Origin of the sequence: Nonomuraea sp. NPDC050783 (assembly GCF_040802095.1) — a bacterium.
Classification (GTDB): Bacteria; Actinomycetota; Actinomycetes; order Streptosporangiales; family Streptosporangiaceae; genus Nonomuraea.
Genome location: NZ_JBFAHK010000021.1, coordinates 107,587 through 158,500, shown reverse-complemented (window position 1 = coordinate 158,500; position 50,914 = coordinate 107,587). Strand labels below are relative to the sequence as shown.

Annotated in this window: 57 protein-coding genes, 1 tRNA gene, 1 pseudogene and 1 riboswitch (1 of these 60 cut by a window edge); of the genes and pseudogenes, 41 read left to right on the top strand and 18 right to left on the bottom strand. The window is 71.2% G+C overall.

From position 1 onward, the window contains the following. Positions 1-6: 6 nt before the first annotated feature. The 4 genes from AB0H75_RS39735 to AB0H75_RS39720 form a co-directional block, all read right to left on the bottom strand. Positions 7-600, bottom strand: a complete 594-nt coding sequence (locus AB0H75_RS39735; RefSeq protein WP_367805142.1) for a hypothetical protein — start codon at positions 598-600, stop codon at positions 7-9. 286 nt (positions 601-886) lie between these two features. Continuing rightward, positions 887-1,354: a hypothetical protein gene (locus AB0H75_RS39730; protein ID WP_367805140.1), complete on the bottom strand. Its 468-nt coding sequence runs from the start codon at positions 1,352-1,354 to the stop codon at positions 887-889. Positions 1,355-2,407: 1,053 nt separating this feature from the next. After that, on the bottom strand, positions 2,408-2,950 hold the full coding sequence (locus AB0H75_RS39725) for a flavoprotein (protein ID WP_367805138.1): 543 nt from the start codon (positions 2,948-2,950) through the stop codon (positions 2,408-2,410). After that, positions 2,947-4,332 carry an XRE family transcriptional regulator gene (locus AB0H75_RS39720; RefSeq protein ID WP_367805136.1) on the bottom strand — a complete coding sequence of 462 codons (1,386 nt, stop codon included), beginning with the start codon at positions 4,330-4,332 and terminating at the stop codon, positions 2,947-2,949. The genes AB0H75_RS39725 and AB0H75_RS39720 overlap by 4 nt, the downstream gene beginning before the upstream one ends. 63 nt (positions 4,333-4,395) lie before the next feature. Between AB0H75_RS39720 and AB0H75_RS39715 the strand changes: the two genes are divergently transcribed. From AB0H75_RS39715 to AB0H75_RS39665, 11 genes are all read left to right on the top strand, one after another. Beyond that, on the top strand, positions 4,396-4,680 hold the full coding sequence (locus AB0H75_RS39715; RefSeq protein WP_367805134.1) for a hypothetical protein: 285 nt from the start codon (positions 4,396-4,398) through the stop codon (positions 4,678-4,680). Further along, positions 4,677-4,964, top strand: coding sequence for a hypothetical protein (locus tag AB0H75_RS39710; RefSeq protein ID WP_367805132.1), 288 nt, complete (start codon positions 4,677-4,679; stop codon positions 4,962-4,964). The genes AB0H75_RS39715 and AB0H75_RS39710 overlap by 4 nt, the downstream gene beginning before the upstream one ends. A 255-nt stretch (positions 4,965-5,219) precedes the next feature. After that, the gene (locus AB0H75_RS39705) at positions 5,220-5,951 is read left to right on the top strand and encodes a GntR family transcriptional regulator (protein ID WP_367805130.1); all 732 of its coding nucleotides are present in this window, start codon (positions 5,220-5,222) and stop codon (positions 5,949-5,951) included. Positions 5,952-6,061: 110 nt separating this feature from the next. Further along, positions 6,062-6,478 (top strand): plasmid replication, integration and excision activator, encoded by a 417-nt coding sequence (locus AB0H75_RS39700; protein WP_367805128.1) that lies wholly within the window; start codon positions 6,062-6,064, stop codon positions 6,476-6,478. Next, a complete protein-coding gene (locus tag AB0H75_RS39695; protein ID WP_367805126.1) occupies positions 6,478-6,756 on the top strand; it encodes a hypothetical protein in 279 nt (92 codons plus the stop codon). Before AB0H75_RS39700 ends, AB0H75_RS39695 begins: the two co-directional genes overlap by 1 nt. Beyond that, entirely contained in the window at positions 6,753-7,043 is a 291-nt protein-coding gene (locus AB0H75_RS39690) for a hypothetical protein (RefSeq protein ID WP_367805124.1), read from the top strand. Before AB0H75_RS39695 ends, AB0H75_RS39690 begins: the two co-directional genes overlap by 4 nt. Before the next feature lie 86 nt (positions 7,044-7,129). Further along, a complete protein-coding gene (locus AB0H75_RS39685) occupies positions 7,130-8,560 on the top strand; it encodes an FtsK/SpoIIIE domain-containing protein (protein ID WP_367805122.1) in 1,431 nt (476 codons plus the stop codon). After that, positions 8,557-8,712 carry a hypothetical protein gene (locus AB0H75_RS39680; protein ID WP_367805120.1) on the top strand — a complete coding sequence of 52 codons (156 nt, stop codon included), beginning with the start codon at positions 8,557-8,559 and terminating at the stop codon, positions 8,710-8,712. Before AB0H75_RS39685 ends, AB0H75_RS39680 begins: the two co-directional genes overlap by 4 nt. Next, on the top strand, positions 8,709-10,286 hold the full coding sequence (locus AB0H75_RS39675; protein WP_367805118.1) for a replication initiator: 1,578 nt from the start codon (positions 8,709-8,711) through the stop codon (positions 10,284-10,286). Before AB0H75_RS39680 ends, AB0H75_RS39675 begins: the two co-directional genes overlap by 4 nt. 11 nt (positions 10,287-10,297) lie before the next feature. Continuing rightward, complete coding sequence (locus AB0H75_RS39670) at positions 10,298-10,504, top strand: helix-turn-helix domain-containing protein (protein WP_367805116.1); 207 nt, start codon at positions 10,298-10,300, stop codon at positions 10,502-10,504. Beyond that, positions 10,504-11,814 carry a tyrosine-type recombinase/integrase gene (locus AB0H75_RS39665; RefSeq protein ID WP_367805114.1) on the top strand — a complete coding sequence of 437 codons (1,311 nt, stop codon included), beginning with the start codon at positions 10,504-10,506 and terminating at the stop codon, positions 11,812-11,814. Before AB0H75_RS39670 ends, AB0H75_RS39665 begins: the two co-directional genes overlap by 1 nt. Before the next feature lie 82 nt (positions 11,815-11,896). Here AB0H75_RS39665 and AB0H75_RS39660 read toward each other — a convergent pair. Then, positions 11,897-11,967 (bottom strand) — tRNA-Gly (locus AB0H75_RS39660). Between the two features lie 145 nt (positions 11,968-12,112). On the opposite strand from AB0H75_RS39660, the gene dcd reads away from it, so the two are divergent. From dcd to AB0H75_RS39645, 3 genes are all read left to right on the top strand, one after another. Next, positions 12,113-12,688 carry a dCTP deaminase gene (dcd, locus tag AB0H75_RS39655; protein ID WP_367805149.1) on the top strand — a complete coding sequence of 192 codons (576 nt, stop codon included), beginning with the start codon at positions 12,113-12,115 and terminating at the stop codon, positions 12,686-12,688. Between the two features lie 251 nt (positions 12,689-12,939). Next, entirely contained in the window at positions 12,940-13,557 is a 618-nt protein-coding gene (locus AB0H75_RS39650) for a DUF47 family protein (protein WP_344496488.1), read from the top strand. 9 nt (positions 13,558-13,566) lie between these two features. Further along, entirely contained in the window at positions 13,567-14,571 is a 1,005-nt protein-coding gene (locus AB0H75_RS39645; RefSeq protein WP_367805111.1) for an anion permease, read from the top strand. A 173-nt stretch (positions 14,572-14,744) separates the two neighbouring features. Here the strand turns inward: AB0H75_RS39645 and mshD are convergent, their stop codons facing one another. Beyond that, on the bottom strand, positions 14,745-15,650 hold the full coding sequence (gene mshD, locus AB0H75_RS39640) for a mycothiol synthase (protein WP_367805109.1): 906 nt from the start codon (positions 15,648-15,650) through the stop codon (positions 14,745-14,747). 108 nt (positions 15,651-15,758) lie between these two features. Here mshD and AB0H75_RS39635 point away from each other — a divergent pair, with 108 nt between their 5' ends. Both AB0H75_RS39635 and AB0H75_RS39630 read left to right on the top strand, forming a co-directional pair. Beyond that, positions 15,759-17,552: a bifunctional UDP-sugar hydrolase/5'-nucleotidase gene (locus AB0H75_RS39635; RefSeq protein WP_367805107.1), complete on the top strand. Its 1,794-nt coding sequence runs from the start codon at positions 15,759-15,761 to the stop codon at positions 17,550-17,552. Between the two features lie 95 nt (positions 17,553-17,647). Continuing rightward, positions 17,648-18,205, top strand: coding sequence for a GNAT family N-acetyltransferase (locus AB0H75_RS39630; RefSeq protein WP_367805105.1), 558 nt, complete (start codon positions 17,648-17,650; stop codon positions 18,203-18,205). Positions 18,206-18,265: 60 nt separating this feature from the next. On the opposite strand, the gene AB0H75_RS39625 is transcribed toward AB0H75_RS39630, so the two are convergent. Next, on the bottom strand, positions 18,266-18,793 hold the full coding sequence (locus AB0H75_RS39625; RefSeq protein WP_367805103.1) for a GNAT family N-acetyltransferase: 528 nt from the start codon (positions 18,791-18,793) through the stop codon (positions 18,266-18,268). 122 nt (positions 18,794-18,915) lie between these two features. Between AB0H75_RS39625 and AB0H75_RS39620 the strand changes: the two genes are divergently transcribed. Further along, a complete protein-coding gene (locus AB0H75_RS39620; protein WP_367805101.1) occupies positions 18,916-19,254 on the top strand; it encodes a hypothetical protein in 339 nt (112 codons plus the stop codon). A 3-nt stretch (positions 19,255-19,257) separates the two neighbouring features. Further along, a complete protein-coding gene (locus tag AB0H75_RS39615) occupies positions 19,258-21,384 on the top strand; it encodes a carbon starvation CstA family protein (RefSeq protein ID WP_367805099.1) in 2,127 nt (708 codons plus the stop codon). Between the two features lie 12 nt (positions 21,385-21,396). Here the strand turns inward: AB0H75_RS39615 and AB0H75_RS39610 are convergent, their stop codons facing one another. Together AB0H75_RS39610 and AB0H75_RS39605 are read right to left on the bottom strand one after the other, a co-directional pair. After that, complete coding sequence (locus AB0H75_RS39610; RefSeq protein ID WP_367805097.1) at positions 21,397-22,071, bottom strand: TenA family protein; 675 nt, start codon at positions 22,069-22,071, stop codon at positions 21,397-21,399. After that, a riboswitch (TPP riboswitch) is annotated at positions 22,059-22,158 on the bottom strand. Its footprint overlaps the gene before it by 13 nt. Next, positions 22,151-22,282, bottom strand: a complete 132-nt coding sequence (locus tag AB0H75_RS39605) for a hypothetical protein (protein ID WP_367805095.1) — start codon at positions 22,280-22,282, stop codon at positions 22,151-22,153. (Overlaps the previous riboswitch by 8 nt.) A 34-nt stretch (positions 22,283-22,316) precedes the next feature. On the opposite strand from AB0H75_RS39605, the gene AB0H75_RS39600 reads away from it, so the two are divergent. After that, entirely contained in the window at positions 22,317-23,273 is a 957-nt protein-coding gene (locus AB0H75_RS39600; protein WP_367805093.1) for a DNA polymerase domain-containing protein, read from the top strand. A gap of 125 nt (positions 23,274-23,398) precedes the next feature. Further along, positions 23,399-24,913 (top strand): M28 family metallopeptidase, encoded by a 1,515-nt coding sequence (locus AB0H75_RS39595; RefSeq protein WP_367805091.1) that lies wholly within the window; start codon positions 23,399-23,401, stop codon positions 24,911-24,913. Between the two features lie 147 nt (positions 24,914-25,060). Here the strand turns inward: AB0H75_RS39595 and AB0H75_RS39590 are convergent, their stop codons facing one another. Together AB0H75_RS39590 and AB0H75_RS39585 are read right to left on the bottom strand one after the other, a co-directional pair. Then, on the bottom strand, positions 25,061-25,687 hold the full coding sequence (locus AB0H75_RS39590; protein ID WP_367805089.1) for a hypothetical protein: 627 nt from the start codon (positions 25,685-25,687) through the stop codon (positions 25,061-25,063). Between the two features lie 19 nt (positions 25,688-25,706). Beyond that, positions 25,707-26,615 carry a LysR substrate-binding domain-containing protein gene (locus AB0H75_RS39585; protein WP_367805087.1) on the bottom strand — a complete coding sequence of 303 codons (909 nt, stop codon included), beginning with the start codon at positions 26,613-26,615 and terminating at the stop codon, positions 25,707-25,709. A gap of 80 nt (positions 26,616-26,695) precedes the next feature. Here AB0H75_RS39585 and AB0H75_RS39580 point away from each other — a divergent pair, with 80 nt between their 5' ends. The 6 genes from AB0H75_RS39580 (at position 26,696) to AB0H75_RS39555 (ending at position 31,404) form a co-directional block, all read left to right on the top strand. Next, positions 26,696-27,907 carry an MFS transporter gene (locus AB0H75_RS39580; protein ID WP_367805085.1) on the top strand — a complete coding sequence of 404 codons (1,212 nt, stop codon included), beginning with the start codon at positions 26,696-26,698 and terminating at the stop codon, positions 27,905-27,907. A 126-nt stretch (positions 27,908-28,033) separates the two neighbouring features. Next, a complete protein-coding gene (locus tag AB0H75_RS39575) occupies positions 28,034-28,999 on the top strand; it encodes a hypothetical protein (protein WP_367805083.1) in 966 nt (321 codons plus the stop codon). Beyond that, on the top strand, positions 28,999-29,130 hold the full coding sequence (locus tag AB0H75_RS39570) for a hypothetical protein (protein ID WP_367805081.1): 132 nt from the start codon (positions 28,999-29,001) through the stop codon (positions 29,128-29,130). The genes AB0H75_RS39575 and AB0H75_RS39570 overlap by 1 nt, the downstream gene beginning before the upstream one ends. Before the next feature lie 187 nt (positions 29,131-29,317). Then, positions 29,318-29,815: a sigma-70 family RNA polymerase sigma factor gene (locus tag AB0H75_RS39565; protein ID WP_367805079.1), complete on the top strand. Its 498-nt coding sequence runs from the start codon at positions 29,318-29,320 to the stop codon at positions 29,813-29,815. 43 nt (positions 29,816-29,858) lie between these two features. Next, entirely contained in the window at positions 29,859-30,554 is a 696-nt protein-coding gene (locus AB0H75_RS39560; RefSeq protein WP_367805077.1) for a zf-HC2 domain-containing protein, read from the top strand. A 7-nt stretch (positions 30,555-30,561) separates the two neighbouring features. Next, on the top strand, positions 30,562-31,404 hold the full coding sequence (locus AB0H75_RS39555; protein ID WP_367805075.1) for a PHP domain-containing protein: 843 nt from the start codon (positions 30,562-30,564) through the stop codon (positions 31,402-31,404). Between the two features lie 43 nt (positions 31,405-31,447). On the opposite strand, the gene AB0H75_RS39550 is transcribed toward AB0H75_RS39555, so the two are convergent. Beyond that, positions 31,448-32,056: a dienelactone hydrolase family protein gene (locus AB0H75_RS39550; protein WP_367805073.1), complete on the bottom strand. Its 609-nt coding sequence runs from the start codon at positions 32,054-32,056 to the stop codon at positions 31,448-31,450. Positions 32,057-32,149: 93 nt separating this feature from the next. Between AB0H75_RS39550 and AB0H75_RS39545 the strand changes: the two genes are divergently transcribed. Next, a complete protein-coding gene (locus tag AB0H75_RS39545; protein ID WP_367805071.1) occupies positions 32,150-32,668 on the top strand; it encodes an SET domain-containing protein in 519 nt (172 codons plus the stop codon). A 12-nt stretch (positions 32,669-32,680) separates the two neighbouring features. Then, positions 32,681-33,415, top strand: coding sequence for a hypothetical protein (locus tag AB0H75_RS39540; protein ID WP_367805069.1), 735 nt, complete (start codon positions 32,681-32,683; stop codon positions 33,413-33,415). On the opposite strand, the gene AB0H75_RS39535 is transcribed toward AB0H75_RS39540, so the two are convergent. Beyond that, entirely contained in the window at positions 33,373-34,065 is a 693-nt protein-coding gene (locus tag AB0H75_RS39535; protein WP_367805067.1) for a response regulator transcription factor, read from the bottom strand. The genes AB0H75_RS39540 and AB0H75_RS39535 overlap by 43 nt on opposite strands. A gap of 175 nt (positions 34,066-34,240) precedes the next feature. Here AB0H75_RS39535 and AB0H75_RS39530 point away from each other — a divergent pair, with 175 nt between their 5' ends. The 9 genes from AB0H75_RS39530 to AB0H75_RS39490 all read left to right on the top strand — a co-directional run bounded on the left by AB0H75_RS39530 (position 34,241) and on the right by AB0H75_RS39490 (position 40,010). After that, entirely contained in the window at positions 34,241-34,492 is a 252-nt protein-coding gene (locus AB0H75_RS39530) for a MoaD/ThiS family protein (protein WP_367805065.1), read from the top strand. Between the two features lie 70 nt (positions 34,493-34,562). Continuing rightward, the gene (locus AB0H75_RS39525; protein ID WP_367805063.1) at positions 34,563-35,228 is read left to right on the top strand and encodes a DUF2993 domain-containing protein; all 666 of its coding nucleotides are present in this window, start codon (positions 34,563-34,565) and stop codon (positions 35,226-35,228) included. A gap of 37 nt (positions 35,229-35,265) precedes the next feature. Beyond that, on the top strand, positions 35,266-35,778 hold the full coding sequence (locus tag AB0H75_RS39520) for a sigma-70 family RNA polymerase sigma factor (RefSeq protein WP_367805061.1): 513 nt from the start codon (positions 35,266-35,268) through the stop codon (positions 35,776-35,778). Then, positions 35,778-36,671 (top strand): anti-sigma factor, encoded by an 894-nt coding sequence (locus tag AB0H75_RS39515; protein ID WP_367805146.1) that lies wholly within the window; start codon positions 35,778-35,780, stop codon positions 36,669-36,671. Before AB0H75_RS39520 ends, AB0H75_RS39515 begins: the two co-directional genes overlap by 1 nt. A 72-nt stretch (positions 36,672-36,743) precedes the next feature. Further along, a complete protein-coding gene (locus AB0H75_RS39510; protein WP_367805059.1) occupies positions 36,744-37,076 on the top strand; it encodes a thioredoxin family protein in 333 nt (110 codons plus the stop codon). A 398-nt stretch (positions 37,077-37,474) separates the two neighbouring features. Then, the gene (locus tag AB0H75_RS39505; RefSeq protein WP_367805057.1) at positions 37,475-38,314 is read left to right on the top strand and encodes a sulfurtransferase; all 840 of its coding nucleotides are present in this window, start codon (positions 37,475-37,477) and stop codon (positions 38,312-38,314) included. Then, positions 38,314-38,613, top strand: a complete 300-nt coding sequence (locus tag AB0H75_RS39500; protein WP_367805055.1) for a DUF1416 domain-containing protein — start codon at positions 38,314-38,316, stop codon at positions 38,611-38,613. The genes AB0H75_RS39505 and AB0H75_RS39500 overlap by 1 nt, the downstream gene beginning before the upstream one ends. A gap of 93 nt (positions 38,614-38,706) precedes the next feature. After that, on the top strand, positions 38,707-39,258 hold the full coding sequence (locus tag AB0H75_RS39495; protein ID WP_367805053.1) for an RNA polymerase sigma factor: 552 nt from the start codon (positions 38,707-38,709) through the stop codon (positions 39,256-39,258). Further along, positions 39,255-40,010, top strand: coding sequence for a methylated-DNA--[protein]-cysteine S-methyltransferase (locus tag AB0H75_RS39490; RefSeq protein ID WP_367805051.1), 756 nt, complete (start codon positions 39,255-39,257; stop codon positions 40,008-40,010). The genes AB0H75_RS39495 and AB0H75_RS39490 overlap by 4 nt, the downstream gene beginning before the upstream one ends. Here AB0H75_RS39490 and AB0H75_RS39485 read toward each other — a convergent pair. Further along, complete coding sequence (locus tag AB0H75_RS39485) at positions 39,992-40,540, bottom strand: helix-turn-helix domain-containing protein (protein ID WP_367805049.1); 549 nt, start codon at positions 40,538-40,540, stop codon at positions 39,992-39,994. The two genes, AB0H75_RS39490 and AB0H75_RS39485, sit on opposite strands and share 19 nt — an antisense overlap. A 127-nt stretch (positions 40,541-40,667) precedes the next feature. Here AB0H75_RS39485 and AB0H75_RS39480 point away from each other — a divergent pair, with 127 nt between their 5' ends. Continuing rightward, positions 40,668-41,969 (top strand): hypothetical protein, encoded by a 1,302-nt coding sequence (locus AB0H75_RS39480; RefSeq protein ID WP_367805047.1) that lies wholly within the window; start codon positions 40,668-40,670, stop codon positions 41,967-41,969. Here the strand turns inward: AB0H75_RS39480 and AB0H75_RS39475 are convergent. The 3 genes from AB0H75_RS39475 to AB0H75_RS39465 all read right to left on the bottom strand — a co-directional run bounded on the left by AB0H75_RS39475 (position 41,956) and on the right by AB0H75_RS39465 (position 44,670). After that, a complete protein-coding gene (locus AB0H75_RS39475; RefSeq protein WP_367805045.1) occupies positions 41,956-42,927 on the bottom strand; it encodes a hypothetical protein in 972 nt (323 codons plus the stop codon). The genes AB0H75_RS39480 and AB0H75_RS39475 overlap by 14 nt on opposite strands. A gap of 436 nt (positions 42,928-43,363) precedes the next feature. Further along, positions 43,364-44,011, bottom strand: a complete 648-nt coding sequence (locus AB0H75_RS39470; RefSeq protein WP_367805043.1) for a hypothetical protein — start codon at positions 44,009-44,011, stop codon at positions 43,364-43,366. Beyond that, positions 44,008-44,670, bottom strand: coding sequence for a hypothetical protein (locus tag AB0H75_RS39465; protein ID WP_367805041.1), 663 nt, complete (start codon positions 44,668-44,670; stop codon positions 44,008-44,010). Before AB0H75_RS39465 ends, AB0H75_RS39470 begins: the two co-directional genes overlap by 4 nt. Positions 44,671-44,838: 168 nt before the next feature. On the opposite strand from AB0H75_RS39465, the gene AB0H75_RS39460 reads away from it, so the two are divergent. Together AB0H75_RS39460 and AB0H75_RS39455 are read left to right on the top strand one after the other, a co-directional pair. Beyond that, complete coding sequence (locus AB0H75_RS39460; RefSeq protein ID WP_367805039.1) at positions 44,839-46,791, top strand: hypothetical protein; 1,953 nt, start codon at positions 44,839-44,841, stop codon at positions 46,789-46,791. 80 nt (positions 46,792-46,871) lie between these two features. Next, entirely contained in the window at positions 46,872-49,865 is a 2,994-nt protein-coding gene (locus AB0H75_RS39455; protein ID WP_367805037.1) for an ATP-binding protein, read from the top strand. Positions 49,866-49,902: 37 nt separating this feature from the next. Here the strand turns inward: AB0H75_RS39455 and AB0H75_RS39450 are convergent. Next, a pseudogene (locus tag AB0H75_RS39450) lies at positions 49,903-50,046 on the bottom strand (DUF2992 family protein); the annotation flags it as partial. A 173-nt stretch (positions 50,047-50,219) separates the two neighbouring features. On the opposite strand from AB0H75_RS39450, the gene AB0H75_RS39445 reads away from it, so the two are divergent. After that, a protein-coding gene (locus tag AB0H75_RS39445) for a MurT ligase domain-containing protein (RefSeq protein WP_367805035.1) crosses the window boundary here: on the top strand, positions 50,220-50,914 show its 5' portion. Its footprint extends 535 nt past the window's final position; 695 of the gene's 1,230 nt are visible here — the first part of the coding sequence; the start codon lies at positions 50,220-50,222; its stop codon lies beyond the right edge, outside the window.

The following is a 50,914-nucleotide window of genomic DNA, read 5'->3' as shown; positions in this document are numbered from 1 at the left end:
CGAGCATCACATGATCGAGAAAAGGACAGCCTCATCGGCCCTGCTGAGGACCGCTGTGGCATAGAACCGTCTCCACGTTTTCAGGGGATTGACAGGTTCGAGATGCCGCCAATGCTCGAAAGTCAAGGGAAGCAGTCTGACCGGCGAGCACCCACCTGGTGCCAGGGGATCGCGACCATCGACCCAAAGGAAGGCGATGCTGAGCAGCGGCTCGCCGTCGGGTCCGAGATGGCCTATGTCCCACATAGGCCGGAGCCCTTTACCAGGGGCAACGGGCTTTGTGCGGCACCCGTTCTCTGCTGAGGCAAGGCAGAGCTCAGCCCGGATGGCGCCATTGCGGGCTTCGGCGCGTCGCCATTCGCACCAAGCGACGTCTCCGCTAAGCCACATCAGGCGCGCGGCATCCGCCAACAGATTCCAGAACTGGGGTGGCTGTGGATGCGCGTCGCCGAGCTCTTCGAGAAGGAGAAGAGCCGTCTCCCACTCGTCATGCTTCAGGTACTCCAGCACGTCGGCCACGCCGATGCCGTTTTCCTCAGTTCGGACGTCGGCAGGGCAGAGGCGAGCGGCCTTGAGAAGAAGAGAGTCCTGGGCGTCCACAACCCGATTGTGCTCCATGAGCGGAGCGATCTTCCGCTACGTCGGCTTCCTCGCCGAGGGCGGGCTGATGCGCTGCTCAGACCTTTGAACTTGGAGCGGGTGACGGGAATCGAACCCGCGCTGTCAGCTTGGGAATTGCATTGATCACGGCCTGTAGGGCCGCTGAGCAACGCGTGAGCCCCGTCATGAGTGACCGTAGTTGCCCCCTCGTCACCCCGGTTAATGTCCCGCTAATGGCCCGGCGAACTGCCTGTGCGCCGGGCTGCTGTGAACCTGCGGCCGTCTGCTACTCCTCGACGGTCCATCCTCGGTCGAGGCTGCGGAGCAGTTCCCGAACCAGTCCTCGCGCCTGTGTGTCGTGCTCTGCGATGGTGCGCATCGTGTCGGCTGCTTGCTCTACCCGCTGCATGATGGCGGGGATGACCTCGACTCGATGTCCGTCCTGATCTGTGTACGCCTCGAAACCTGGTTCGGGTTGAAAGCACCCCCACCAGTCCAACAAGACGCATAGGGCGGTGTTCCTTGGCGCACCCGGACAGGTGGAGATGACGTGCAGCAATACATCTGTGCCTGCGACGGCGGCCGGGTAGAGCGTGCCAGCGTGATCATTGCCGACGACTGAGCGAATACCACCGCCCCGATCCTTGTCAGCCCATGTCGTCCGCATCAAGGCCCTGAAAGCCTCGACCACACATTGGGGCGAGTACCACTTCGGGCCGGGAATTGCAGCCCAGTCCACAAATTGGAGATCCACGAAGGCCAGGGTACGAGGAGGATCACGCCCGTGGCCTTATATACACGGCGCGTACAGTTGCCCTCCTGATCACCCCGTCTGCTGTCGACCCGCCCGAAGGGGAAGCGGGCCAAGGCCGCCGGGTCCAGGTGGAGCGCCCAACTGGACGAACGACCTGGACCCGGCGGCCTTGGTCTGCTCGGCTTGTCCCGGGTCGATGGCGGACGAGATGATCAGGCTTCCACCTCAGCCACTTACGGACCTCAGGCCACGCGCGATCATCCCGGAGCCGGAGTGCCCCCGCCAGAGGCAAGTTTTCTGTTTGGGTCGCGTCCAGTATGCCTCCGGTATATCTTGGGCTTGCTTACGCAGCAGTGCCTCTACCACCCTCTGTACGCCGCCTCCGACGTGGCTCTTCGTGGAACTCACCATCCCACGAGAAACAGAAGTTGCATTGCGGCGGAAGCTTGTTCTAGGCAGCAAAGCGCTTCAGGCGCCCGCTGGTGCGATGTCGGAGATCGCCTAGTAGCGGGCAGTCCGGGGCGCTTTTTTGCTTGAGGAAGGAGGGAAGATGGGTCTGCCTGAAGAACTCGGACGGACGGCCCGGTTCGCTGCAACGAACTGGGGCCGCACCGTCCGAATGTGCCTGCTGCTGCTAGCTCTGGCTGTAGCAGTCGGCACCTTTGTTGCGGTCAGGAACTTTCCCTTGATTACCTGGTGACAGTTCCGTCTTACGTGTTGCGTGCATGCACTATGTCTGTGCATGCACGCAACACTCTGCTCTAGAGGCTAGCGGAAGTGCTCGCGTGTTGGATGCGTACTCAGCGAACTTCGGCGGCCTGAAGATAGTGCATCTTTGTGCAGGCGACGTTGTCCCGGCCAACATGCACGGCGGCTAGCGTAAATGCTTGCATCTTGGTCGCGAACGTTGAGGCGCTGCATCCGCGAGGGCAGGACGATGCCCAGCGCGGCCCGAGTGGCGGGTGCGCGCGAGAACGGCCTCCAGGCCGCACGCGCAGCGCGCGGCCCGCAAGCTCGGGCCGCGCGGCGGCGCACGCGCCGCCGCCTTGATCCCTATAAGGCCAATTCGGCAAGCTCTGCGAGTGCTCGCTTCCATGGGTAACTGGCCATGCGGTCGCCTCCGGAACTCGGAGCATGGGGCTCGAACTGGTCGGGGCCGAGTAGGACGCGGATGCCCTCGGCGCGTAGGTCTTCGATGCTGCGGCGGAAGGGTGCGCGGGAGGCAAGAGCGCTGTTGACGAAGGGCAACACCACGACGGGGATGCCCAGACCTGGAGCTTCGGAGAGGATGCCTAGGGCGTAGGTGTCGGCGATGCCCTGGGCGAACTTGTTGATCGTGTTGTAGGTGGCGGGGGCGATGATGATGGCGTCGGCGCGGGGGGAGCGGGGTTCGCCTGGGTTGCGGTAGTGGCTGCGGACGGGGCGGCCGGTTTGCTGTTCGAGCTGGCCCACGTCGATGAAGTTCAGCGCGGATGGTGTGGCGATGAGCTGGACGGTCCAGCCGTCGTCCTGGGCGAGGGTGACGAGGCGGCCGACGTCGGCGGCCGGGCCGGCGGCGCACACGATGATGTAGAGGACCTTGCCGGACGAGGTCACGCGCTGACTCCCAGGGAGGCGGCATACTCGCGCGCTTCACGGCGCACGCTGATCGGTGCGGTGGCCAGAATGTCGCGGACGAGGCGGTGGGCGGCGGCGCGGCCGGTGACTTCTTCGGGGGCCAGGTCGCCGGCGGCGCGCAGGATGTGCAGGGCCTTGTCGTGCTGGCTGCGCATGAGGAACGCGCGGGAGGTGTCCAGCAGGAGGGTGGCCTTGCGTTCGTTGATGGGGAGCTGGTCGATCTCGACCTGGCGGGCGTAGTCGATGGCGGTGCCGGCGTCGCCGAGTCGCAGGGCGACGTTGACGCGGTGGCACAGGACGTTGTTCGGGCCGAACGCGGTCCACCGGTGGTTGCCTTCGTGGCCGAGTCGTCGGCCCGCCTCGGTGGCTTCGTCGAGCAGTTCGGCGATGGTGTGGCGGTTGCCGCTGTGCGTGGCGGCGATGGCTCCCCGGAGCAGGAGTGATCCGTAGATGGACAGCTCGTCGGGGGACGGGGCGGTCAGGTCGACGTCCATGCGGATGGCGGCCGTGCGGGCGGTGTCCGTGGCGGCGGTGTGGTGGCCGCCGTCCATGAGGGCGTGGGTGATGATGCGGGCGCTGGAGCCGATCATGAGGGGGCTCTGGCTGGCGTGGGCCGCTTGGACGCTGCGGTCGGCGGCGAGCCAGGCCAAGCCCTTGTCCTCCTGTTTGAGCAGGATCGAGGCGGCCACGTGGTACGCCTCGGCGGCGAGGGCCTGGGCTCGTAGCAGGGCGTCTCCGTCCAGGGTCGTGCATGCGGTGCGGAGGGTGCGCAGGAGTTCCGGGAGGGTGGCGGTCACCTGGGAGTAGCGGCAAGCCTGGTAGTCCTGCTTGGCCGTGGCGACGGCGGTGGTGAGGGCCTTGAGGTCCACGGGGCCGTCCGCCGGTGCCGAGTGATCGACGAGGATGGCTGCCAGGCGTTCGACGGAGCCGGCCGGGTCCGTCACGCTTTCCGATGGTCCGAGAACGGCATTGAACAATGCTGCTCCGGTGAGTCCGACGAATTCCCGGCGTCGCACGTCGTTCTCGTCCTCCCCCAGCGCGGCGAGATCTACGGAAAGAGTCTCCTTCGCGAGATTAGCAACCGGGCGGGAGCTGGAGAGAGTGGCGCGACTTCGCCGGGTGCGGGTGAAGCCGAGTTCTTCCAGGCTGCGGCCGGTGACTTCCTTGACGGCCAGTCTGTACGGCTCGTGCGGCCACCTGACCTCGCCCGCCTCCCACCGCCGGATGCGTTCCTCGTCGCAGGTCAGGCCGTGTCTGATGCCGTTCTCGCTCAGGTTGATCAGCTTCGCCAAGTCCGTACGCGTCAGTTCCGCTTCCTCGCGCCATGTCCGGAGCTGCACGTTCGGTGTCGGCTTTGTCATGGTGGCTGCTTTCCGATGGGGGATCGAAAAGGGGTATTTGGGGGGCCGTGTTAGAGGGTCCCGTTGAGCGGCTTTGCCGGTGGACTTGCCATCAACCAACAAGGTACGTCAGGCGGCTACCTCGATCGCGAGGAATGCCGAATGGGCGAGGAGATGGCGACGGTGATCCGGCCGGACGAGACCAGCGAGACGCGGCCGTGCTCGGCATGTCGGGGACGCGGAATGAAGTCACGCACCTCGCGGCGCGCACTGCTCGTGGCTGATGAGGAATTCGACTCGGTGATGGGTGGCGAACGGGTGTGTCTCGACTGCCTCGGAGAAGGCCAGGTCGAAGGGAGCGAGAAGTGAACTCGATCATGCAGATGATGCCCGAGCTTCGCAGACACCAGGAGAACGCCCAGAAGCTCATGCAACTGCGGGATCAGCTCGTGGGGCTCGGCGTGCCGGCCGAGCTGCGCGACAACGACAGCACGTTGATGGTGCCGCGCCCTGAGCCGGGACTGCCCCTCTGGGTGGTCATCGAGTACGCCGGCACCTTCTACGCATGGGATGACAATCGCCAGCGGCACCCTGTCTTCGATGCTCAGGGGGCCGCGCTGGTACTGGTCGCCGCCATAGGCGACCGCCGCTGAGACGGGCGCGGCGAGGCGGTGAACCCGTGAAAGGGGAGCCTTGGAGGGCCTGCCCCGCCTCGTCGCGTCTTGGCTCCCCGGCAGACAGAGCCGTCCATTCCGGGCGGTCCCCTGGTCCGAACGCGCCCGCCGCCCGTGACTGTCTGCCGGGGCCCCATTTCCGGCTCCCCGCCGAGGTGGCCCCATGGACAACGGGTGATGGAGCGGTCTAGGCTCCACTTGGTCAATCAACCTGTCGGGTGCAGGACGGTCATCATGGCGCTAGAGTCCGTGCCGCCGAAGTACGCACAGCTTGTGCAGAACCTTCAGCGGCGTATCGAGGCGGGAACCTACCCTCCGGGGTCGCTCCTGCCGAGCGAGAACCAACTGATCCAGGAGTTCGGGGTCTCCCGGCCGACCGTGGTCGCCGCTCTGCGCGTCCTGCGCGAACAGGGATGGATCGACTCCCAGCAGGGCAAGGGCCGTTTCGTACGCGGTCGTCCCGCGCTCGCGTCGGCGGAACGAACCCGGCCGGGGCAGGCATACCTCCTGGCCGCCGAGACCGAAACGGACGGCGAGGTCATCGAGACCGGCGCGCTCACCGCGCCCAACCGGGTCGTGGCGCTGCTCGAACTGCCTGCCAAGAGCAAGGCGTTCCTGCGGAGAAGGCTGATCAGGCGGGACGGGGAGCCGACGGAGGTCGTGTCGCTCTGGCTGCCCTCGGAGCTGTCGCAGGGCACCGACCTGACCAGCGCCGGCCTGCTGTCAGAGGGGCTGCGCGAGCACCTGCATGCGCGTAAGGGCGTGCGCTTCGATCACGTGGTTGAACAGATCATCTCCCGCATGCCTACCACTGCCGAGATGAAGCAGCTCGGCATGCCCAAGAACGTGCCTCTGCTGGTGGTCTTCGGGACCGTGCGCGAGGCGTCGGGGCGTCCGCTGGCGGTGGTGGAGGTGTTGCTGCCTGCGGATCGGCACGAGCTGGAGGACGCCTATCCCATCGGTTAGCAGAGTGTTCCCTACAGGGCCCGCATAGGCACTTGACCTATCAAGCGGGCTCTTCTTATGTCGAACTACTTGCTAGATTAAGTGACTAGCACTCGACAGTAGGAGAGCACATGGCCTTACAAGGTCCGATCCCCGTCGCCTTCCAGCAGGTCTTCCCCGCCGGCTGCTACGCCGTGGGCGAGGTCGAGCCGGTACGCGACTTCGACGCTTCCACGAGCGGCCGGGACGTCCAGGCACGCGACAAGCAGACTCAAGAGCCGGTCTGGCAGATCGCGGTCATGGACGCCGACCCCACCGTCAAGGCGTCGCAGAAGACGGTCGCGGTCAAGGTCGTCTCCGCCACCCGGCCGGTGCCCCCGGCGGCGATGTCCGGGCTGCCGTTCACGCCGGTGGAGTTCGACGGCATGACCGTCACGCCGTACGTCAACCAGCAGGGACGGTTGGCGTACTCGATCAGGGCGCGCGAGATGCGCGCTCCCCGCCCGGCCACTCGGCACGCCGTCACGAGCCGAGAGGACGCGGCGTGATGAGCGGCCGGAACAAGCGACCCACGAGCGTGATCAACCTCAACACCTCGGCCGGTGCCCGTGCCGAGAACCGTCCGTACCGGCTGCGCACGCCGGTGCTCCTGCTCGACTTCGGCACCACGTCGGTGCTGGTCACCACCTCTGCCGCCACCCGCGTCACGGCCGGTGACGTCGAGTTCGCCCGTCAGCTCGCCGAGCAGGCGGCCGGGTTCGCCGCCTCCGTGGAGCGGATGTTCTACCGGGGCGTGCCGTCCGGGCAGGCGGTGAGCGAGCAGTGAACGACCAGCCGTACACGTACGTCACGGTGTCGCTGCGCCCGGACTCCACGCCGCGCGTGACCGTCTCGTTCTACACGTCCGACCTGCGGGTCAGCGCGGGGACGCTGGTCACCAACCCTCGCCCGTACCTGGAGCTCAGCTCCCGCGAGGCCAACGTCCACGTCTCCACCACGGGAGCCGGGCCGGTCACCGACGCCGATTTGTCCACCGCCCGCGAGATCTTCAACGCCGCCGCTCGCTACCTCGCCGACTGCGAGCGCCTGCACATCTGCCAGTCGGCGGCCTGAGCCACGCAAGCGGGGCCGCCAGAAGCGGCTACTTCCGGCGGCCCCCGGTTCTCCCCTGACTCCACATCACGAGAGGCACCACGCTTATGTTCAAGCGGCTTCCCGGTGACGAGGCGCGCAACCTTGTCACCACGACCCCGGACACGGCCGTGGTCTTCCGCCCGGCCGTCGTCACCACCCCTGCCATCCTCACCATCCTCATCCTGGGCAGCCGGTTGCTGGTGAGCCTGGTCCGCACCGTCCGGCGGCACCCCGTCGCCATGATGGTGCTGGCCGTGCCCTGCGTGCTGGTCTGGATGTACGGCTGGCGCGTCGCCGCGCTGCTGTCCGCGCCCGTCCCCTCGGGCCTCGTCGCCTGGGCGCTGGCCGATCGGGTCTCCTTTGCCCGGCTCGTCGGCCGGCGGCTGCTCGCCTGGTGGCGGCTCGTCTGGGTCTACCGTCGCCACTGGCAACCGGTGATGGTCGTCTCCGGGCTCGGCCGGCACCTGCGCGGCCGTGACTATCTGCCCCGGCTCGTCAAGGTCACCTGTACGACGTGGGCCGATCGGGTCACGGTGCGCATGCTGGACGGGCAGGCGGTCAAGGACTGGACCGACCGCGCCGACCACCTGGCGCACGGCTTCGGCGCGCCCTCCTGCCGCGTCTCGATCGTCAAGGCCGGTTGGCTGCTGCTCACCTTCCCCCGGCGTGATCCGCTGGCCGCGCCCTTACCGGCCATCCCGTTCCCGGACACGCCCACCGTGGGACCGGTCGAGATCGGCATCCAGGAGGACGGCTCACCCTGGCTGCTCAACGTGCACGGCACGCACGCCCTGGTGGCCGGTGCGACCGGCGCGGGCAAGGGCTCGATCATCTGGTCCACGGTCCGCGGGCTGCTGCCGGCCGCGCGGGCGGGCCTGGCCGAGCTGTGGGCGCTCGACCCGAAACGCATGGAGCTGTCGTTCGGCCGCGCCCTGTTCGGCCCTCGGTACGCGGCCCGTCCTGAAGAATGCGCGGAGCTGCTGGAACAGGCCGTCGCGATCATGCAGGAGCGCGCCGACCGGTTCGGCGGACACCAGCGCTCGCACACGCCCACCGTCGAGGACCCGTTCATCCTGGTGATCGTCGATGAGGTCGCGTTCCTGACCGCCTACCAGGCCGACAAGGACCTCAAGCGGCGGATCAGCGCCGCCCTGGCCACCCTGACCACGCAGGGCCGCGCGGTCGGCGTCGGCGTGCTGGCCGCTCTCCAGGACCCTCGCAAAGAGGTCATGAACATCCGCAACCTGTTCCCCGACAAGATCGCCCTGCGGCTGGACGAATCGGAGCAGGTGGACATGGTGCTCGGCGACGGCGCACGCGACCGTAGCGCGCTGGCCGACGAGATCTCCCCGGACCCCGTCCTCGGCGCGGGCGTCGGCTATGTCCGGCTGGAGACCTCCCCAGATCCCGTACGGGTGCGCGCCGCGTACGTCTCCGACGCCGACATCCGCGCCATGGCCGAGCAGTTCGCCCCGGCGGGAGGTGAGACGCGATGACGCCCCTCGCGCACTTCCTGGACGGGCTGCGCTGCGCGGCCTGCCTGACCCTCGGCGCGCTCTGGCTCGACACGACGCGGGCCGTCGTCGAGTGCCGCGAGTGCGGACAGTCGGCGCTCCTGTTCCCCGAGATCGACGAGGAGGCCCGATGACGCCCCGCGCGCTGCGCATGTCGCAACCTCTGGCCCGCGAGGTCGCCGAACAGGTCGCCATCCAGCACGGGGTGTGCGTCCGCCCCGTCGCGCTCAAGCGCCTCGACACGTACACCGGACAGACCGAGATCATCGACGTTCCCTGCGGCGCCACCCTGGAGACGGCCTGCCCTCCATGCGCGCGACGGAACCGGCACCTGCGCGTGGCTCAGTGCCGGGAGGGCTGGCATGTGGACGCCGAACCGATCACCACACCGAACGAAGCCAGCGAGGAACAACGCTGGCTGATCGAGTTCCGCGCCGACACTCAGGCCCGCCGCGACGCCGCCGCGCGGTCCGGCCAGGACACCACCGACCTGGACGCGGTCATCGCCGGCCTGGACGCCGAGATCAACGCGGCCGGGATGCGCGGCAACGTGCTGGCCGGCGCGACGTCCAAGCGCAACCGCTCGACCAGACGGCGGCAGGACGCCCCGGACCTGCCCCGCCGCAAGATGACCAACACCACCCTGGGACGGACCTTCACCAGCTCGGACGGCAAGGTCTACCGGCCCTCGCTGTTCGTCACGCTGACCCTGCCGTCCTACGGCAAGATCCGCGACGGCGTGCCCGTCGATCCGGACGCCTACGACTACCGGCGCGCGGCCCGGGACGCCCTGCACTTCGCCAAGCTGGTGGACCGCTTCGTGCAGAACCTCCGCCGCGTCGCGGGCTACGACGTGCAGTACTTCGCCACCGTCGAACCGCAGAAACGGCTCGCGCCGCACCTGCACATGGCGATCCGGGGCACCCTGCCCCGCGCGGAGATCCGGCAGATAGCGGCGGCCACCTACCACCAGGTGTGGTGGCCTGCGGCTGACGAGGCTCTGTTCGAGGGCGAACACCTGCCGGTGTGGGCGAACGGCGCGGGCTACCTCGACCCCGGCACCGGCGAAGTGCTCCCCACCTGGGAACAGGCCCTCGACCAGGCCGCCGAACCGCTGCACGTCGTCCGCTTCGGCGACCAGCTCAACGTGCAAGGCGTGCTGTCGGGCACCCCGGACGCCGACCAGTGCATCCGCTACCTGTCCAAGTACCTGACCAAGTCCCTCGGCGACAGCCTCGACCCCGACCAGCCGGCGCAACGAGAACACGCCGAACGCCTGGCGGCGGCCCTCCGCTACGAGCCCTGCTCGCCCACCTGCGCCAACTGGCTGCGCTACGGCATCCAGCCCAAGAACGCCAAGCCCGGCATGACCCCCGGCCGATGCCGGGGCAAGGCCCACAAGCCCGATCACCTCGGCTACGCGGGCCGCCGCGTCCTGGTCTCCCGCAAGTGGTCGAACAAGACCCTCGCCGAGCACAAGCAGGACCGCCGCACCTGGGCCCTGGAAGCCCTCGGCCAGACCGACGAACCCACCGACCCGCACCGCTACCTCTGGAAGCCCGTCCCGGCCGGCGACGCCAACGTGCCCCCGCTGGCCGTCCGGCTCCTCCGCGCGGTCGCCGAACGGCAACGCTGGCGCGCCCATATGGCCGAACTCCAGGCCAGAGCGGACGGACAAGATCTTTCGGCAAATCGACAAGCGGCGTGAGGGGGAGACACATGGACCAGCTACTGACCGTCGATGAGGCGGCCGAGCTGCTGCACACCTCGGCCCGCTTCGTCCGCCGCCTGATCTCCGAACGGCGGATCGAGTTCGTCAAGGTCGGCCGGCACGTCCGCATCCGCGAGTCGGCCTTGATCGCCTTCGTCGTCGCGGGCACCGTCATGCCGCTCACCCGCAGCGACGTCACGGGGAGGGCCGCCTGATGGCCAACAAGGGCGGGCATCGGCGTTTCGGCAACATCCGTCAGCTTCCGTCCGGCCGGTTCCAGGCGTCCTACCTCGGGCCGGACGGACGGCGTCACCACGCTCCCGAGACGTACGAGCGCAAGGGCGACGCCGAACGAGCGTTGTCCCTCATCGAGGCCGAGATCATCAAGGGCCAATGGATCGACCCCGAGCGCGGCAAGGTCAAGCTCCAGGAGTACGCACAGACGTGGATCAAGGAGCGTCCGGGGCTGCGTCCGCGAACGATCGACCTCTACACCTGGACGCTGAACAAACACATCACGCCCTACCTCGGAGGCGTGCAGCTCGGGAAGCTCTCCACGGCGATGATCCGGCAGTGGCGGACCGAACTGCTCGGCAAGGGCGTGTCGGCCGGCATGGTGGCCAAGGCGTACCGGCTGCTGCGGGCCGTGCTCATGACGGCGGCGAATGACGACGGGATCATTCAGCGCAACCCCTGCCGCATTCGCGGGGCCGATGCCGAGCACGCCGCAGAACGGCCGGTGCTGACCGTGTCCCAGGTCTTCGAGCTGGCCGACCGTGTGGGCCGTCGTCCCATCGGCAACGTGCGCAAGGTCGCTGACGAGGTCTACAGGCTGCGGTTCCAGCGCAACGGCGCGATGCGGACGCACCGTGAGACCTTCCGGAACAGGTCGGAAGCGGAACGCGCCCTGTGGGAGATGGCGGCCAGCGGTAAGGCCGACTCGGAGCAGGACCGCCGTTTCCGGGCCATGATCCTGCTCGCCACCTTCGCAAGCCTGCGCTGGGGTGAGATCAGCGCGCTACGCCGGATGGACGTCGATCTCGACGGCAGAAACGTTCGCGTCCGGGTCGCGTTCGTGGAGCGCTCGACCGGCGGCCTGATCCTGGGGCCGCCCAAGTCCAAGGCGGGCCGGCGGACGGTGGGCATCCCCGAGAGCATTGTGCCCATCCTGCGGGAGCACATGGACACGTACGTGCGGGACGAGCCGGACGCGTTGATGTTCCCCGGCGCGAAGGGCGGCCCGCTGCGACGGAGCGGATTCAACACGCGGACGAGATGGGTGGACGTCGTCAAGGACATGGGCCTTCCAGGGCTGCACTTCCATGATCTGCGTCACACGGGGAACATGCTCGCCGCCGAGTCGGGAGCCGGCCTCAAGGACCTGATGGCGCGTATGGGGCATGACAACGTCCGAGCGGCCATGATCTATCAGCACGCGGTCAGAGGGGCCGATCAGGCGATCACGGACGCCATAGACAGGCAGCTCAACCGGGACGTTCGCTCCCGTGGGCTAATTGCACGCTAATTGCACGGAAGATCCAAAATGGCCCCAGAAACGATCAAAGCCAGGTCGGGAAACCATCCCTGACCTGGCTTTTCCTTGTGAGAGCGGGTGACGGGAATCGAACCCGCGCTGTCAGCTTGGGAAGCTGATGTTCTGCCATTGAACTACACCCGCGCGTGCCCCCGGCCGTCCCGGGCCGAGGCTCGAGGCCGTGCCCGGATCTTCGGGGAAACTCGCGTCCACCACTGTAGCGGAAGTTTGGGGCTCGACAGCAATCCCGGGCCCTCGAACTTCGCGTCCACCCGGTAGGTTGCTCTCCGTGCTGCTTTCTGACCGCGACATCCTCGCCGAGATCGACGCCGGACGTCTGGTGCTGGAGCCCTTCGATCGGGAGATGCTGCAGCCGTCCAGCATCGACGTGCGGCTCGACCGGTTCTTCCGGGTGTTCGAGAACCATCGGTATCCGCACATCGATCCGTCCGTCGAGCAGGCGGATCTGACGCGGATGGTGGAGCCGGAGGGGGATGAGCCGTTCATCCTGCATCCGGGGGAGTTCGTGCTGGCCTCGACGTACGAGGTGATCACGTTGCCCGACGATCTGGCGTCGCGGCTGGAGGGCAAGAGCTCGCTGGGGCGGCTCGGGTTGCTGACGCATTCGACGGCGGGATTCATCGATCCGGGGTTCAGCGGGCACGTGACGCTGGAGTTGTCCAACGTGGCGACGCTGCCGATCAAGTTGTGGCCGGGGATGAAGATCGGGCAGTTGTGCGTGTTCAGGTTGAGCTCGCCGGCCGAGCATCCGTACGGGTCCGCCAAGTACGGCTCGCGCTACCAGGGGCAGCGGGGGCCGACGCCGTCGCGCTCCTACCGGAACTTCCACCGTACGAAGATCTGAATCAGATGAACATCCGGTGAACGGACGGGGAACATTGAGGTGAACGGGAGGGCGAACCGTGATGTCCGGCAAGTCAGTAAGGGCCCGTTGAAAGGGGCGCGAGCTGCAAAAAGCCCTCCAAGCCGGCACCTTCCTCGGTGTCGCACAACATACGACGGGTAGCCAGTAGGCGAAGGGGACATGAAGTTCGCATTTCGCCTGGTAGGCCATACCCTCTTCCACGGACCATCCCCGCACATCTGGAGAACGACGTGCGCCTGCGTCTCACGCCACGTGAGGACAGCTACTACGACCTGTTCGCCGACTCGGCGAACAACCTGGTCACGGCATCGCGCCTGCTGGTGGAGATCATCAGTGACGGCTCGGACAGGGAGTCCCTGGCCGAGAAGATGCGCGCCTGCGAGCACGCCGGTGACGAACGCACCCACGCGATCATGAACCGGCTCAACGAGAGCTTCATCACCCCGTTCGACCGCGAGGACATCTACCGGCTCGCCTCCAACCTCGACGACGTCATGGACGCGATGGAGGCCGCCTCCGACCTCATCGTCCTGTACCAGCTCGACCACCTCCCCAAGGACGTCGTGCGCCAGGTCGAGGTGCTGGAGCGGGCCGCCGAGCTGACCGCCGAGGCCATGCCGCGCCTGCGCTCGATGAAGAACCTCAACGAGTACTGGATCGAGGTCAACCGGCTGGAGAACCAGGGCGACCAGGTCTACCGGCGGTTGCTGGCCAAGCTGTTCAGCGGCGAGTACGACGCCCTCACCGTCATGAAGATGAAGGAGGTCGTGGACGCCCTGGAGGAGGCCGCCGACGCCTTCGAGCACGTGGCCAACACCGTCGAGTCGATCGCGGTCAAGGAAAGCTAGGCCCGACCAGTGGACCTCACGCTCGCCCTCGTCATCGGCGTGGTCGTCATCGCTCTGGCCTTCGACTACACCAACGGGTTCCACGACGCGGCGAACGCCATCGCGACCTCCGTCTCGACCCGGGCCCTGACCCCCAGGGCCGCCCTGTTCATGGCGGCGGCCATGAACTTCATCGGTGCCCACCTGGGCACCCAGGTCGCCCAGACCGTCGGCAAGGGCATCATCGACGCCCCCGGCGGCTCCCACGGCCTGGTGATCGTGGCCTCCGCGCTCATCGGCGCGATCGCCTGGAACCTCATCACCTGGTACTTCGGCCTGCCCTCCTCCTCCAGCCACGCGCTGATCGGCGGCCTGGTCGGCTCCGCCATCGCCTCCGCCAGCGTCGTGCACTGGGACGGGGTCCTGGAGAAGGTCGTCGTCCCGATGATTTTGTCGCCGGTGATCGGGTTCACGCTGGCGGCACTCATCATGATCGCCATCTACTGGATCTTCCGGCACAGCCAGCCGGGCAAGACCAACCGCGGCTTCCGCTACGCCCAGACCGTCTCCGCCGCCGCCATGGCGCTCGGGCACGGCCTCCAGGACGCGCAGAAGACGATGGGTGTGATCTTCCTGGCGCTCACCGTCGGCGGATTCGCCTCCCCCGGCGACGACATCCCGCAGTGGGTCATCCTGGCGGCCGCGGGGGCGATCTCCCTCGGCACGTACTCGGGCGGCTGGCGGATCATGCGTACGCTGGGCCGGCGCATCATCGCCCTCGACCCGCCGCAGGGCTTCGCCGCGGAGTCGGCGGCGGCGAGCGTCCTGTACGTGGCCGCGATGGGGTTCGGGGCGCCCATCTCCACCACGCACACGATCACTACGGCGATCATGGGTGTCGGCGCCACCAAGCGGCTCAGTGCCGTGCGGTGGGGCGTGGCCGGCAACATCGTGACCGCCTGGATCCTGACCATCCCGGCCGCGGCCCTGGTGGCCGCCGTCTCCTACTTCGTCCTGCACGCCATCGTGGAGTAGCCGGAGTAGCCGGAGCGCAGCCGGAGCAGCCGGAGCACAGCCGGAACAGCGCAGCGCAGGGGGCGGCTCGCCAGCGTCGTCGAGTCGCCGGTCCCGGCCGCGCGTACGCCGCCCGCCCGCCCGCCTGACCTCGCCGTGCCCGTCACACGGCCGCGACGTCACACGGTCGCACGTCATACGGCCGCGTACATCACGTCCACGTCCCAGCGGGCGAAGCCCAGTGCCTCGTACAGCCGGATCGCGGGCGTGTTGGCCTCGTCCACGTACAGCATGGCCTGGCCCAGGCCGCGGGCGCGCAGGTGGGCGAGGCCGGCCAGGGTGAGGGCCTTGCCCAGGCCGGTGCCCTGCTGGGAGGGGTCCACGCCGACGACGTACACCTCGCCCAGCGGCTCGTGGCCGTGGTCGGAGGAGCCGTGGATCTTCGTCCAGTGGAAGCCGGCCAGCCGGTCGCCGCGGAAGGCCAGGAAGAAGCCCTCCGGTTCGAACCAGGGCTCCCGCTCGCGCCGCAGCAGGTCGTCCGCGGTCCACGCGCCCTGCTCGGGGTGGTGGGCGAAGGCGGCGGCGTTGACCTTGAGCCACGCCTCCTCGTCCTGGCCGGGCACGAACGTCCGCAGCCGCACCCCCTCGGGCAGCGTGTACGGCTCCAGCGGCGCGAACAGCGAGCGGCGCATCTGCCACAACGAGCGCACCCGCTCCATGCCGAAGGCCGCCGCGAGCGCGCCCGCCGCCGGGTGGCCGCCGTGGGCCCACAGGCGCAGCCGGCCGCCGGTCAGGTCGAGCACCGAGCGCAGCAGGTGGGCGCCGTTGCCGTGGCGGCGGTGGGCCGGGTGGATGACCAGCTCGGCGCTCGGCCCCTCGACCTCGTCGGTCGGATCGACGTGGGCATAACCTGCCAGAACATCCTGCTGGTAGAGCAGGAGCGAGCGGGCCCGCGGGTCGCCGCCGTAGCGGAGGTGGAGCATCACGTGCTCGTTGAGCGGGCGGACGCCGTCGGCCTCCGTCGCCGCCTCCACCAGGCCGAGCACCTCGGCGATCTCTGTGTCGTCCAGTCGTTCCCTGATGTCCACGCGCGCGCTCACAAGCAGAACTCTAGGCGTACGACTGGCAAATAACGCCATGCGACGGCCCGGCAAATCGTTACCTTTGCGACATTGGCCGCATAGATTCCCGCTCTAACGTCTTAGGCCATGACGTCTCGTTCCTTCCTCCGGCTGGCTCTCGCCGGAGCGGTCGCCACGGGCGCGGTCGCGCTGGCCGCCCTTCCGGCGACCGCGAGCGCGAACGGCAAGGCACCGCGCACGGTTCCGGTGCGGCTGCTCGCGCTCAACGACTTCCACGGAAACCTCGAACCCCCGACCGGTTCCTCCGGCCGCATGGTGGACGAGAGCGGCAACACCGTCGAGGCCGGCGGCGCGGCGTACATCGCCACGCACCTGAAGGCCCTGACCGACCGGAACACGATCGCCGTGGCCCAGGGCGACCTCATCGGCGCCTCGCCGCTGATCTCGGCGGCCTACCACGACGAGCCCTCCGTCGAGTTCTTGGACAAGCTGGGGCTCAAGGTCGCCGCGGTGGGCAACCACGAGTTCGACGAGGGGTACGCCGAGCTGCGCCGCATCATGGACGGCGGCTGCCACCCGGTCGACGGCTGCTCGCCGGCCGGTCAGTGGAAGGGCGCCGGGTTCGACTACGTGGGCGCCAACGTGCTGTTCAAGAACCCGAACGAGAGGACCGACGCGCTCGCCTCGCTCGGCGCCAAGCAGGCCCAGGCCAAGAAGCTCATGGCCGACTGGGGCGTGCCCGCGCTGCCGCCGGTCAGCGTCAAGTGGATGAACGGCGTGCCGATCGGCTTCATCGGCCTGGTCACCCAGACCACCCCGAACATCGTCACCGCCGAGGGCATCAAGAACCTCAAGTTCATCGACGAGGTCAAGGCCGCGAACGTGGCCTCCAAGATCCTCAAGCTGGTGGGCGTCAAGGCGCAGGTCGTGCTCGTGCACGAGGGTGACCAGGTCACCGCCGGGCAGTCGCCGGACGCCTGCTCGGCCGTCCCCGGCGCGGGCAACCGCATCGCCACGCAGGTGGACCCCGAGGTGGACCTCGTGCTCAGCGGGCACTCGCACCAGGCGTACATCTGCACGGTCAAGGACCCGGCGGGCAACGACCGGCTCTTCTCCCAGGGCGGCTCGTTCGGGCGGGTCATCACGCAGGTGGACCTCAAGGTCGACCTGAAGAGCCTGGACATCGACCGCGCGTCGGTCGTCGCGGACAACCACGTGGTGACGCGGACGGTCACCCCGGATCCTGAAATCTCTGCCTTCGTGCAGACGTGGAAGGACCGCGTGGCCCCGGTCGCCAACAAGCCCGTCGGCACCATCACCGCGGACATCACCAACACCGCCACCCCGTCCGGCGAGTCCCCGCTCGGCGACCTCATCGCCGACGCCCAGCTCGCCGCCACCAGGACCGGCGGCAACGCGCAGATCGCGCTGATGAACCCGGGCGGCGTGCGTGCCTCGCTGTCCTACGCCTCCTCCCCGGCCGGCGAGGGCGACGGCGTGGTCACCTACGGCGAGGCGTTCACCGTCCAGCCGTTCAACAACCTCATGCAGGTCGTGACGCTGACCGGTGCCCAGCTCAAGACGGTGCTGGAGCAGCAGTTCACCGGCGGCCCCAACAACCAGGCGTTCACCAAGATCCTCCAGCCCTCCGCGAACTTCACCTACACCTACAGCCGCGGCGCCGCCTGGGGCTCGAAGGTGTCGGACATGAAGATCGACGGCGTGCCGGTGACGGACACCCAGACCATCCGGGTCGCGGCGAACAACTTCCTGGTCGGCGGCGGTGACGCCTTCACCGCCTTCACCGGGGGCACCGACCTGTGGAGCGGGCCGCTGGACATCGACGCCTTCGTCGACCACCTCGGCAGGAACAACCCCGTCGCCCCGCCCGCCACCAACCGCATCACCGTGGTCGACTGACCTCACCGCGACGGGCCCGTCCCCTGCCCCGGCCGGGGGCGGGCCCCCGTAAATCCGGTTGACCGGAACCGGGCCCGCCGAGCATCCTCCGACAGGTGCGCATCGAGTTCATCAGGATCGCCGCCGCCGACGACGACACCGACGGCGCCGAAGCCGACGCCCTCGCCGACTTCCTGGCGGGCGAGGACTGGCCCTACCACGCCGGCACCCAGGACCGCGAGACCGTCCGCCGCCGGGCCGCCGAGGGCGGCTACGACGACGCGAGCAACCGGACGTTCTGGATCCTGGCCGACGGCGAGCGCGCCGGCCTGGTCAGGCTGCAGGACCTCGACGAGGACACGCCGATGTTCGACCTGCGCGTCCGGGCCGCCTGGCGCGGGCGGGGCATCGGTACGGCGGCCGTCGGCTGGCTGACCCGCCACGTGTTCACCGAGCTGCCCGAGGTGAACCGCATCGAGGGCACCACCCGCCAGGACAACCACGCCATGCGGGCGGCCTTCCGCAGGAACGGCTACGCCAAGGAGGCCCACTACCGGCAGGCGTGGCCCGCCCCCGACGGGACGCTCCGGGACGCGGTCGGCTACGCGATCCTGCGCGGCGACTGGCTGTCGGGCAGGGTCACCGCGCCCGACTGGGACGACGAGCGCGCCTGAACCCGCAGCTCACCGGCGCCCGCAGCTCACCGGCGCCCGGTGCTCACCGGCGCCCGGTGCTCATCTGAGCTCCGAGCTGAGCAGCCCCATCATGAGGAAGTCGTGCCGCTTGCCCCTGGTGCGGAACGACTCCCGCCGGCGCCCCTCCTCCACGAACCCGACCTTCGTGTACGCCCGCACCGCCGCCACGTTGTCGGCCACCACCCACAACGTCAGCCGGTGCAGGCCCATCTCCTCGAAGGCGTAGCGGGCGATCACCCGCAGCGCGTCGGTGGCGTAGCCGCGGCCCCACCGGTCGCGCGCGCCGATGGCGATGCTCTGCACCTCGGCCTCGCCGTGCCGGAAGTCGGTGTCGCCGAGCGCGACGTAGCCGACGAACGCGCCGTCGTCGAGCGCCTCGATGCCGAGCACCATCTGCTCGAAGGTGTTGCGCGGCCGGTTCTGGCCCTTCTCCATGTTCTGGGCCAGTGAGATCGGCGGCTCGCTGTCCATCCAGACGCCCAGCTCGGGGTCGTGGTACCAGCGCCACAGGGGCTCGCTGTCGGCCGGCTCCAGGGCCCTGAGTCGTACGAGTTCTCCAGTCAGCACGCCGGCCAGGTCTACCAGCGGGGCACGGCCGGCCGCAAAGGAATTTCGGCCGGTTTCGGCGGCGAACACAGCGGGTAAGGCCGTCGTTGATTTCTGAGCTGCCTGGTGTTCAGGAGCCACAGATGTCCCTTATCACGCTCACGCCCGCCGCCCGTGAAGCGCTGCGTGACGACGAAGTGGTGTTCTTCGACTGGCACGTGACCGGCCTGTGCTGCGCGGACGCCGGCGAGTTCTCGGTCCGGCCACTGCGCCGCTCCCGCCTTCCGAAGCAGGCGCGCAGCCTGCTGCCCGACGTGGTGTACGCGCACCCCACCGCCTGGGTGCACCTGGCCGAGCTGCCGGTCACGATCGACTGCCGCCCGCTGTGGCGCTGGCGGCGCATCACCACCGATCTGCCGCCGGACGCCGGTCTGCGCTGCTGCCTGGGGCGCCCGCCGTACGGCTCTTCCCGTGGGAGGTAACCGGTGAAGCTGCGTTCCATCATCATCTGGACGGCGGTCGCCGTCGTGGGCGCCGTCGGCTGGGCCGTGCTCGCCCTGTCCAGGGGCGAGAACGTCAACGCGGTGTGGCTGCTGTGCGCGGCGCTCGGCTCGTACGCCATCGCCTACCGGTTCTACGCCCGGTTCATCGTGCGCCGGGTGCTGGGGGCCGACGACCGCCGGGCGACCCCGGCCGAGCGGCTCGACAACGGCATCGACTACCAGCCGACGGACCGCCGCATCCTGTTCGGCCACCACTTCGCCGCCATCGCCGGGGCCGGGCCGCTGGTCGGGCCCGTGCTGGCCGCCCAGATGGGCTACCTGCCCGGCACCATCTGGATCATCGCGGGCGTCATCTTCGCCGGGGCCGTCCAGGACATGGTGGTCCTGTTCTTCTCGATGCGCCGCAACGGCCGCAGCCTGGGTCAGATGGCCCGCGAGGAGATCGGGCCGGTCGGCGGGGCGGCGGCGCTCGTCGCGGTCTTCGCCATCATGATCATCCTGCTGGCCGTGCTGGCGCTCGTCGTGGTCAACGCGCTCGCGCGGTCGCCGTGGGGCGTCTTCTCGATCGCGATGACCATCCCGATCGCCCTGTTCATGGGCTTCTACCTGCGGGTGCTGCGGCCGGGCAGGGTCGTCGAGACGACCGTGATCGGGGTCGCGCTGCTCGTCCTGGCGATCGTGGCGGGCGGCTGGGTGCAGGCGTCGAGCTGGGCGCCGGCCTTCACGCTGAGCCCGTCGGCGCTGGCGCTGTGGCTCATCGCGTACGGGTTCGTGGCCGCGGTGCTGCCGGTGTGGATGTTGCTCGCGCCGCGCGACTACCTGTCCACGTTCATGAAGATCGGCACGATCGCGCTGATCGCGGTCGGCATCGCCGTCACGATGCCGCCGCTGCGCACCACGGCCTTCACCGACTTCGCCTTCAACGGCAAGGGGCCGGTCTTCGCGGGCTCGCTGTTCCCGTTCGTGTTCATCATCATCGCCTGCGGGGCGCTGTCCGGGTTCCACTCGCTGATCTCCTCCGGCACCACGCCCAAGATGATCCAGAAGGAGACGCAGGTCCGCATGATCGGGTACGGCTCCATGCTCATGGAGTCGTTCGTGGCCGTGATGGCGATCACCGCGGCCTGCGTGTTGTCGCCGGGCCTCTACTTCGCGATGAACGCCCCGGCCGGCGTGGTCGGCGCCACCGTCCAGTCGGCCTCCCAGGCGGTCGCGAACCTGGGCTTCACGATCACCCCCGAGCAGCTCCAGGCCGCGGCGGCGGCCGTGCAGGAGCAGACGCTGATCGCCCGCACCGGCGGCGCGCCGACGCTGGCCGTCGGCATCTCGCAGATCTTCAGCGGCTTCCTCGGCGGCACCGGGCTGCAGGCGTTCTGGTACCACTTCGCGATCATGTTCGAGGCGCTGTTCATCCTCACCACCGTGGACGCCGGCACCCGGGTGGGCCGGTTCATGCTCCAGGACACCGTCGGCAACCTGTGGAAGCCGATGGCCCGGGTGAGCTGGTGGCCGGGCCTGGTGGCCTCCAGCGCGGTGGTCGTGGCGGCCTGGGGCTACTTCCTCTACCAGGGCGTCAACGACCCGCTCGGCGGCATCAACCAGCTCTTCCCGCTGTTCGGCATCGCCAACCAGCTCCTCGCTGCGGTGGCGCTCACCGTGGCCACGACCCTGCTGATCAAGAGCGGGCGGCTCAGGTGGGCCTGGGTGACGGCGGTGCCGCTGGCCTGGGACGTCGCGGTCACGCTGACGGCGAGCTACCAGAAGGTCTTCTCGGCCGACCCGACGCTCGGCTTCTTCGCCCAGCGCGACCGCTACCAGACCGCCCTCGACCAGGGACGGCTGCTCGCGCCCGCCAAGTCCGCGGACGCGATGCGGCAGGTCGTCGTCAACTCCACCGTGGACGGCGTCCTGGCCGCGCTGTTCGCCGTCATGATCATCATCGTCATCCTGGACGCGGCCCGGGTGTGGACGAAGGCGATCAGGGCGGGCGCGCCGCTGCCGACCACGGAGGCGCCGTTCGAGGAGTCGAGGATCCTGGCGCCGTCCGGGCTCATCGCCACCCGCGCGGAGAAGGAGGCGATGGCCGCCAGGACCGCCGCGCCCGGCTGACCGGCGGGCGGATCAGGGCGCGAGCCAGCGGGCCGTCGGCCAGCCCTCGCGCCGCCACGCGCTGTCCCAGAACATCCACTCGTACGCCGCCGCCGTCCGGTAGGCCCGCTCCATCGCCTCCCGCGTGGCCGGGTCCGCCGCGGCGGCGAGCCGGTCGGCGATGGCCTTGGCCTGCTCGACCGAGGCCGCGAACTCCGGGTCCGAGTACGTGGAGATCCACTTGCCGTACGGGTGGCCGTCCAGGTCGCCCGCGCGCTTCAGCAGCGCCGTGCCCACGTCCTGGTAGATCCAGAAGCACGGCAGCACCGCCGCCACCAGCACGGGGTACGCCGCCGACAGCGCCGTGGCCTGGAGGAACGACGCGTAGGCCAGGCACGTCGGCGAGGTGGCGAGCCCGGCCGCGTCGGCGCCCAGCTCGGCCACGTAGCCGGCGTGCAGCAGGCGCTCGGCGGCCAGCGCGGTGTGCGCGCTGAGGGCGAAGAACGCCGCCTCCTCCGGGTCCGCGGCCCGCGCCGAGGCGGTGGCCAGGGCCTTGGAGAAGGACTCCAGGTAGCGGGCGTCCTGCACGATGTAGAACGCGAACCGGTCGGGGTCGAGGGTGCCGTCGCCGAGCGCGGCGTTGAACGGGTGCTCGTGGATGGCGGTCATCAGGTCGGCCGTGCGCAGCCACATGTCATCGCAGAACATGACGTCCCTTCGCTAGTGCGAGCTAGATCAGGTTCGACGGGTGTGATCTCAGCCCGGCTCGGCCGCCGGGCACCCCGCGTCAGTCGATCACTGTAACAGGGGCTCGGATCCGCGGCTCGGGCGGGAGCCCGGTCCAGCGCAGCCCGGCCGTCAGGAGGCCGTTCTCGCCGGTGGCCTCGCCGTGGCGGGTCGGATACAGGTAGCGGGTCATGATCTGTGCCGTTGTTCCCGATATCGTGGACGGGGTGACCGGCGATGAGACGCGCGAGGGCGTGACGCTGACCAATCTCGACCAGCCGCTGTTCGACGGGGCCGAGGCCACCAAGCGCGACCTGGTCGACTATCTCGACGCGGTGTCCGGGCGGCTCGTCCCGGCGCTGCGCGACCGGGCGCTCTCGGTCGTCCGGGTACGGCCGGGGCAGGAGCCGTTCATGCAGAAGAACCTGCCCAAGTACGCGCCCCCGTGGATCGAGCGCGTCTCGGTGTGGGCGGAGGCCTCGCACCGGCAGGTGACGTACGCGCTGGCCAACGACCGGCGCACGCTCATCTGGTTCGGCAACCAGCGGGCGGTGGAGTACCACCCCGCGCTGTACGCCGGCCACCACTTCACCCACCTGGTGCTGGACCTCGACCCGCCCGAGGGCACGGAGTCGTTCGGGCTGGCGGTGCGGGCGGCGTTCCTGGTGCGGCAGGCGCTGGAGGAGGCCGGGCTGGCGGGCGCGGTGAAGACCAGCGGGGCCAAGGGCGTGCACGTGTTCGTGCCGGTGGAGGCGGGCATCCCGGCCGAGGACCTGGCCGCCGCCACCCGCGCGCTGGGGGCCCGTGCCGAGCGGGCCGACCCGGCGCTGGCCACGACGGCGTTCATCAGGGAGGACCGCGCGGGCAAGGTCTTCATCGACTCGACCCGGGCGGGCGGCGCGACGGTCGTGGCCGCCTACAGCCCGCGCGTCCGGCCCGGGGCGCCGGTGTCCTTCCCGGTGTCCTGGGCGGACCTCGACCGGGTGGCGCCGCGCGACTTCACCATCAGGACGGTGCCCGCGCTGGTCGAGGAGGCGGATCCGTGGGCCGCCGCCATGCCGGCGCCGCAGGCCCTGCCCGCCGACCTCGTCGAGGAGGGGCACGCGATCCCGGTCGCCCGGGTGCAGGCCATGCACGAGGGCAAACGCCGGGCCCGCGCCCGCGCGCGCGGCAACGAGTCCTGAAATCTCAGAATTTGCGGGGTTAATGGGCCTTTTCAGCGTGTGAAGTGCGAGTTACGTTCGCGTTCGGCGCGGCTCGGGGGAAAACGCCCGCCTTCCCTGTCCCCGGCAAGCTGGGAGTTCGCCGCATGCGTATGCGCAGATACGCCCTCGCACTCGCCTTACCCGTCGCCCTGCTCACCACGGCCCTCGCCTCCGCCACCCCGGCGCAGGCGGGCGGCCTCGACGACGTCTTCGCCAAGCTGCTCGTCAAGCAGGTCAAGGGCACGAACGTCACCAAGCATCTGCAGGCCCTCCAGGACCTCGCCACCGCCAACGGCGGCACCCGCGCCGCCGGCACCCCCGGCTACGACGCCTCCCGCGACTACGTCGCCGGCAAGCTGCGCAGGGCCGGCTACAAGGTCACCGTCCAGCCCGTCAACTTCGTGGAGAGCTGGAGCGAGAACTCCCCGCCCGCGCTGTCGGTGCAGGGCGGCAAGACGTACGTGCCGAACGAGGACTTCTACACCTTCCAGCCCTCACCGTCCGGCGACGTGACCGCGCAGATCCAGGCCGTGGACCTGACCCTGCCGCCCACCCCGGCGCCCACCTCGACCAGCGGCTGCGAGGCGTCCGACTTCGCCGGGTTCGTCGCCGGGCGGATCGCGCTCGTCCAGCGCGGCACCTGCCCGTTCGCCACCAAGGTCCAGAACGCCCGCCTGGCCGGCGCGAGCGCCATCATCGTCTTCAACGAGGGCCAGCCCGGCCGGACGGACGCCTACCCGCTGAACATCGGCGGCCTGCAGAACCTCCCGATGGTGTTCGCCGACTTCGCGGTCGGCAACGAGCTGGCCGCCACCCCCGGCGCGACCGTGCACCTCACGATCGATGCCGACCTGGTGCTCGGCACCACCCACAACGTGATCGCCGAGTCCCGGCTCGGCGACCCGCGCAACGTCGTCATGGTCGGCGCCCACCTCGACAGCGTGCCCGCCGGGCCCGGCATCAACGACAACGGCTCGGGCAGCGCGGCCATCCTGGAGATCGCCCAGCAGATGGCGCTCTACCCGGTCAAGAACAAGGTCCGCTTCGCCTTCTGGGCCGGCGAGGAGATCGGCCTGCTCGGCTCCAACCAGTACGTCGCCTCGCTCTCGCAGGAGCAGCGCGACCGCATCCGCCTCTACCTGAACTTCGACATGATCGGCTCCCCGAACTACGCCTACAAGCTGTACGACGGGGACGACTCCGACGCCACCGGCTCCCCGGCGGGCCCGCCCGGGTCGGCGCAGATCGAGCAGCGGCTCGCCGCGTTCTACGCCTCCCGCGACCTGCCCACGGTCGGCACCGACTTCGACGGCCGCTCCGACTACGGGCCGTTCATCGCGACCGGCATCCCGTCCGGCGGCATCTTCACCGGCGCCGAGGGCATCAAGACGCCCGAGGAGGCCGCGCTGTTCGGCGGCACGGCGGGGGTCGCCTACGACGTCTGCTACCACCAGGCGTGCGACACGATCGCCAACATCAACCCGACGGCCCTGGACGTCGACTCCGACGCCATCGCCGACTCCGTCGCCCGCTACGCCTTCAACCTGAGCTCCATCCCGCCGAGGACGCCCGCCACCGCGGCCGCCCTGAAGACGGCGGCGGCGGACTCGGCACGCTGATCCGCGACCGCGACCGCGACCGTGACCGTGACCGTGACCGTGACCGCGGCCGTGACCGTGACCGCGACCGCGACCGCGGCCGTGACCGCGGGCCGGGCGGCGGGTGACGCCGCCCGGCCCGCGGTGGCCGCGGTCGCCCGGCCGGGGTCACCGCGCGGGGTCGAGCAGCCCGCGCGCGGGCGTGCCGTGGCGGAGCGCGGCCACGGCGGCCTCCGGGTCGTCGGCGAAGAAGGTGATCCGGGTGGCCTCGCCCCGCCGGCCGAGGGGGCGCGTGAACGCCACCGGCCCGGCCAGCTCCACGCTCACGTTGGTCCGCGAGCCCACCGCCACCCGCAGGTGCCCGTCCTCCAGTGACACCAGCCGCTGCGCGTTGTCGTCGCGGGTGGTCCGCACCGCGGCGATCCGCTCCCGGGGCACCCGTACGTCGAGGTAGGCGCCGTAACGCACCCGCAGCTCACCGCCGGTGACCACGTGCGGCCGGGTGGCGCAGGTGGCGGCCGTCATGAGCGCGAACGCCAGCCCGTACACGTCGCCCACCAGCACCGGGTACCGCACCCACCCGGGCACCCCCAGCGCGACCAGCAGCAGGTCCACCACGACGGTCTCCACCGCCATCGCGAACCCCATCAGCCCCAGCGTGAACGCCTGCTCCTTGGCGTACGGCACCGCGACCGCCCCGTCCGGCACCCCGTGCCGCCGCCGCAGCACCCACAGCCCGATCCCGGCCAGGCCCTTCAGCTCGAACCCCAGAACCCGCAGCACCATCCTGACCATCGGTGTCCCTTCTGTCGCCTCACCCCGATTGCACACGTTGACGTCGCGTCAAGGTCAACCCGGGAAGGGCCAGGAAGGCGGCGGCGGCCGGCGACGGGCGACGCCCCCATACCAGGTGCTCGATCCGGGCCGGGGCGTCGCGGAGCCGGATGACCCGCAGGTCGGGGAAGCGCGGGGCGTACGCGGCCGGCAGCATGCCCACGCCGAGACCCTGCCGCACCAGGTCCACCATGAAGTCGGCGGACGACACCTCGAAGGCGACGTCCCGCCGCACGCCGGCGGCCGCGAACGCCTCGTCGGACTGGACCCGCCCGGCGTGGCCGGCGCGGAAGTCCACGAACGGCTCGCCCGCCAGGTGGCGCAGCTCCGCCTCGCCGTCGAGCAGGGGATCGCCGGCCAGGGGGTGGTCCGGCGCGACCACGGCGACCAGCTCGCCCCTGGCCAGCGGGCGGCTCTGGACGGCCTTCGGCACCGCGCTGGTGGGCAGGCCGAGGAAGGCGGCGTCCAGCTCGCCCCGCCTGACCCGCTCGACCAGGTCGTCGCTGCTGCCCGAGACCAGCGTGACGCGTACCTTCGGGTGGCGGCGGCGGAACTCCTTCAGCGCGGCCGGCAGGTCGACCGCCGTGACCGTGGGGATGGCGCCGACGGCCAGCCGGCCGCGGATCTCCCCGCTCGCGGCCGCGACCTCCGCCCGTGCCCGGTCGGCCGCCTCCAGGCACTCCCGGGCGGCGGGCAGGAACGCCTCTCCGGCCGGCGTCAGCCGTACGCGCCGGCTGGTCCGCTCGAACAGCCGGGCCCCCAGCTCCCGCTCCAAGGCGGCGATCTGGTGGCTCAGCGCCGACTGCACGACCCGGCAGCGCTCGGCGGCCCGGGTGAAGTTGCTGGTCTCGGCGACCGCGACGACGTACCTCAGCTGTTGCAGCTCCATCCATCCATCGTGCAGCACGATCGATCGCGATGAAAACTATGCGTTGGACTCATTGATCCCGGCTCCCGCACCCTGGAACCATGACCTTGACTCATGACCTGCACCCGCGTTCGACCCTGCGGGGATGGCTGGGCGTCGCGGCGATCACGGCCAGCCTCTTCGTCTTCCTCACCACGGAGTTGATGCCCGTCGGCCTGCTCACCCCGTTGAGCGACAGCCTGGACATCTCGGTGGGGGTCGCCGGGCTGATGGTCACCCTGCAGGGCGTCTCGGCCGGTTTGGGCGTGCCGTTCATCGTGGCCTGGACCAGGCGGGTCAACCGGCGCGTGCTGCTGTCCGCGCTGCTGGCGGTCCTGGCCCTGGGGAACCTCATCACCTCCGTCTCGCCCACCTACTCGGTGATCCTGGGGACGCGGCTGGTCATGGGGTTCGCCAGCGGCGTGTTCTGGGCCATCGGCGTGAGCATGGCGATGCGGCTCGTGCCCGAGCGGCTGGCCAACCGGGCGGCCGCCGTCGTGATGTCCGGCATCTCGATCGCCACGGTCGCGGGCATCCCGCTGGGGACGTTCCTGGAGAGCCGCACCGACTGGCGGGCCACGTTCCTCATCTGGAGCGGCCTCAGCCTGCTGGTGTTCCTCGCCGTCGCCGCCGCCGTGCCCTCCCTGCCGTCGGCGAACGCGGTCCCGGTCCGGGAGGTCTTCGGGCTCCCGGCCAGGAACGTGCCGCTGCGGCTGGTGCTGGTCACCGTCGTGCTGTTCGTGCTCGGCCACTTCGGGGCCTACACCTTCGTCCGGCCCTTCCTGGAGGCGAACGCCGGTGCCACGCCCGTCGCCGTCACCGTGGTGCTGATGGTCTTCGGCGTCGCGGGCGCCGTCGGGAACTTCGTCGCTGGGCACACCGTGAACAGGAGCCTGCGGGGCAGCTTCGCCGTCGGCTGCGCCGGGCTGGTGGTGTCGCTGCTGTTGCTGCTCACCATCGGCGACGGGGTGGGCGGGGCGGTCCTCGCGCTGGTCCTGTGGGGGCTGTCCTTCGGGGCCGTGCAGCTCTGCCAGGTCAACATGACGCTCGCCGCCGCGCCCGACACCTTCGAGGCCGCCATGTCGCTCAACACGATGGCGTACAACACCTCCATCGCGATCGGCGCGCTGATCGGCGGGCTGTTCGCCGACCACCTCGGCGTCACCAGCGTCGTCTGGTTCGGCGTGGCGCTGACGGCGGCCTCGCTGCTGCTCAACCTCGGCACCGCGCGGCGGGCGGCGCCCGTCGCCCCCGCCGGGGAGCCGGCGGCCTGAACGATCCGGCATGCCGTTGAACCCCCGCTCGCGGGCCGGCGTACAACCTGGCGGAAACGGCCCCTCGCCGGAGTCCGGAGAGGTGCCCGGCCTGCTCGGATCACCTGCTCTGGGGATGCGATGGCGATGGACTTTCACGGATGGAGCGGCGGCCTGGCCCTGCGGCCGCGCGACTACCTCGCGAGCGGCGGCCGGCCGCTCCTCGACGTCGTACGGGCCTCGGGGCCGTTCCGGGGCGAGGAGCTGCGCCGGCTGGCCCTCGGCACCGCCGCCACCCTGGCCCGGCTGCACCTGGCCGGCCTCGCGGGGCTGCGGCTGGGGCCGGGCAACGTGCTGATCGGGCCGTACGGGCAGGCGTTCTTCGCGCCCGGTCCCCGGGACAGCGAGTTCCCCTCGCACGACGTACGGGCCTGGGCGGAGGTGATGCTGTTCGCCGCAACCGGCCGGGAGCCGAGGCCGGGGCCGGGATCGGGATCGGGGCTGGGAGCGGGATCGGGGCCGGGGCCGGGAGCGGGGGAGGAGGCCGCGCTCGGCGGGGTGCTGGGGGCGGTGATCGGCGAGTGCCGGCGGCCCGATCCCGGGAGCCGGCCCACGGCGGCCGAGCTGGTGGCCGCCCTCCTGGGCCGCCCCGCTCCGGCCACGCGCCTCGCGGTGGAGCGGCTGCTGCGCGAGGCCGACAACCACACCCGCCCCGACGGCGGCCCTCACCTCGACGGCGGCCCCCGATCCGAGGGCCACTCGCCTTCTGACGGCCATCGCCGATTCGACGGCCACCCTCTCCCTGACAACCGCCTCCGATCCGACGGCCGCCTTCCGTTCGACGAGCGCCTTCCGTTCAACGACCGCCTTCTATTCGACGGACACCATCGGCCTGACGGGCATGACCGGTCCGGTGGGCTTGGCCGGACGCCGGGGCCCGTGCAGCCGGTGGAGCCGGTGGTGCCGGTGTACGCCGAGACGCTGATGAGCACGCCGCTCTGGCGGCGGCCCGCGTTCCTCGCCGGGGTCGTGCTCGGCCTGGCGGTCGTCGCGCTCTGCACCGCCGCCGTCGTCCTGGTCTCCGCGCTGGCCACCTCGGCGGGAGGCGCGTGATGAAGGACCTCGCCCTCGGCGTGCTCGTCGGCATCATGCTGGGCGTCGTCGCGGCGTCGCTGGCGCTCGCGCTGGCCGACCTGCCCGCCGCGAGAACGACGGCGGCCGTACACGTCCACCCCTATGACTGAAGGACAGAAGACTTAACCTGATTTATCAATTAAATCTGGTTCAACCACCAGAAGGGCAAAGCACATGGCCGCCGCCCTCGCCGCTGGCTACAGTGATAAATCCCCTGTCAGCGCGATATTTAATGATATCCGCAGTGCGCGAGGAGCCCGCCCCCTTGTGAGGAATCACCGCGTAACCGAAGAGGCCATGGTCCGAGCCCTCTACCGCGAATACGGCGCCCCCCTGATGGCCTTCGCGGTTCGCCTGACGGGCGGTGACCGGCGCTGGGCCGAGGACGTCGTCCAGGAGACCCTGGTACGCGCCTGGCGCAACCTCCACGACCTCCGCACCGACAACGGCTCGCTCATGCCCTGGCTGGCCACCGTCGCCCGCCGCGTCGTCATCGACGACCGCCGCCGCTCCGGCACCCGCCCCCTGGACACCGTCGAGGAGATCCCCGAGCGCGTCCAGTCCACCCCCGCCGAGGACGAGCGCCTGCTGCGCGAGATCGTCGTGACGGACGCCATGCTCTCCCTGTCCCCGGCGCACCGCCAGGTGCTCACGGAGACCTTCCTGCTCGACCGCACGGTGGCGCAGGCGGCGGAGACCATCGGCGTGCCCGTCGGAACGATCAAGTCCCGCGTGTACTACGCCATGCGGGCCTTGCGCGTCGCATTGGAGGAAAGGGGGGTGATGTTGCCATGAATCCGCCGACGCGCCACATGATGGAGACGGGGGTGATGCATCCATGACCGAGGTACAACACGAGGACGTCGCCGCGTACGCGCTGGGCCTGCTCGACGAGGGGGAGCGGGCGGCGTTCGAGCGCCACCTGGCGGGCTGCGCGAGCTGCGCCGACGAGGTCGGCGTGTTCGCCGAGATGGGCCAGCTGATCAAGGGCGTGCATCCGGACGACCTGCTGCCCAGCCCGCCCGACCCGCAGGTCGAGTCGCTGCTGGTCCGCCGGGCCGCCGCCGAGCGCCGCCGCCGTCGCCTGCACCGCACGATGACGGCCGCCGCCGCGTGCGTGCTGATCGCGGCCGGGGTGGTCCTGGCCGTCCGGGCGTTCGCCGGCGGGCCCGACCCGGACAGCGTCCACAGCCCCGCCGCGGCGCTGCTGATGACGGGCAGGACGTACGCGGCCACCGACCCGGCCACCGGCGTCACCGCGGTCGTCGGCCTGGAGGACAAGGGCTGGGGCACCCACGTCGCGCTGCGGCTCAAGGGCGTCAAGGGGCCGTTGCAGTGCCGCCTGCTCGCGGTGGGCGACGACGGCCGCTCCGAGGTGGTGGCGAGCTGGGGCGTCCCCGGCAAGGGGTACGGCGTGCCCGGCGCGCCCGACCCGCTGCTCCTGCACGGCGGCACCAGCCTCACCCAGGAGCACCTCAACCACTTCACCGTCGAGACCTTCGACGGCCGCACGCTCGCGACCGTCGCGGTCTGACGTACGCATGCGCATCGACCTGCACAGCCACAGCAGCGCCTCCGACGGCACCCAGCCGCCGGCCGACGTCGTGCGCCGGGCCCGCGAGCGCGGCCTCGACGTGCTCGCGCTCACCGACCACGACACCGTCGCCGGGCACGCGGCGGCGATCGCGGCGCTGCCCGCCGGGCTGACGCTCGTGCCGGGCATGGAGTTGTCCTGCCGCCGCGCCGGGCAGAGCATCCACCTGCTCGCCTACCTCTTCGAACCGGCCGAGCCCGAGCTGCGCGCCGAGTGCGCGCGGCTCAGGGAGGCCCGCGAGACCCGCGGGCGGCTCACCGTCCGGCGGCTGGCCGAGCTGGGCGTGCCGGTGACCTGGGAGCAGGTGGCCGAGCTGGCCGGGGGCGGCCCGGTCGGCCGGCCGCACATCGCCCGCGCCATGGTCGCCGCGGGCGCCATCGCCGAGCCCGCGCAGGCGTTCACCGAGGAGTGGATCGGGACGGGCGGGCGCGCGCACGTGACCCGCTACGCGCTCGACCCCGGGCGGGCGGTACGGCTGGTCCGCGCCGCCGGCGGCGTGCCGGTGCTGGCCCATCCCAAGTCGGCGGGGCGGGGCCCGGTCGTGCCCGACGAGTGGATCGCCGAGCTGGCCGCGGCCGGCCTGTTCGGGGTGGAGGCCGACCACCTGGACCACGACCCGGCCGCCCGCGCCGGGCTGCGCGGGCTGGCCGACGAGCTGGGGCTGGCCGTGACCGGCTCCAGCGACGACCACGGCGAGCTGACCGGCCACCGCCTGGGCTGCGAGACCACCGCCCCGGAGGTGTACGAGCGCCTGCTCGCCGAGGCCACCGGCGCGGCCCCCGTGGGGTGACGCCACCGGCGCGGCCCCCCCGAGACGTGCCCGCGCCCGGCGGCTACTCCGGCTTGCGCGGCCCCGCGAAGTGCGTGACGAACCAGTCGCGGGCCAGGTCGGCCACGGTGTCCAGGGCGCCGGGCTCCTCGAACAGGTGGGTGGCGCCGGGGACGACCGTGAGGCGGCACTCGGCCCGCATCCGCCCCCTGGCCTCCTCGTTCAGCTCGACCACGACCGGGTCCCTGCCGCCCACGACGAGCAGGGTGGGAGCCCGTACCGCCTCCAGCCGCGGCCCGGCCAGGTCGGGCCGGCCGCCGCGGGAGACGACCGCCGCGATCTCGTTGCCCGGCTGGGACGCCGCCCACAGCGCCGCCGCCGCGCCGGTGCTGGCCCCGAAGTAGCCGATCGGCAGGCCCGCGCACTCCGGCTGCTCCCGCGCCCGGCCGGTGCGCTCCAGCAGGCGCTCGGCCAGCAGCCCGATGGCGAAGACGTTCGCCCGGTCGGCCTCCTCCTCCGGCGTCAGCAGGTCGAACAGCAGGGTCGCCAACCCGGCCTCGTTGAGCGCGCCGGCCACGTACCGGTTGCGCGGGCTGTGCCGGCTGCTCCCGCTGCCGTGGGCGAACACCACGAGCCCCCGAGCGTCGTCAGGGACGACCAGATCCCCGGCCACACGCGACACCTCCCCCCATACCTGCCCCCTGCTGCCGCTACCCGGGACGCGCGGGCTCTACCCACCCGCCCGCCTCTCGTGCACGCTGGCCACATGCCCGACCCCCCGCCTCCCGACTGCTTCCTGCACCCCGCCGTCGAGGTCCGCCCCTCACCCATCGCCGGCGACGGCCTGTTCGCCACCGCCCCGATCCCCGCGGGCACCCTCGTCTCCCGCCTCGGCGGCCGGCTGGTCACCTGGGACGAGCTGCGGCGGCTCCTCGCCGACCCCGCCGTCCCCTACGTGGACACCGTGGCCGCCTGCGGCGGCCTGCACCTGGTTCTTCCGGTGGGTACCCCGAACGGGAAGGGCAACCACGGCTGCGACCCGAACCTGTGGTGGGGCGGCCCCTACGCGCTCCTCGCCCGCCGGGACCTGCGGCCGGGGGAGGAGCTGACGCTGGACTACGCCACCTGCACCAAGGACCCGGGCTTCGTCATGGAGTGCCGGTGCGGGGCGGCGTCGTGCAGGGGGCGGGTGAGCGGGGACGACTGGCGGCGTCCCGACCTGCGCGAACGCTACGGCGACCACTGGACGCCCGCCGTGCTCGCGCTCGTCCGGGGCGGGCTCTGAAATACTGCGCGGATGTCCGATCTCGCCGAGTTCCGCGCCAGGGGACGGCAGGCCGTGCTGTCCGGACGGGCCACGTACGACACCCCGCCGGTGGAGGGCGCCCGGCGATGGGGAGCGGCGGGCGTGCTGCGCCCCCGGGGCGAGGTCGTGGAGCGGCTGACCGCGCTGGCCGCGACCGTGGACGCCCCCGGGCACTGGGTGCACGGCGGCGCGACGCTGCACATCACCTTCCGGTCGCTGGAGCCGTACCGGGCGGACATCCCGGCGGACGACCCGCTGCGCCGGACGTACGCCGAGGTCCTGGCCGAGGCGGCGGCCGGGCTGCCGCCCGCGCGGCTGCGGCTCCGGGGCGTCTCCCCGCATCCCGGCGGCGTCCTGGTGCACGGCCGGCCGCGGGACGGCACGCTGGAGGCCCTGCGCGAGCGCTTCGCCCGGGGCCTGGAGAGCCGGGGCGTCAGGGACCTGGACCACGGCCGGCGCCGCGACCTGTGGTACGTGAGCCTCGTCCACTTCGCCGGGCCGCTGCGCGATCCGGGCCGGATCGTCGCCTGGTGCGACGCCCACGCGGGAGCGGACTTCGGGACGGCCGAGCTGGCGTCGGCGGAGATCGTACGGTTCGCGCTGACCGGCGGGCGCGTCACCGTCCACAGCCTGGGGACGGCCGCCCTGGACGGCGGGACGGCGGGCGGGCCCCGGGCGCGGGCTCAGACGGTGGCGGTGTCGGCGCGGTCGGGGACGAAGCGGTAGCCGACGTTGCGCACCGTTCCGATCAGGGACTCGTACTCGGTGCCGAGCTTGGCGCGCAGCCGCCGGACGTGCACGTCCACCGTGCGGGTGCCGCCGAAGTAGTCGTAGCCCCAGACCTCCTGCAGCAACTGGGCGCGGGTGAAGACCCGGCCGGGGTGCTGCGCGAGGTACTTGAGCAGCTCGAACTCCTTGAAGGTGAGGTCGAGCACCCGGCCGCGCAGCCGGGCGGTGTAGGTGGCCTCGTCGATGGACAGGTCGCCGCTGCGGATCTCGTCGGGGACGTCCTCGGCGGCGGCCTGGTTGATGCGGCCGGTCGCCATGCGCAGCCGCGCCTCGACCTCGGCGGGGCCCGCGCTGTCGAGCAGCACGTCGTCCACGCCCCACTCGGCGGTCATCGCGGCCAGGCCGCCCTCGGTCACGATCACCAGCAGCGGGCAGTCGATGCCGGTGGTGCGGATCAGCCGGCACAGGCTCTTGGCCTGGACGAGCTCCTTGCGCGCGTCCACGAGGACGGCGTCGGCCGGTGGGGTGTCGATGAGCGCGGACGCCTCGGCGGGCGCGACGCGGACCGAGTGGAGCAGCAACCCCAGCGCCGGAAGCACCTCGGCGGACGGCTCGAGAGCGTTGGTCAGCAGGAGCAGGTTGCTCATTACGGCCTCCTCAAACGCGCAAGGACCCGGGGGCTACGTCGCCCAGGTCCTGTGAGTGAGGATATCCCACGGGTAAGTCGCGTCCATTGCGCGTCCACCAGATGAACAGCGCGTCTCCTGAAACACCCTTGTTAAGGGCGGCGCACAATGGATCGGAATCGAATGTGAGGATCGCATGGCCACTGGAAAAGTACGGTATTGGGCGGCGGCCAAGGAAGCGGCGGGCGTCGCCGAGGAGGCGTTCGAGGCGGTCACGCTGGGTGATTTGATGACGAAAATCACACGTGACCGCGCGGAGCTGGCCCGGGTCGTGCGGCGCTGCTCGTTCCTGGTGGACGGCGCGCCGGTCGGCAAGCGCGCCCACGACGAGGTCACGCTGGCCGACGGCGCGACCGTCGAGGTGCTCCCGCCCTTCGCCGGGGGGTGATCAACCGGTTCGCCAGGGAATGGGAGGTCCCGATCGATAGGCTGCAACCCCCGCCTGAACAGGAAGCCCCATGCGCAAGCTGATCATTTTCCTGATCGTGCTGGTCATTCTCCTTGTCGCGGTCGACCGCGTCGCCGTCGCCGGGGTCGAGCGCGACCTGGCCAACCGGATAGCGGCCGCCGCCGACCTCTCCGGCACGCCCGAGGTGACCATTGAGGGCATCCCATTTCTCACGCAGGCAGTCAGCGGGCACTATCCGGAGGTACGGTTCAATCTCGGCACGCTCACCTATGGGGGAGTGCCGGTGCGGAACCTGCGGGGCGCCGCCTACGACGTGACGGCGCCGCTCGCCGACGTCCTGCAGAACAGAGCCGACGTCCGGGCCGGCCGTGTGGTCATCAGCGGCACCCTCAACAGGGCGACGATCGACAAGTACGCCCCCCGCGGCGTCAAGATCGGCGGCAACGGGCAGCGGCTCACGGCGTCGGGTGAGGTGACGGTGGGGGTGAACAAGGTGAAGTTCAACGCCGAGATGCGGGTCGTGGTGGCCGACGGGGGGATCAGGCTCCAGGCGGAGAAGATCCAGGGCCTGCCCGACCAGGTCGCGCAGTTCGTGTCCTACACGATCCCGTTCAAGGGGGACCTGCCCTTCGACGTGAAGGTGACCGGTGTGAAGAACGTGGCCGGAGGATTGGAGTTCTCGGCCGAAGCGTCTGACGTGCCGCTCCGTGGATGACGCTGAACCGATCCGTCCCGTCGTACGTGATGAGGACGTGAGCGCAGCGGGCACGGCCGACGAGGAACTGGTCAGGACCCTCTTCGACGAGCACGCGGGGCCTCTCTACGGCTACGTGCTGCGACTCACCGGTGACTCCGGGAAGGCGGAGGACGTCGTGCAGGAGACCCTGTTGCGCGCCTGGCGGCATCCCGACGCGCTCGCCGACCGGCCGATCCGGGCGTGGCTGTTCACCGTGGCCCGTAACCTCGTGGTGGACCAGCACCGCGCCAGGAAGGCCCGGCCGCAGGAGACCGGTGACGAGGCGCTGACCATCCTGCCGGCCGAGGACGAGCTGGAGCGCGCGGTCGAGTCGTGGGCGGTGGCCGAGGCGCTGGCCGCGTTGCGGCAGGAGCACCGCGAGGTGCTGATGGAGGTCTACTACCGGGGGCGATCGGTGAAGGAGGCGTCGGCGACGCTGGGCATACCACCGGGAACGGTCAAGTCGCGCACGTACTACGCGCTTCGCGCGCTCAAGCTCGCGCTGGAGGAGCGGGGGCTGGCGCCGTGATGACGTGCGAAGAGGTCCGGATCTCCCTGGGCGCGCACGCCCTGGGCGCGCTGGATCCCGAGGAGGCGCTGGAGATCGACCACCATCTGGCCACCTGCGAGGTGTGCGGCACCGAGCTGCTGGAGCTGGAGGGCGTCGCCTCGTTCCTGGACAAGGTGTCCGAGCGCGACGTCGAGCTGGTCGCCAGCCCGCCGCGCCAGGTGCTCGACCGGCTGCTCGACGACCGCGTCAAGCGGACCAGGCGCGGGCGGCTGCTGCTGGTCGCCGCCGCGTCCGTGGTGGCGCTGGCGCTCGGCGGCGTGGCGTGGACGGCCCTGGACGACGGCGGGCCGCGACAGACCGCGGCCTCGGCCCCGGAGCGCGCCGCCTCCCCGGCCGCGCCCTCCGCCGAGTCGTACGCCGCCCGCTCCTCCACGTCCGAGTCCTCCACCGGCGAGTCCTCCACCTCTGAGTCCTCCACCTCTGAGTCCTCCACCGGCGAGTCCTCCGACACCGCCACCGAGCAGCCCGGGACGCTCGCCGACCGCAGCGCCCTGCCCACCCCCACGGGCAGCCAGGCGCCGAAGAAGGCGGTCGCCGGGCCCGAGTTCAGGGGCGAGAACGAGGAGGCCGACTACTACGCCACCGTCATGGCCTGGCCCGACGCCGCCGGCACCGAGCTGGCCGTGCAGCTGCACGGCGTGCCGACCGGCACCACCTGCCACCTGCGCGTCGTCGGCGCGGGCGGCCGGCGGGACGTCACGGACAGCTGGGTCGTCGGCGACGCCGCCTACCAGAAGCAGAACGCGTTCAAGACCGGGACCGGGCTGCGGCTGAAGGACATCGTCCGCTTCGACGTGGTGAACGAGCGCACCGGCAAGGTGCTCGTCCGGGTCAAGGTCCCCGGGAAGTAGTCCGGTCCCCGGGACGTAGCCGCCGGGAAGCAATCGCCGGCCCGGCCGGTTGCACCAGAGGTGACGGGTTCGTTGTCCGAGGGGGATCTCGGCGCCGCCCTCGGCGAGCGGGCGACGCTGGTGCACTTCTCCACCGCGTTCTGCCAGCCGTGCCGGGCGACCCGGCGGGTGCTGGCCGACGTGAGCGCGCTGGTGCCCGGCGTGCGCCACGTCGAGGTCGACGCGGAGTCCCGGCTGGACCTGGTGCGGCGCCTGGCCGTCACCGCCACCCCGACGGTGCTCGTGCTCGACGCGGCGGGGCGGATCGTGAGAAGGGCCGCGGGCGCGCCGCGCAAGGCGGAGGTCCTGGTGGCGCTCGCGGCGGCCGTGACCTCGGAATCGTCTCAACAACCGGACGAGATGTGACAGATGACGAGACGCCGAGTACTGTCTTGTGCATGACCCCTTCGACAGAGCTGCTCACGAAGCGGCGCGCGGTCGACTTCTGCCGCGTCGCCACCGCGCTCTGTCGCGCTGCCTGAGGACGATCTAGCGCGGATCACCGGATCCGCCCCATCGACCCTTCAGGAGCATCCCGCGATGCGTGCCGACCCCCTACTGTCGCGCCTCCGCGCGCCGCAGCCGACCGTACCCGCCGTCCCCGTCCCCGCGACGGGGCGCTTCCGGGTGCCCGGGGCCGGGCGGCGGCCCTCGCCGGTGCTCCCCACGAAGATCCTCAACGCAGCCTCGGGATCCAGCCTTGGCTGCGCCACGTACCCGCTTCTTCGCCGTCTACTGCCCGCCGCCAACATGGAGGTTTCCCAATGAGCCGCTCCGCCGCCCTGGTGGACGCCGACTGGGTCGAGGCCAACCTCGACACGCCCGGAGTCGTTCTCGTCGAGGTCGACGAGGACGTCAGCGCCTACGACAGCGGCCACATCCGTGGCGCTGTGAAGATCGACTGGCGGACGGACCTGCAGGACCCGGTCCGCCGCGACTTCGTGGACAAGACCGGTTTCGAGGCCCTGCTGTCCGACCGCGGCATCTCCAACGACGACACCGTGGTCCTGTACGGCGGCAACAACAACTGGTTCGCCGCCTACGCCTACTGGTACTTCAAGCTCTACGGCCACGAGAACGTCAAGCTGCTCGACGGCGGGCGCAAGAAGTGGGAGCTCGACTCGCGCGAGCTGGTCAAGGACGTCCCCGAGCGGCCCAAGACCCAGTACGTCGCCCAGGAGCAGGACTCCGCGATCCGCGCCTTCCGCGACGACGTGGTCAACGCCATCGGCAAGCTCAACCTGGTCGACGTGCGCTCGCCCGACGAGTTCACCGGCAAGCTGCTGGCCCCCGCCCACCTGCCGCAGGAGCAGGCCCAGCGCGCCGGCCACGTGCCGACCGCCCGCAACATCCCGTGGTCCAAGGCGGCCAATGACGACGGCACCTTCAAGTCCGACGACGACCTGCGCACCCTCTACCAGGAGGCCGGGGTCGACTTCGGCAAGGACACCATCGCCTACTGCCGCATCGGCGAGCGCTCGGCGCACACGTGGTTCGTGCTGCACGAGATCCTCGGCCAGCAGAACGTGAAGAACTACGACGGATCGTGGACCGAGTACGGCTCGCTCGTGGGCGTGCCGATCGAGCTGGGGGAGGCCCGCTGATGACTGCACAGGGTTGCGGAGCGCCGGAGCAGACCGTGGCGCTGCCCGCCGGCATCGACCTGTCCAACCAGGCTGTGATCCAGGGCGTCGTGACCGGCGCCGGCACCGCCTACGCCCGCCTGCTGGACCGCTCCGGCGAGTTCACCGGCGAGGTCGTCGTGTCCGAGGACGGCATCTTCCGCTTCTTCGCCGCCCCCGGTGACTGGACCGTCCGCATCATCGCGGGCGGCGGCGTCACCAGGGACGTCCAGGTGGAGGCCAAGCTGGGCGAGGTCGCCCAGCTCGCCGTCGCCGTCTGATCCACCGCCGGTAGGGAAAGCCCGTGCCGCCACGTTCGGCACGGGCTTTCGCGTACGCGCAACCGATCCGGCCGTGGCGGTGTTGTACCTGACGTGGATGCGATCGACCCGGTGAGCAAGGCGTTGCTCGACGACCTCGACGAGGGCTTCGCGCAGATGTACGCGGCCTACCGCAACCTGGTCTTCTCGACCGCGTTGCGGCTGAGCGGCAACTGGTCCTGCGCCGAGGACCTCACCGCCGAGGCGTTCCTGCGGGCCTACCGGGCCCTCACCGGCTACGACCGCGACCGCCTCGCGGCGCTCCAGCCGCGGGCCTGGCTGATGACGGTCTTCATGAACTCCTGGCGCAACGCGGTCCGCACCAAGGCCCGCAAGCCGCCGCCCGACCTGCGCGAGGAGCCGGTGGACGGCGTGGACCCCCGCCAGGACGTCGAGGCGGCGGCCGAGCGCCGCGAGACGGGCGACGAGCTGGCCGGGCTGCTCGGCCAGCTGCCCGAGGAGCAGCGGGCCGCCGTGGTGCTCCGGCACGTCGTGGACCTGCCGGTCGCCGAGATCGCCACCGTGCTCAGGATCCCGCAGGGCACGGTGAAGTCGCACGTGTCGCGGGGGTTGCAGCGGCTGCGCGCACTGGGAGGCATGCGATGACCGGGTCCGATCCCCTGCTCGCCGGGCTGGCGGCGCTGGCCGCCGACGCGCCGGACGGGCTGCTCGACCGCGTGGCCGCCCGCTGGGTGCGCGTGCCGTCCCCGGTGGGCGAGCTGCGGGTGGCCTTCACCGGGCAGGGGGTGGCGTACGTCCACGCCGGGGAGGGCTTCGCGGAGGCGTTCAGGTCGCGTTTCGGCCGGCCGCTGCTGCCGGCCGCCCGGCCGCCCGCCGGGCTGCTGCCCGCGCTGCGTACCGGCCGGCCGGGCGGGGTGCGGCTGGACCTGCGCGGCCTGAGCGCCTTCCGGCGCGAGGTGCTGGAGGCGGTGCGGACGATCCCGCGCGGCGAGGTCCGCCCCTGCTCCTGGGTCGCCGCCAGGATCGGCCGTCCCACGGCGGCCCGCGCGGTGGCGGCGGCGCTGGCCGCCAACCCGGTGCCGGTGCTGGTGCCGTGCCACCGGGTGACCGGCCCGGACGGGGACCTGAGCGGGCACGTGCTCGGCGCGGCGGCCGCGGAGCGGCTGCTGCTGGCCGAGGGCGTGGACCTGGAACGCCTGCGCCGCCTGGCCGGGGAGCGGGTGTTCTACCTGGCCAGCGACACCACGGGCGTCGTCTGCTTCCCGACCTGCCACAACGCCCGCCGCATCACACCCGCCCACCGGCACGGCTTCCGCACGCTCGCCCAGGCCAGGGCGGCCGGCTACCGCCCGTGCCGCACCTGCCGCCCGGCGGGGGCTCAGAGCTTGACCGGGTAGCGCATGAGCAGCGTGGCCTGGACGATGTCGGGGCCGTGCGCCCGGTAGCCGTGCGGCACGTCGGACCGCCACGAGATGTGGTCGCCGGGCCGGGCCGTCAGCGGCTCCTTGATGGGCCCGGCGCTGAGCGTGCCGCTGAAGACCGTGACGTGCTCGGTGACGCCCTCGTGGTGGGCCGGGGAGGTCTGGGTGAGGCCGGGCGGGACGCGCACGCGGTAGAGCTCGTAGGTGACCTGGTCGTCGTCGAAGACCTCCAGCAGCTCGGCCTCCATCGCCGTCCCGCGCATGATCTGCGGCTCGGGCGGGGGGTCGAGTATGGCTCCGATCGGCACGCCGAGCTGGGCGGTGATGGCCCAGAGCGTCTCCAGCGTCGGGTTGAGCGTGCCGGTCTCGACGCCTGTCAGCGTGGCCCTGCCGACGCCGGACCACTTGGCCAGCTCGGAGAGCGAGACGCCGCGCGCCTGTCGCAGCCGCCGCAGTCGATCTCCCACCACACGAGGGTCGGTGTCGAACGCGGGGAGCGGTTCCATACCGTTCATGCTGCCGCACGGGTGGGACTCCGCGGCCGGGATTAGCTACTTGTCACCTCGGCCGCAGGTCATGGCGTTTCCGTGGTTGCTGCTGCGACACCAGGGACAGAGCGCTACGATTCCACAGATGTCCGGTTCGACAGGCGTGATGGCACCGCCCCGGCCTGGGCCCGCGCCGGCTCAGCGGATGCCGTCGCCGTACTCGCTGCCCCTGCACGCCCTGCGCCTGGCGGGGAAGTGCGCGCTGCCCCTCGTCTTCTGGTTCGCCGCCGGGGAGCTGTCCCGCTTCGCGCTCCTGTACGGCGCCACCGAGGTCGCCTACGGCGAGTGGCGCCAGGTCCGCCTGGTCGTGGTCATGACGCTGCTCACGTTCATCGTCCTGTCGGCGATGATCGTCACCACCGGCATGCTGCACGCCCTGCGCGGCGCGCTCTGGGAGACGCGTGCCCGCGCCGCCGACGACGTGGCCCAGGAACGCTTCTTCCGCACCCTGGACCGGGTCGCCCCGGCCTTCGCCGTCCTCTACCTCGCCTGGGGCTTCCAGCGGGAGGACGCCAGGGACGTCTACCAGATGGACATCTTCCACCACGGCGACGAGCTGATGTCGGCCGCCTGGTTCGGCGAGAGCAGCGACGTCGGCGGCGGCCTGACCGACCTCGACTGGCGCGTCTCGCTCGGAGCCATGATCGTCACCTTCGTGCTGAAGTGGCTCTTCGCCAAGGCGGTCGAGAAGGGCAAGAGCGGTTTCTACGGGTTCCTGGCCGCCTTCTCCGAGTTCGCGTTCGTCTTCTACGGCCTGAACGCCACCCTGGCCTTCGCCGACGCGCGCTCCGAATGGGTGGAGCACCGCAACATCGTGACGGGCGGCGAGGAGGCACTGAACGCCGCGAAGGAGAGCGTGCCCGCCTGGGACGCGGTCACCGACGTGTTCGGCCAGTACTGGCCGCTGTTCATCGACGCCGTCGCGGTGCCGCTGGCCTGGCTGACCGTGGCGATGCTCGTCTTCGGCGCCTTCTCCGACGAGGCCCGCGCCCTGGTCAAGGGCACCCGGCTGGAGAAGGGCGTGGACCGGCTGGAGAGCAGCCACGACCTCACCCAGAAGTCGTTCGACCAGCTCACCGGGGGATTCCGGGACCGCTGGCTGCCGCTGGCCAACTCGCTGCGGCTGGTGTTCAGGAGCGGCTTCCCGCTGTTCGGCATGATGTGCCTGTGCTACGCGGGCCTGTCGGTCGGCGGCGACTACGCCCAGCGCGCCGTGGTGCGGCTCGTCGGCTCGCGTGAGGAGTGGGTGTGGATCTACCAGGTCGCGCCGCTGGACTTCCTGCGCAAGATGATCGTGACCGTGCTGACCATGGCGCTGCTGGCGGCGACGTACGACATCGCCGCCACCCGGGCACGGCTGCGCGGCGAGGCGTTCAGCGACGCCTGAACCGCAGCACCACCACGTCCACGCCCATCTGCTCCATCTTCTCCCGGTTGAACAGGTCCTTCGTCGGGGTGTCGGAGCGGTAGTCGCTGGGCCGGAACGACAGCTCGACCTCGTCCGCCACCGGGGTCGGCACGATCGCCAGGCCCATGATCTTGTAGTCCTTGCCCACGACCAGCTTGTCCGTCGGGCGGTCGCCCACCGGCTGGATCGGGACCGTCCACTCGCGGCCCGCCCGGTCCTGGAGCTTGACGTTGTTGGGCTCGGCGGTCATGGTCGTGCTGGAGGCGTCCACGACCTTCTTGGTGATGTCGATCCTCAGCCAGGTCACCTCGGGGCCGTGTTTGTTGCCCTCGGGGGGCTTCGTCGGGGCGATGGCGGCCCGCCACTCGATGTTGTAGGCCCTGCCCGCCTGGCCGGCGGGGACGACGGTCTCCTTGAGGTTCAGGCCCCGGGTGATCTGCTGCTGGTAGAAGGCGTGGCCGTCATAGGTTCTCAGGCCGGCGGTGAGCAGGGAGACCACCACGGCACCGGCGCCGACCAGGAGCAGGCGGCGACGGCCGGACCTCGGTGCCGTGGCCGGCCCGCCCTCCCCCGGCCCGGCGGCCGGCGGGGCGCCGGGGGGCGGGGGCGGGGTCTGGTGCTGGGTCTGGTGCTGGGTCTGGTGCGGCGACTGCGGCTGGGGCTGTCGTGGCGGCTGCGGCGGCCACGGCTGCGCGGCCGGGGCGCCGGGGACGACCGGAATGGGCTGGGTGGAGCTTCCCCGCGGGGGCCGGTGCGCGGCGGGCGGCCACACCTGCTGGTCAGGATGGTAGGGACGGCCGCGCCCCGGCGGCGGGCCCTGCGGAAAGCCCGCCCCGGGCGGCTGCGGCCCGGGATGGGCGCCGGGCGGCTGCGGCCCGGGATGGGCGCCGGGCCCCGCGGGGTGGCCCGGATGCGGTTGGGGCGCACGCGGGGGCACGCCACCGCTCTGCGGGGCGGCAGGGGGCGGGTAGCCCCCGGAGGGCCGCGGCATGGCGTGACGAGGCGCCCCGTGCCCTCCCGGCGCCGGGCCGGCGGGAGGCGCGGGGTGGGCTGCTCCGGGCGGTGGGACGGGGCCCGTGGGGGGCGCGGGGTGGGCTGCTCCGGGCAGTGGCAGCGAGCCGGTGGGGGGTGTGCCGTGTCCTCCCGGTATCGGGCCGGTGGGGGGTGCGGCGTGGCGGGGGGACGGGGGCATGGGCCGGCCCGGGTGCATGCCCGGGCCGGGTGGCAGGCCCTGGCCGTGCGGTTGGGTGTGCGCCGACGGCGGCGGCGTCAGCGGCTCGTCCTGGGGCTCCGGGACCGCCTCCTGACCGCTGCTGCTCCATCCGTCGTTGCCGGGCGAGAACCAGTCACGCTCGTTCGTGCTCATGCGACGATCACTTCTTAACGGTCGAGTAGACGTCCTGCGGCGAGGCCGCGAGCTTGCGCGCGGCCTCCTCATCGAGGCCGAGGTCCACCTCGACCTGCGGCTGGTACGGCTCCACCATCACCCCCTGCTGCGGCAGCGCGAACACCACGCTCGCCCCCGGCAGCGCCGACGCGGGCACCTCGAAGTAGAAACGGCCGCTCACCCAGATGTCCGGCTGCACGTAGGTGTTCTGCAACGTGAGCGTCCGGTCCACCCGGTCGGTGGCGTCGAACCTCTTGCCGTCGGCGGTGACCAGGACGGGCTGGGCGAGGTTGTAGGGCTTCAGGCTGGACTTCGCGGAGGCGCCGACGACGAGGAAGAGGTTGTCCGTGGTGATGGTCTCGGACGCGCCCTGGAGGGACTTGGCGGCGGTGATCGAGTCGAGCCGGACGGTGAAGCGGCGGGCGTCGATGGTCTCGCCCTTGGCGCCGCTGTAGGTGATGGGGTCACCGAGTTCGCCCTCGACGAGCTTGGCGGTCTGCAACCACATCGCGCCGCCGATGAGCACCAGCCCGGCCGCGGCGGCGAGCAGGCGGGTGCCGAGGCCCGGACGGCTCGCGTCCCGGGGCGCGCGCCGGGACGGGGCGACGGCGGCGCGGGGCTCGGTGGTGGTCATGTCCCGGCCTCCTGCTTGACGGGTAGCGTCACCCGCGCCTTGATCTCGGGATAGTACTTGTCGCCCACCTGCTTGGACACCATCTCCCACGTGGGGGTCCCGCTGAGGAAGCTGGTGCCCTCCTCGAAGGAGGCCACGTCGAAAGTGATCTTCTCCGGCGGCCGCTCGTTCTCCTTGAGCCGGTAGCGGACGATGACCTGCGTGGGGACGTCCGGCTGAAGCTGCTGCGTCTCGTCGCCCTTGACCAGCCCGAACGTGAACGGCCCCGCCTCCTTGTCGAAGGCCGGGGTGATGTTGACCAGGGAGCCGGCGAAGGAGGTGGTCGAGAACGCGCTCGTGATCTTCTCGGGCGGCATTCCCACCATCGCGGTCTCGTCCCCCTTGTTGGTGACGTCGAAGACCAGCTCGACGAAGCGCTTGTCCTGGTCGAAGGTGGACTGGGCCTTCTCGACCTTGACCCGCGACTCCACGAACCTGGTCGAGTACATGCCCTGGTCCAGCACCGCGCCCTGGCCCAGCGGCTTCGGCGCCTCAGGGGCCTCGTTGAGCCCGCCCAGCAGGGCGACGACGCCGACGGCGGTGAGCGTCACCAGCGCGATGGCGGGCACCACCACCGGGCGTCTGGGCTTCTCAGTGCTGCCGCCGGAGGGTTCCGTCATGGATATGGATGGTAATAGCTCTCGCTTGTCCCATCTGCCGCATTACTCCCATCGCTCTGGCCGAATTGCCGCGAAACTCTGCCGTTCCGGGGGTTGAAACTCTTACGCTGTCACGAGGCGGGAAAGCCCAGCCCTACCTTTGGAGAACAGTCGCGGCCGGAGGGTCACGTGACGGACGTGCATCCCGAGCATGCCCAGCTGCAGGCGGACCGCATCTACCTGGGCTGGCAGTACATCCTGCTGCACCCCGACCCCGGCCCGCCGCCCAAGCGCCCCTCGCCGGGCGACGAGCCGCCCGCCGCCGCGCCCCCCGGCGCCGCCGCCCAGGTCGAGCTGGTACGCCGCGAGCGCATGCAGGAGGACATGCTCAACCGGCCGGTCCGGTTGTTCCGGGTGTTCGCGCTGGTGCTGAGCGTGCTGATCCTGGCCGTGGCCGTGGCCGGCTACCTCGCCTGGGCGTTCGCGATCGTCGGGCTGGTCGCGACCTGCGGAGTCGCGATCATCTGCACCTTCGCGCTCATGCAGGGCGACCGGGCGGTCCGCTACCGCGTGCTGGAGCAGCAGGCCAGGGACCAGCGCCGGCGCCAGGAACGTGACAAGGAGCTGTTCAGGGCCCAGGAGGACCACGCCAAGCGCTACCGCGAGTGGCAGGAGTCGAAGGACCGCCACGACCGCCAGCTCACCTGGTACGCCGTCGCCGTCCCCGACGAGATCGACCGCATCGACGTGGCGGGCGGCACCCTGCCCGGCTGGTCCGCGCTGGTCACGCTGCTCGGCGCCACCCGCCTCTACAGCGGTGGCCACCTGACCGTGCTCGACCTGTCCGAGGGCGCCATCGCCAAGGACCTCATCGAGCTGGCCCGCAAGGGCGGCGACGACCCGCTGGTGTGGGTGCTGCCGGTCGACCTGCCCAAGCTCGACCTGGGCGCCACGCTCAAGCCGGAGGCGTTCGCGGACGTCCTGGCGCACGTGGTGAGCGTCAGCGAGGAGCACCGCACCACCCGCGACCTCAGCTTCGACAACGCCATCCTGGAGCGGGTGCTGGAGGTGCTGGGCGAGAACGCCACGATCAGCCAGGTCACGGCCGCGCTGCGGGCCCTCGCGCAGGTCGGCGATCCGCGCGACGACCTGCGGTTCGGGCTGATCACCGCCACCCAGCTCGAACGCATCGGCACGCTGTTCGGGCGCGGGGTCAGCGACCGCGTGGTCATCGAGCGGGCCTGGGCGCTGGAGTCGCAGCTGCGCAAGCTGGAGACGCTGGGCACGCAGGCCGTGCGGCTGCCGCCGGCCCGGCTGCGCGTGGTGAGCATGGACCGGCAGGCGGGCGTGTTCGGCAACCGGGTGCTCGGCACGTACGTGGCCACCGCCCTCACCCACATCCTGCGCCAGTCGCCCGCCTCCGACCGGCCCTGGTACCACACGATCATCGTGGCGGGCGCGGACAAGCTCAGAGGCGACGTGCTCGACCGGCTGATGGACGCCTGCGAGACCTCCCGCACCGGGCTCGTCCTGACCTACCGCTCGCTCACCCCCACCGTGCGGGAGCGGCTCGGGCGGGGGCACGCGGCGGTGGCGTTCATGCGGCTCGGCAACGCCGAGGACGCCCGCGTCGCCAGCGAGCACGTCGGCACCGAGCACCGCCTGGAGCTGGCCCAGCTCACCGAGACCATCAGCGACTCGCTGCCGGGCCTGGACGGCGGCTACACCTCCACGATCTCCCAGGTGGACGACGAGCGGGAGGAGCGCGCCGAGGGCGAGGCCGACCTCGCCGGGGACATCACCGAGTCCACCGAGTGGGGCCGCACCGCCGACAAGATCTCCGAGAAGGAGCGGGTGCTCCAGCGCTCGCGCGAGTTCCTGGTCGAGCCGCACGAGCTGCAACAGCTGCCCACGACCTCGGTCATCGTCACCGACGCCACCGCCAGGGGCCGGCGGGTCCGCCTCGCCGACGCCAACCCGGCCATCCTCACCTTCCCGAGGACCACGCTCGGCGAGCTGGAGGACGTCCGCGAGGCCGTCCTGGCGCTCGACCCGCGCGCCGACGGCGACGGCGAGGAGGCGCCCCCGCCCAACCTCGGGCCGCCCCCGCCCCGGCTGGACTGGCGAAAGGGCAGGCCATGACCGGGTAAGGAGATGGTCAATGTCAAGGTGACGAGCTGGCGGTTGGTGAAGTTTGGCCAAGAACCGTCTCTGGGGGATTGATGATGCAGCCGAGCGTCTCGCTGAGCGGGCCCTGGTATCGGATCCAGTCGATCGCCGCGCCCTCGCGGAGCTCGTCGGCCGAATGGGACTTCGTCACCGTGCTGCCCGCCGTGCTGTCGGCGGCGCAACGTGACCGGCCGTTCGTCATCGGGTGGCTCTCGCGGGGGTCCGGCGCGCCGCTCGAACTCATCACGAACGCGGGGCCGCTGTCGCCGCCGCGCCAGCCGCGCCGTGCCACCGACGTGCCCGACCGGCCGACGGGGCCGCAGCCGCTGCTGTTCCCCGGCGGGGCGCGCGGCGTCCAGCTCTCCGAGGAGTACCTGGCCGACCTGGCGGACCTGGTGTGGGTGCCGTGCCCGGGGCGGCAGGCGCCGCCGCTGGGCGGCCGGGAGCGCCACGCCGACCTGGACGAGCTGACCCGGCCCACGCTGTTCGAGGCGACGCTGGTCACGCTGATGTCGCGGCCGTTCGCCTGGCTCGTCGTGGCCGAGCCGACCGACCTGCTCGACGCCGAGGTGGCGCACCTGCGCACCCAGCTCAACGTGCTGCGGCAGTACGGCGACGCCTCCGAGCGCTCCAGGTTCGACGCCGAGCGCGCCGAGCGGCGCATGCAGGAGCTGGACGCCTTCCGCGAGGCCGGGCTCTGGAACGTGCGCGTGCTGGCCGGCGGGGCCACCGCCGAGGAGCTGCGGCAGATCGCGCCCGTGCTGGTCGGCTCGGTCGAGATCGGCCACCACCCGTACCGGCTGCGCAGCTCCCACGGGGCCGCGTACCCGCTGGGGGAGGCCCTGGCCATCACCATGCAGGACCCGGCCGACGGGGCCGCCGCGCCGTTCGCCGCCACCGCCGGGGCGCTCGCCGCGCTGGCCGGGCTGCCCCGGCGGGAGGTGCCCGGCGTCCGCGTGCTCGACTCGGGCTTCTTCGACGTGACGTCCGAGGCCGACGGGGGCGAGCTGGAGCTGGGCGAGATCCTGGACGGCCAGGACCGCGGCGTCGGCACCTTCCGGGTGCCGCTGGCCACGCTCAACCGGCACGCCTTCGTCACCGGGGCGACCGGCTCGGGCAAGTCGCAGACCGTCCGGCACCTGCTGGAGCAGCTCAGCCGGGCCCGCATCCCGTGGCTGGCCATCGAGCCGGCCAAGTCCGAGTACGCCGCCATGGCCGGCCGGCTGGACGAGCCGGTCACGGTGATCAACCCGTCCGCGCCCGAGGGCGTGCCGTTCAGCGTCAACCCGCTCGAACCCGAGCCCGGCTATCCCGTCCAGGCCCACATCGACATGGTCAGGGCGCTGTTCATGGCGGCCTTCGACGCCGAGGAGCCGTTCCCGCAGATCATGTCGCTGGCGCTGCAACGCGTCTACGAGGCCACCGGCTGGGACGTCGTCACCGGCGGCGCCGTCCCCGGCTCCAGCGTGCCGCCCAGCGTCCCCACCCTCGAACAGCTCCAGCAGCACGCCATGGACGTCATCAAGGAGATCGGCTACGGCCGCGAGGTCCAGGCCGACGTCGAGGGCTTCATCTCGCTGCGGCTGCGCTCGCTGCGCGTCGGCTCGGCCGGGCGCTTCTTCGAGGGCGGCCACCCGGCCGACGTCGGCGGCCTGCTGGAACGCAACGTCGTCCTGGCCATCGAGGACGTCGCCAACGACGAGGACAAGGCGTTCCTCATGGGCACGCTGATCATCCGGATCGTGGAGCACCTGCGCATGCGGGCGCGCACCGAGAAGTCCTCCGGGCTGCGGCACGTCATCGTCATCGAGGAGGCGCACCGGCTGCTGCGCGACCGCGGCCACGGGCGGGCCTCCACGCACGCGGTCGAGCTGCTGGCCGGGCTGCTGGCCGAGATCCGCGCGTACGGCGAGGGCATCGTCGTGGCCGAGCAGATCCCCACCAAGCTCGTGCCCGACGTGGTCAAGAACACCGCGCTCAAGGTCGTCCACCGGCTGCCCGCCGAGGACGACAGGAAGCTCGTCGGCGCCGCCATGAACCTGAGCGAGGAGCAGTCGCGGCACGTCGTGTCGTTGCAGCCCGGCTCGGCCGCCGTCTTCGCCGACGGCATGGACCGGCCGCTGCGGGTGCGGGTGCCGCTCGGCGAGTCCAGGGAGAAGGTGCTGCCGGGCCCGCCGCCGCCCATCCGGGGCCGCAGGTCGGCGGCGTGCGGGGCGCAGTGCCGCGGCGGGCAGGCGTGCACGCTGGTCGAGCTGCGCGAGGCGGACGTGCTGGCCGACGCGCCCGAATGGGCGTGGCTGCGCATCTGGTGCGACACGGTCGTGCTCGCCTTCGTCAGCAACCGGCCGCTGCCCGGGGTGCCGCGCGTGTTGTCGGCGGCGTGGGGCGAGCTGCCCGCGCGGCGGCGCGAGTGCCTGCTGGCCACCCTGGTCGAGCGGTCGGTGCAGCGGCGGGCCTGGTCGCTGCGGAGCTGGTTCGACCCCTCGCTGCTCACCGAGAAGGCCGCGGAGAAGGCCACGCGGCTGCTCGGCGGGCTGGAGAGCGGCGGGGAGCGTCCCGGGGCGTCGTGGGTGATCCCGCAGGTGCGGTGGCTGCACGAGGTGGACCGGCTCTTCCCGCACGGGCAGCCCGCCCCCAGCCTGCGCAGCCCGGCGCCGCCCATGGAGTACGCCCTGTTCCGCCCGCCCAGCGGGGCCAATGGCAACGGCGTCAACGGGTCGCCGGACCGCGTGCACACCGAGCTGCTGGGCCACCGGGCCAAGGCGCTGCGCCACCACCCCCTGTCCATGGAGGTGGAGCGCAACCGGGAGCTGGCCTGGCGGGTCATCCTGGGGGACGACGAGAGCGAGGCGGTGCAGCGGGACATCACGACCGTCGCCATCGGCATCGAGGCGTCGGCCCGGATCCGGCACGTGGGGCAGACGATGGGGGCGGGGTGGCTGGAGGGCGTCCTGTCCTGGCCGCGCCGCTTCGTCCTCCCCTTCGACCACGGCGGCACCCTGGAACTGTCCTTCCCCGATCCCGCCCCCGCCCCCAGCCCCCTCTGACCGCCCGGGGGGCGGGATCAGTGGCCATGCCGTGCCGTTGCAGGTAGGCGTACAGCTCGGGGTCCGTGGGCTCGCCGCCGAGCACGAACAGGATCGCGCGGAGCACGCCGGTCTCCTCCTCGACGACTTCGAGGACCCCGACCCAGAACGCGCCGTCCGGACAGACGGAAAGCGTCACCATGACGTTCGCCCTTTCTGTGGGCATGCCGAAATGACGACCTGACGAGGTCGCTTCCGGCACACCGGACATCCCAGAAAGGGCGGGTACGTCGTGCGTCGCCCGGGCTACCGACCGGGCCGCGTTTTCGTGTGCGTAACGAGAGTACGGCCGGATGCCGACTAGGATCCATGCACATGACCCAGCTTCCTCTGCGAGCTCAGCTCGCCAGCGCCCTGGGCCGCAGTGCCGCCACGCTGTCCAGGATGACCGGGCGCGGTGACGGCTCGGTGATCGGGGGCCGGGTCGGCCTGCTGCTGGAGCCCGACCTCCTGCGCAAGCTGGCCCGCGACCGCAAGCTGGCCCTGGTCAGCGCCACCAACGGCAAGACGACCACCACCCGCCTGATCACCTCCGCGCTGCTCGACCTCGGCGAGGTCGCGACCAACGCCTACGGCGCCAACATGCCGGCCGGCCACGTCTCGGCGCTGTCCCAGCACAAGCACGCCCCTTACGGCGTCCTGGAGGTGGACGAGAAATACCTGCCCGAGGTGCTCGACACCACCGGCGCGGGCGTCGTCTGCCTGATGAACCTCAGCCGCGACCAGATGGACCGCGCGGCCGAGATCTGGCTGCTGGCCCAGAAGTGGCGCCGCGCGCTGGCGGGCAGGCCCACCCACGTGATCGCCAACTGTGACGACCCGCTCGTCACGTGGGGCGCCTCCACGGCCGCCTCGGTCACCTGGGTGGCCGGCGGGCAGCGCTGGAAGGAGGACTCCTGGTGCTGCCCCGAGTGCGGCGGCCCGCTCGACCGCAAGGACTCCTTCTGGGCCTGCCGCGAGTGCACCTTCCACCGTCCCGAGCCGCAGTGGGCGCTCGACGGCGAGATGGC

What these genes read in the sequence shown, in the direction of transcription:
- AB0H75_RS39720 (WP_367805136.1), bottom strand. Translation starts at nt 4,332, where the DNA reads ATGACAAAGCCGACACCGAACGTGCAGCTCCGGACATGGCGCGAGGAA.
- AB0H75_RS39705 (WP_367805130.1), top strand. Translation starts at nt 5,220, where the DNA reads ATGGCGCTAGAGTCCGTGCCGCCGAAGTACGCACAGCTTGTGCAGAAC.
- AB0H75_RS39700 (WP_367805128.1), top strand. Translation starts at nt 6,062, where the DNA reads ATGGCCTTACAAGGTCCGATCCCCGTCGCCTTCCAGCAGGTCTTCCCC.
- AB0H75_RS39695 (WP_367805126.1), top strand. Translation starts at nt 6,478, where the DNA reads ATGAGCGGCCGGAACAAGCGACCCACGAGCGTGATCAACCTCAACACC.
- AB0H75_RS39685 (WP_367805122.1), top strand. Translation starts at nt 7,130, where the DNA reads ATGTTCAAGCGGCTTCCCGGTGACGAGGCGCGCAACCTTGTCACCACG.
- AB0H75_RS39680 (WP_367805120.1), top strand. Translation starts at nt 8,557, where the DNA reads ATGACGCCCCTCGCGCACTTCCTGGACGGGCTGCGCTGCGCGGCCTGC.
- AB0H75_RS39675 (WP_367805118.1), top strand. Translation starts at nt 8,709, where the DNA reads ATGACGCCCCGCGCGCTGCGCATGTCGCAACCTCTGGCCCGCGAGGTC.
- AB0H75_RS39670 (WP_367805116.1), top strand. Translation starts at nt 10,298, where the DNA reads ATGGACCAGCTACTGACCGTCGATGAGGCGGCCGAGCTGCTGCACACC.
- AB0H75_RS39665 (WP_367805114.1), top strand. Translation starts at nt 10,504, where the DNA reads ATGGCCAACAAGGGCGGGCATCGGCGTTTCGGCAACATCCGTCAGCTT.
- AB0H75_RS39635 (WP_367805107.1), top strand. Translation starts at nt 15,759, where the DNA reads ATGACGTCTCGTTCCTTCCTCCGGCTGGCTCTCGCCGGAGCGGTCGCC.
- AB0H75_RS39620 (WP_367805101.1), top strand. Translation starts at nt 18,916, where the DNA reads ATGTCCCTTATCACGCTCACGCCCGCCGCCCGTGAAGCGCTGCGTGAC.
- AB0H75_RS39610 (WP_367805097.1), bottom strand. Translation starts at nt 22,071, where the DNA reads ATGTTCTGCGATGACATGTGGCTGCGCACGGCCGACCTGATGACCGCC.
- AB0H75_RS39605 (WP_367805095.1), bottom strand. Translation starts at nt 22,282, where the DNA reads ATGACCCGCTACCTGTATCCGACCCGCCACGGCGAGGCCACCGGCGAG.
- AB0H75_RS39595 (WP_367805091.1), top strand. Translation starts at nt 23,399, where the DNA reads ATGCGTATGCGCAGATACGCCCTCGCACTCGCCTTACCCGTCGCCCTG.
- AB0H75_RS39590 (WP_367805089.1), bottom strand. Translation starts at nt 25,687, where the DNA reads ATGGTCAGGATGGTGCTGCGGGTTCTGGGGTTCGAGCTGAAGGGCCTG.
- AB0H75_RS39585 (WP_367805087.1), bottom strand. Translation starts at nt 26,615, where the DNA reads ATGGAGCTGCAACAGCTGAGGTACGTCGTCGCGGTCGCCGAGACCAGC.
- AB0H75_RS39580 (WP_367805085.1), top strand. Translation starts at nt 26,696, where the DNA reads ATGACCTTGACTCATGACCTGCACCCGCGTTCGACCCTGCGGGGATGG.
- AB0H75_RS39575 (WP_367805083.1), top strand. Translation starts at nt 28,034, where the DNA reads ATGGACTTTCACGGATGGAGCGGCGGCCTGGCCCTGCGGCCGCGCGAC.
- AB0H75_RS39570 (WP_367805081.1), top strand. Translation starts at nt 28,999, where the DNA reads ATGAAGGACCTCGCCCTCGGCGTGCTCGTCGGCATCATGCTGGGCGTC.
- AB0H75_RS39565 (WP_367805079.1), top strand. Translation starts at nt 29,318, where the DNA reads ATGGTCCGAGCCCTCTACCGCGAATACGGCGCCCCCCTGATGGCCTTC.
- AB0H75_RS39560 (WP_367805077.1), top strand. Translation starts at nt 29,859, where the DNA reads ATGACCGAGGTACAACACGAGGACGTCGCCGCGTACGCGCTGGGCCTG.
- AB0H75_RS39555 (WP_367805075.1), top strand. Translation starts at nt 30,562, where the DNA reads ATGCGCATCGACCTGCACAGCCACAGCAGCGCCTCCGACGGCACCCAG.
- AB0H75_RS39545 (WP_367805071.1), top strand. Translation starts at nt 32,150, where the DNA reads ATGCCCGACCCCCCGCCTCCCGACTGCTTCCTGCACCCCGCCGTCGAG.
- AB0H75_RS39540 (WP_367805069.1), top strand. Translation starts at nt 32,681, where the DNA reads ATGTCCGATCTCGCCGAGTTCCGCGCCAGGGGACGGCAGGCCGTGCTG.
- AB0H75_RS39535 (WP_367805067.1), bottom strand. Translation starts at nt 34,065, where the DNA reads ATGAGCAACCTGCTCCTGCTGACCAACGCTCTCGAGCCGTCCGCCGAG.
- AB0H75_RS39530 (WP_367805065.1), top strand. Translation starts at nt 34,241, where the DNA reads ATGGCCACTGGAAAAGTACGGTATTGGGCGGCGGCCAAGGAAGCGGCG.
- AB0H75_RS39525 (WP_367805063.1), top strand. Translation starts at nt 34,563, where the DNA reads ATGCGCAAGCTGATCATTTTCCTGATCGTGCTGGTCATTCTCCTTGTC.
- AB0H75_RS39515 (WP_367805146.1), top strand. Translation starts at nt 35,778, where the DNA reads ATGACGTGCGAAGAGGTCCGGATCTCCCTGGGCGCGCACGCCCTGGGC.
- AB0H75_RS39505 (WP_367805057.1), top strand. Translation starts at nt 37,475, where the DNA reads ATGAGCCGCTCCGCCGCCCTGGTGGACGCCGACTGGGTCGAGGCCAAC.
- AB0H75_RS39500 (WP_367805055.1), top strand. Translation starts at nt 38,314, where the DNA reads ATGACTGCACAGGGTTGCGGAGCGCCGGAGCAGACCGTGGCGCTGCCC.
- AB0H75_RS39490 (WP_367805051.1), top strand. Translation starts at nt 39,255, where the DNA reads ATGACCGGGTCCGATCCCCTGCTCGCCGGGCTGGCGGCGCTGGCCGCC.
- AB0H75_RS39485 (WP_367805049.1), bottom strand. Translation starts at nt 40,540, where the DNA reads ATGGAACCGCTCCCCGCGTTCGACACCGACCCTCGTGTGGTGGGAGAT.
- AB0H75_RS39480 (WP_367805047.1), top strand. Translation starts at nt 40,668, where the DNA reads ATGTCCGGTTCGACAGGCGTGATGGCACCGCCCCGGCCTGGGCCCGCG.
- AB0H75_RS39470 (WP_367805043.1), bottom strand. Translation starts at nt 44,011, where the DNA reads ATGACCACCACCGAGCCCCGCGCCGCCGTCGCCCCGTCCCGGCGCGCG.
- AB0H75_RS39465 (WP_367805041.1), bottom strand. Translation starts at nt 44,670, where the DNA reads ATGACGGAACCCTCCGGCGGCAGCACTGAGAAGCCCAGACGCCCGGTG.
- AB0H75_RS39455 (WP_367805037.1), top strand. Translation starts at nt 46,872, where the DNA reads ATGATGCAGCCGAGCGTCTCGCTGAGCGGGCCCTGGTATCGGATCCAG.